Source organism: Roseateles subflavus, from assembly GCF_030285365.1.
GTDB classification, from domain to species: domain Bacteria; phylum Pseudomonadota; class Gammaproteobacteria; order Burkholderiales; family Burkholderiaceae_C; genus Roseateles_B; species Roseateles_B subflavus.
Genome location: NZ_JASVDS010000002.1, coordinates 1 through 57671, shown reverse-complemented (window position 1 = coordinate 57671; position 57671 = coordinate 1). Strand labels below are relative to the sequence as shown.

Annotated in this window: 48 protein-coding genes, 2 rRNA genes and 2 riboswitches (1 of these 52 running past the window's edge); of the genes, 37 read left to right on the top strand and 13 right to left on the bottom strand. The window is 69.0% G+C overall.

Annotated features, from left to right (window positions below; translation table 11 throughout):
• From glyS to QRD43_RS06025, 4 genes are all read right to left on the bottom strand, one after another.
• Positions 1-1222, bottom strand: partial view of a glycine--tRNA ligase subunit beta gene (glyS, locus tag QRD43_RS06040; protein ID WP_285981594.1) — the 5' portion only. Its footprint begins 923 nt before the window's first position; only the first 1222 of its 2145 coding nucleotides appear in the window; its start codon is at positions 1220-1222; its stop codon lies off the left edge, out of view.
• Between the two features lie 5 nt (positions 1223-1227).
• Positions 1228-2184: a glycine--tRNA ligase subunit alpha gene (glyQ, locus tag QRD43_RS06035; protein ID WP_285981593.1), complete on the bottom strand. Its 957-nt coding sequence runs from the start codon at positions 2182-2184 to the stop codon at positions 1228-1230.
• 126 nt (positions 2185-2310) lie between these two features.
• Positions 2311-3795 (bottom strand): apolipoprotein N-acyltransferase, encoded by a 1485-nt coding sequence (gene lnt / locus QRD43_RS06030; RefSeq protein ID WP_285981592.1) that lies wholly within the window; start codon positions 3793-3795, stop codon positions 2311-2313.
• A 53-nt stretch (positions 3796-3848) separates the two neighbouring features.
• Complete coding sequence (locus QRD43_RS06025) at positions 3849-4769, bottom strand: CorC family transporter (RefSeq protein WP_434063832.1); 921 nt, start codon at positions 4767-4769, stop codon at positions 3849-3851.
• A gap of 141 nt (positions 4770-4910) precedes the next feature.
• Between QRD43_RS06025 and QRD43_RS06020 the strand changes: the two genes are divergently transcribed.
• The 8 genes from QRD43_RS06020 to QRD43_RS05985 all read left to right on the top strand — a co-directional run bounded on the left by QRD43_RS06020 (position 4911) and on the right by QRD43_RS05985 (position 14473).
• On the top strand, positions 4911-5981 hold the full coding sequence (locus tag QRD43_RS06020) for a CobW family GTP-binding protein (RefSeq protein ID WP_285981591.1): 1071 nt from the start codon (positions 4911-4913) through the stop codon (positions 5979-5981).
• A 489-nt stretch (positions 5982-6470) separates the two neighbouring features.
• Entirely contained in the window at positions 6471-6929 is a 459-nt protein-coding gene (gene dksA / locus QRD43_RS06015) for an RNA polymerase-binding protein DksA (RefSeq protein WP_285981590.1), read from the top strand.
• Between the two features lie 52 nt (positions 6930-6981).
• Positions 6982-8736, top strand: coding sequence for a hypothetical protein (locus QRD43_RS06010; RefSeq protein ID WP_285981589.1), 1755 nt, complete (start codon positions 6982-6984; stop codon positions 8734-8736).
• Positions 8737-9065: 329 nt separating this feature from the next.
• Positions 9066-9644 carry an ATP-dependent protease subunit HslV gene (hslV, locus tag QRD43_RS06005; RefSeq protein WP_285981588.1) on the top strand — a complete coding sequence of 193 codons (579 nt, stop codon included), beginning with the start codon at positions 9066-9068 and terminating at the stop codon, positions 9642-9644.
• Between the two features lie 29 nt (positions 9645-9673).
• On the top strand, positions 9674-11029 hold the full coding sequence (gene hslU, locus QRD43_RS06000; RefSeq protein WP_285981587.1) for an ATP-dependent protease ATPase subunit HslU: 1356 nt from the start codon (positions 9674-9676) through the stop codon (positions 11027-11029).
• A gap of 78 nt (positions 11030-11107) precedes the next feature.
• Positions 11108-11911: a potassium channel family protein gene (locus QRD43_RS05995; protein ID WP_285981586.1), complete on the top strand. Its 804-nt coding sequence runs from the start codon at positions 11108-11110 to the stop codon at positions 11909-11911.
• A 124-nt stretch (positions 11912-12035) separates the two neighbouring features.
• Positions 12036-12911, top strand: coding sequence for an ABC transporter ATP-binding protein (locus QRD43_RS05990; RefSeq protein ID WP_285981585.1), 876 nt, complete (start codon positions 12036-12038; stop codon positions 12909-12911).
• Positions 12908-14473: a hypothetical protein gene (locus QRD43_RS05985; protein WP_285981584.1), complete on the top strand. Its 1566-nt coding sequence runs from the start codon at positions 12908-12910 to the stop codon at positions 14471-14473. The genes QRD43_RS05990 and QRD43_RS05985 overlap by 4 nt, the downstream gene beginning before the upstream one ends.
• A 35-nt stretch (positions 14474-14508) precedes the next feature.
• Here QRD43_RS05985 and QRD43_RS05980 read toward each other — a convergent pair whose 3' ends face one another.
• Positions 14509-15285: a type III pantothenate kinase gene (locus QRD43_RS05980; protein ID WP_285981583.1), complete on the bottom strand. Its 777-nt coding sequence runs from the start codon at positions 15283-15285 to the stop codon at positions 14509-14511.
• Between the two features lie 178 nt (positions 15286-15463).
• Between QRD43_RS05980 and QRD43_RS05975 the strand changes: the two genes are divergently transcribed.
• From QRD43_RS05975 to QRD43_RS05935, 9 genes are all read left to right on the top strand, one after another.
• Positions 15464-17008, top strand: a complete 1545-nt coding sequence (locus QRD43_RS05975) for a methyl-accepting chemotaxis protein (RefSeq protein WP_285981582.1) — start codon at positions 15464-15466, stop codon at positions 17006-17008.
• 158 nt (positions 17009-17166) lie between these two features.
• Positions 17167-18639 carry an EAL domain-containing protein gene (locus QRD43_RS05970; protein ID WP_285981581.1) on the top strand — a complete coding sequence of 491 codons (1473 nt, stop codon included), beginning with the start codon at positions 17167-17169 and terminating at the stop codon, positions 18637-18639.
• Between the two features lie 165 nt (positions 18640-18804).
• Complete coding sequence (gene icmF, locus QRD43_RS05965; RefSeq protein WP_285981580.1) at positions 18805-22095, top strand: fused isobutyryl-CoA mutase/GTPase IcmF; 3291 nt, start codon at positions 18805-18807, stop codon at positions 22093-22095.
• 134 nt (positions 22096-22229) lie between these two features.
• Positions 22230-23189 (top strand): hypothetical protein, encoded by a 960-nt coding sequence (locus QRD43_RS05960; RefSeq protein ID WP_285981579.1) that lies wholly within the window; start codon positions 22230-22232, stop codon positions 23187-23189.
• Positions 23190-23335: 146 nt separating this feature from the next.
• Entirely contained in the window at positions 23336-24304 is a 969-nt protein-coding gene (locus QRD43_RS05955) for a hypothetical protein (protein WP_285981578.1), read from the top strand.
• 173 nt (positions 24305-24477) lie between these two features.
• Positions 24478-24867 carry a rhodanese-like domain-containing protein gene (locus QRD43_RS05950; RefSeq protein WP_285981577.1) on the top strand — a complete coding sequence of 130 codons (390 nt, stop codon included), beginning with the start codon at positions 24478-24480 and terminating at the stop codon, positions 24865-24867.
• A gap of 20 nt (positions 24868-24887) precedes the next feature.
• Entirely contained in the window at positions 24888-25271 is a 384-nt protein-coding gene (locus QRD43_RS05945; protein ID WP_285981576.1) for a rhodanese-like domain-containing protein, read from the top strand.
• A gap of 6 nt (positions 25272-25277) precedes the next feature.
• Positions 25278-25874: a YdeI/OmpD-associated family protein gene (locus QRD43_RS05940; RefSeq protein WP_285981575.1), complete on the top strand. Its 597-nt coding sequence runs from the start codon at positions 25278-25280 to the stop codon at positions 25872-25874.
• A gap of 217 nt (positions 25875-26091) precedes the next feature.
• Positions 26092-27642, top strand: a complete 1551-nt coding sequence (locus QRD43_RS05935) for a methyl-accepting chemotaxis protein (RefSeq protein ID WP_285981574.1) — start codon at positions 26092-26094, stop codon at positions 27640-27642.
• 27 nt (positions 27643-27669) lie between these two features.
• Here QRD43_RS05935 and QRD43_RS05930 read toward each other — a convergent pair whose 3' ends face one another.
• Complete coding sequence (locus QRD43_RS05930; RefSeq protein ID WP_285981573.1) at positions 27670-28764, bottom strand: calcium:cation antiporter; 1095 nt, start codon at positions 28762-28764, stop codon at positions 27670-27672.
• Positions 28765-28931: 167 nt separating this feature from the next.
• On the opposite strand from QRD43_RS05930, the gene QRD43_RS05925 reads away from it, so the two are divergent.
• Both QRD43_RS05925 and QRD43_RS05920 read left to right on the top strand, forming a co-directional pair.
• Positions 28932-30875: a M61 family metallopeptidase gene (locus tag QRD43_RS05925; RefSeq protein WP_285981572.1), complete on the top strand. Its 1944-nt coding sequence runs from the start codon at positions 28932-28934 to the stop codon at positions 30873-30875.
• 70 nt (positions 30876-30945) lie between these two features.
• Positions 30946-31449, top strand: a complete 504-nt coding sequence (locus QRD43_RS05920; RefSeq protein WP_434063831.1) for a CreA family protein — start codon at positions 30946-30948, stop codon at positions 31447-31449.
• Between the two features lie 18 nt (positions 31450-31467).
• Here QRD43_RS05920 and QRD43_RS05915 read toward each other — a convergent pair whose 3' ends face one another.
• A complete protein-coding gene (locus QRD43_RS05915; protein WP_285981571.1) occupies positions 31468-32571 on the bottom strand; it encodes a lactonase family protein in 1104 nt (367 codons plus the stop codon).
• Positions 32572-32794: 223 nt separating this feature from the next.
• Here QRD43_RS05915 and QRD43_RS05910 point away from each other — a divergent pair, with 223 nt between their 5' ends.
• The 7 genes from QRD43_RS05910 to QRD43_RS05880 all read left to right on the top strand — a co-directional run bounded on the left by QRD43_RS05910 (position 32795) and on the right by QRD43_RS05880 (position 38453).
• Positions 32795-33502 carry a PEP-CTERM sorting domain-containing protein gene (locus tag QRD43_RS05910; RefSeq protein WP_285981570.1) on the top strand — a complete coding sequence of 236 codons (708 nt, stop codon included), beginning with the start codon at positions 32795-32797 and terminating at the stop codon, positions 33500-33502.
• Between the two features lie 53 nt (positions 33503-33555).
• Positions 33556-34155, top strand: coding sequence for a phage tail protein (locus tag QRD43_RS05905; RefSeq protein ID WP_285981569.1), 600 nt, complete (start codon positions 33556-33558; stop codon positions 34153-34155).
• 104 nt (positions 34156-34259) lie between these two features.
• Positions 34260-35816, top strand: coding sequence for an AMP nucleosidase (locus QRD43_RS05900; RefSeq protein ID WP_285981568.1), 1557 nt, complete (start codon positions 34260-34262; stop codon positions 35814-35816).
• A 97-nt stretch (positions 35817-35913) separates the two neighbouring features.
• On the top strand, positions 35914-37128 hold the full coding sequence (locus tag QRD43_RS05895) for a GGDEF domain-containing protein (protein WP_285981567.1): 1215 nt from the start codon (positions 35914-35916) through the stop codon (positions 37126-37128).
• 101 nt (positions 37129-37229) lie between these two features.
• Positions 37230-37874: a GNAT family N-acetyltransferase gene (locus QRD43_RS05890; RefSeq protein WP_285981566.1), complete on the top strand. Its 645-nt coding sequence runs from the start codon at positions 37230-37232 to the stop codon at positions 37872-37874.
• Positions 37795-38250: a methyl-accepting chemotaxis protein gene (locus tag QRD43_RS05885; RefSeq protein ID WP_285981565.1), complete on the top strand. Its 456-nt coding sequence runs from the start codon at positions 37795-37797 to the stop codon at positions 38248-38250. The genes QRD43_RS05890 and QRD43_RS05885 overlap by 80 nt, the downstream gene beginning before the upstream one ends.
• Positions 38247-38453, top strand: coding sequence for a hypothetical protein (locus QRD43_RS05880; protein WP_285981564.1), 207 nt, complete (start codon positions 38247-38249; stop codon positions 38451-38453). Before QRD43_RS05885 ends, QRD43_RS05880 begins: the two co-directional genes overlap by 4 nt.
• 14 nt (positions 38454-38467) lie before the next feature.
• Here QRD43_RS05880 and QRD43_RS05875 read toward each other — a convergent pair whose 3' ends face one another.
• Together QRD43_RS05875 and QRD43_RS05870 are read right to left on the bottom strand one after the other, a co-directional pair.
• A complete protein-coding gene (locus QRD43_RS05875; protein WP_285981563.1) occupies positions 38468-39631 on the bottom strand; it encodes a PQQ-dependent sugar dehydrogenase in 1164 nt (387 codons plus the stop codon).
• Between the two features lie 75 nt (positions 39632-39706).
• Positions 39707-40621 carry a DUF2785 domain-containing protein gene (locus QRD43_RS05870; RefSeq protein ID WP_285981562.1) on the bottom strand — a complete coding sequence of 305 codons (915 nt, stop codon included), beginning with the start codon at positions 40619-40621 and terminating at the stop codon, positions 39707-39709.
• A 140-nt stretch (positions 40622-40761) separates the two neighbouring features.
• Positions 40762-40865: riboswitch (glycine riboswitch) on the top strand.
• 1 nt (position 40866) lies between these two features.
• Positions 40867-40983: riboswitch (glycine riboswitch) on the top strand.
• An 88-nt stretch (positions 40984-41071) separates the two neighbouring features.
• On the opposite strand from QRD43_RS05870, the gene QRD43_RS05865 reads away from it, so the two are divergent.
• The 7 genes from QRD43_RS05865 (at position 41072) to QRD43_RS05835 (ending at position 47968) form a co-directional block, all read left to right on the top strand.
• Positions 41072-42370, top strand: coding sequence for a D-amino acid dehydrogenase (locus QRD43_RS05865; protein WP_285981561.1), 1299 nt, complete (start codon positions 41072-41074; stop codon positions 42368-42370).
• A 102-nt stretch (positions 42371-42472) separates the two neighbouring features.
• Positions 42473-44572: an elongation factor G gene (fusA, locus tag QRD43_RS05860; protein ID WP_285981560.1), complete on the top strand. Its 2100-nt coding sequence runs from the start codon at positions 42473-42475 to the stop codon at positions 44570-44572.
• 56 nt (positions 44573-44628) lie between these two features.
• On the top strand, positions 44629-45213 hold the full coding sequence (locus QRD43_RS05855; RefSeq protein ID WP_285981559.1) for a hypothetical protein: 585 nt from the start codon (positions 44629-44631) through the stop codon (positions 45211-45213).
• 641 nt (positions 45214-45854) lie between these two features.
• The gene (locus tag QRD43_RS05850) at positions 45855-46046 is read left to right on the top strand and encodes a hypothetical protein (protein ID WP_285981558.1); all 192 of its coding nucleotides are present in this window, start codon (positions 45855-45857) and stop codon (positions 46044-46046) included.
• 48 nt (positions 46047-46094) lie between these two features.
• Positions 46095-46346, top strand: a complete 252-nt coding sequence (locus QRD43_RS05845; RefSeq protein ID WP_285981557.1) for a hypothetical protein — start codon at positions 46095-46097, stop codon at positions 46344-46346.
• Between the two features lie 102 nt (positions 46347-46448).
• Entirely contained in the window at positions 46449-47339 is an 891-nt protein-coding gene (locus tag QRD43_RS05840) for an HDOD domain-containing protein (RefSeq protein ID WP_285981556.1), read from the top strand.
• A complete protein-coding gene (locus QRD43_RS05835; protein ID WP_285981555.1) occupies positions 47339-47968 on the top strand; it encodes a methyltransferase domain-containing protein in 630 nt (209 codons plus the stop codon). Before QRD43_RS05840 ends, QRD43_RS05835 begins: the two co-directional genes overlap by 1 nt.
• 14 nt (positions 47969-47982) lie before the next feature.
• Here the strand turns inward: QRD43_RS05835 and QRD43_RS05830 are convergent, their stop codons facing one another.
• Positions 47983-48465 (bottom strand): Lrp/AsnC family transcriptional regulator, encoded by a 483-nt coding sequence (locus QRD43_RS05830; protein WP_285981554.1) that lies wholly within the window; start codon positions 48463-48465, stop codon positions 47983-47985.
• Positions 48466-48587: 122 nt separating this feature from the next.
• Here QRD43_RS05830 and hppD point away from each other — a divergent pair, with 122 nt between their 5' ends.
• Positions 48588-49712, top strand: a complete 1125-nt coding sequence (gene hppD, locus QRD43_RS05825) for a 4-hydroxyphenylpyruvate dioxygenase (RefSeq protein ID WP_285981553.1) — start codon at positions 48588-48590, stop codon at positions 49710-49712.
• Between the two features lie 144 nt (positions 49713-49856).
• Here hppD and QRD43_RS05820 read toward each other — a convergent pair whose 3' ends face one another.
• On the bottom strand, positions 49857-50762 hold the full coding sequence (locus QRD43_RS05820; protein ID WP_285981552.1) for an esterase/lipase family protein: 906 nt from the start codon (positions 50760-50762) through the stop codon (positions 49857-49859).
• Positions 50763-50859: 97 nt separating this feature from the next.
• Here QRD43_RS05820 and QRD43_RS05815 point away from each other — a divergent pair, with 97 nt between their 5' ends.
• From QRD43_RS05815 to QRD43_RS05805, 3 genes are read left to right on the top strand one after another with little or no spacing between them, the layout of a single operon-like run.
• Entirely contained in the window at positions 50860-51591 is a 732-nt protein-coding gene (locus QRD43_RS05815) for a DUF8198 family protein (RefSeq protein WP_285981551.1), read from the top strand.
• Between the two features lie 59 nt (positions 51592-51650).
• Positions 51651-53372, top strand: coding sequence for a long-chain-fatty-acid--CoA ligase (locus QRD43_RS05810; protein WP_285981550.1), 1722 nt, complete (start codon positions 51651-51653; stop codon positions 53370-53372).
• Positions 53373-53414: 42 nt separating this feature from the next.
• Complete coding sequence (locus QRD43_RS05805) at positions 53415-54347, top strand: MBL fold metallo-hydrolase (RefSeq protein ID WP_285981549.1); 933 nt, start codon at positions 53415-53417, stop codon at positions 54345-54347.
• A gap of 149 nt (positions 54348-54496) precedes the next feature.
• Here the strand turns inward: QRD43_RS05805 and rrf are convergent.
• Together rrf and QRD43_RS05795 are read right to left on the bottom strand one after the other, a co-directional pair.
• Positions 54497-54609 (bottom strand): 5S ribosomal RNA (gene rrf, locus QRD43_RS05800).
• A 162-nt stretch (positions 54610-54771) separates the two neighbouring features.
• A 23S ribosomal RNA gene (locus QRD43_RS05795) occupies positions 54772-57649 on the bottom strand.
• Positions 57650-57671 lie beyond the last annotated feature (22 nt).

Genomic DNA, 57671 nt, shown 5'->3' with positions numbered 1-57671 from the left:
GCACCTCGAACTCGTCACGGGCCTCGACCGTGTAGGGCACGGTGGCCATGCGCAGCAGGTTGACGATGCCGTGGGCGATGGCGCGCACGCGCTCGGCGCGGTCGCCCTGGCTGCCCAGCTTGCCGTGGTAGACCACCTTGGCAAGACCTGGCACCCGGTCGGCCAGCGTCTTCTTGCGGTCCTGGTCGTAGAAGAACTTGGCATCCGAGAGGCGCGGGCGCACCACGCGCTCGTTGCCGCCGGTCACCGCGCTGGCATCCGCCGGGCGGATGTTGGAGACGACGAGGAACTTGTGCGTCAGCTTGCCCGCGGCGTCCAGCAGCGGGAAGTACTTCTGGTTGGCCTTCATCGTGAGGATGAGGCATTCCTGGGGCACGGCCAGGAACTCGGGCTCGAACTGGCAGGTCAGCACATTGGGGCGCTCGACCAGGGCGGTGACCTCGTCCAGCAGGGCCTCGTCCTCGATGGGCTTGAGGCCTTCCTTGGCGGCGGCCGCGTTGAGCTGGGCCAGGATCTCGGCGCGGCGCTCGGCAAAGCTCGCGATCACGGCGCCCTGCTCGCGCAGCTGCTGGCCATAGCTGTCAGCGCTCTCGATGGCGAGGCGCGGCTGCGCGGCCTCGAAGCGGTGGCCCAGCGTCTCGCGGCCGGACGTCAGGCCCAGCGTGGCCACGGGCACCACGGCCGTGCCATGCAGCGCGACGAGGCCATGGGCCGGTCGCACGAAGTTGACGCTGCTCCAGCCGTCGGCCAGCTGGTAGCTCATCACCTTGGGAATGGGCAGCTTGGCGAGGGCCTCGTCCAGCGCCTTCTGCAGGCCTTCGGCCAGCGTGGCGCCGGCGACCATGGAATCCAGAAACAGCGCCTCGGCCTTGCCATCCGGCAGGCGCTTGAGCTGGGGCACGACGCTGGCGTCGGCGCCCAGGCTGGCCAGCTTCTTCAGCAGGGCCGGCGTGGGCTGGCCGTCGGCGGCCAGAGCCACGGCGACGGGCATGAGCTTCTGCTGCACGGCGCGGTCGGCCGCCTTGACGGCCACGGCCGTCACGTGCACGGCCAGGCGGCGCGGCGAGGCGAAGGGCGTGACGGCGGCATCAGCGCCAGCCAGCCCCTGGGCCTTCAGGCTGTCTGCCAGCACGGTGGCGAAGGACTCGCCCAGCTTCCTGAGCGCCTTGGGCGGCAGCTCTTCGACAAACAGTTCGACGAGGAGGTTCTGCGGAGTGCTCATAGGGTTCAGGCCGCCTTCTTTGCGTTCTTTTCAGCTTGCTTGGCGAGGTTCGCCAGCACTTCCTCGCTCCAGGCCTTGGGCGCCATGGGGAAGCCCAGGCGTGCCCGGCTGTCCACATAGGCCTGGGCCACGGCGCGGGCCAGGTTGCGGATGCGGCCGATGTAGGCGGCACGCTCCGTGACCGAGATGGCGCCACGGGCGTCCAGCAGGTTGAAGGTGTGGCCGGCCTTGAGCAGCTGCTCGTAGGCGGGCAGCGCCAGCTGCTGCGTCATCAGGTGCTGCGACTGCTTCTCGTGCGCGGCGAAGGCCTGCAGCAGGAAGTCCACGTCGCTGTGCTCGAAGTTGTAGGTCGACTGCTCGACCTCGTTCTGGTGGAAGACGTCGCCGTACTTGATGTCCGGCGCGCCGTTCTTGCCCTCGACGTAGACGAGGTCGTAGACCGATTCCTTGCCCTGCAGATACATGGCCAGGCGCTCGAGGCCGTAGGTGATCTCGCCGGTGATGGGCTTGCAGTCGATGCCGCCGACCTGCTGGAAGTAGGTGAACTGCGTCACCTCCATGCCGTTGAGCCAGACCTCCCAGCCCAGGCCCCAGCAGCCGAGGGTGGGGTTCTCCCAGTCGTCCTCGACGAAGCGGACGTCGTTCTTCTTCAGGTCGAAGCCCAGGGCCTCCAGCGAGCCGAGGTACAGCTCGAGGATGTTGGCCGGCGCGGGCTTCAGGACCACCTGGAATTGGTAGTAGTGCTGCAGGCGGTTGGGGTTCTCGCCGTAGCGACCGTCCTTGGGGCGGCGGCTGGGCTGCACGTAGGCCGCATGCCAGGGCTCGGGGCCCAGGGCCCGCAGGAAGGTCGCGGTGTGGCTGGTGCCGGCGCCGACCTCCATGTCATAGGGCTGCAGCAGCGCGCAGCCCTGGGCGGACCAGTATTCCTGAAGTTTCAGAATGATTTGCTGGAAGCTCAGCATGGTGGTGTGCAGCGGTAAGGCCCGGGGCGCTGCGCGGGGCAGCACGGGCGTTGAGGGAAGCGGCCCATTCTACGGGTGCCCATGCGGGGCGCCCGCGGGTGGATCAAGCCGCGCGCCGCCGGGCGATCAGCGGCCCGCCGGGCGGCGCAGCACAAGCACGGCGGCCAGGCCCAGCCCCCACAGCGGCCACAGGCCCAGGGCCGCCAGCCAGCGGGCGTAGGGCGTGGCCCCGGTGCGCCCCTCCACCCGCACCTCCAGCACGCCGGGCACCTCGGCCGGCAGGCGGGCCGTCACCCGGCCCTGGTGGTCGAGGGCGGCGGTGGCGCCGGTGTTCGTGGCGCGCACCAGCGGGCGCTGGAACTCCAGCGTGCGCATGCGGGAGAACTGCAGGTGCTGGTCCTGCACCATGCGGGGTCCGAACCACGCGAGGTTGCTGGCGTTGGCCAGCACCGTCGCAGCCTCGGGACCGACCAGGCTGCGGGCGAAGTCCTCGCCGAACAGATCCTCGTAGCAGATCAGCGGACGGATGCGCTGCCCGTCCAGCACGAGCGAACGCTGGTGCTGCCCGGTGGCCTGGTCGTCCAGCGGGATGCGCAGGGCCTGCACGAACCAGTGGAAGCCGGGCGGGATGAACTCGCCGAAGGGCAGCAGGTGGCGCTTGCCGTAGCTGTAGGCCTCGCCACCGGGCTGGCGCGGCGCGCCGAAGGCCACGAGGGAGTTGACGAAGCCGGCCTGGTCATCCCCCAGGAAGCTGCCCAGCAGCACGGGCCGCACCTGGCCGACGGCGGCGATGCGCTGCACCACCTCGGGCTCGAGATAGGCCAGCGGCAGCGGCACGACGGACTCGGGCGTCAGCACCAGCTGTCCACGGGCGCTTTCGGCCTGCTGCAGCAGCGCATCGAGGTTGCGGGCCCAGAGCTCGCGGTCGAACTTCTGGTCCTGCGCCACATTGGGTTGCAGCAGGGAGAGGCGGATCTCGCCGCTGCTGCGGGTGAAATCGGACGGCAGCACCGCCGGCACCGCCGCCAGCACCGCGAGCACGGCCAGGGGCCGCCAGGCCTTCGCGAGCAGCAGCGCCGCCCACGCCGCCGCCAGCGCCGCCGCCAGCGCGGCGATGCCGTAGACGCCGATCCACGGCGCCCATGCGGCCAGAGGGCCGACGGTGTGGGCGTAGCCGCTGGCGATCCAGGGGAAGCCCGTCAGCCACTGGGCGCGGGCCAGTTCGGCGAGCAGCCACAGCGCGGCGAAGAGGAGCACCCGGGCCGCCGGCGCAGCACGGCGCCAGCGGGCGAAGCCGCCCATGGCCGCGGCGTAGTAGAGCGACAGAAACGCGGCCAGCAGCGCCACCGCCATCCCGGCGAAGGGCGCGGGCAGATGGCCGTAGTCATGCAGGCTGATGTAGAGCCACCAGAGCCCGGCGGCCAGCCAGCCCAGGCCGAACATGAAGCCGCAGGCGGCCGCACGGCGCGGCGCGGCGTCCCAGACGAGCACGGCCAGACCGGCCATCGACAACGGCTGGAGCCACCAGGCCTCCACCGGCGCGAAGGAGGCCGTCTGCAGCACGCCCGCCAGCAGCGCCAGCAGGAAGGTGACACCCGCCCCCCGGGTCATCAGCCAGCGCGACAGCCCGCTGGCTGGCGGCCTGGCTCGGGGCGCGCGCCCCGTCATTCAGCGGCCGCGGTCGGCTCGGCCGGCGCCGCCTCGGGCCCGCGGGTGACCTTGAACCAGCGCACCGAGCCGCCGCGCGTCAGCATCACGCTGAACACGAGCCCGCCCAGCGCCACGACCTCGCCCCGGCGCGGCACGCGGCCGTGCTCGTGGGCCAGCAGGCCGCCGATGGTGTCGAAGTCCTCACAGGCCAGCTGCAGCCCGTAGGCCTCGTTGACGGCCTCGATCGGGGTGTCCCCCGCCACGCGCTGGGTGCCGTCGGCCAGGGTGTAGATGCCGGCATCGCTGGCCTCGACGACGTCGAATTCGTCCTCGATCTCGCCGACGATCTCCTCCAGCACGTCCTCGATGGTGATGAGGCCGGCCGTGTTGCCGAACTCGTCGATCACGATGGCCAGGTGACTGCGGTTGGCGCGGAAGTCGCGCAGCAGCTCGTTCAGGCCCTTGCTCTCCGGCACGAAGACGGTCGGACGCAGCAGGGTGCGCAGGTTCAACCCCGGCGCGCGCTGCAGCTTCAGGAGGTCCTTGGCGAGCAGGATGCCGATGATGTTGTCGCGCTGGCCCTCGTAGACCGGGAAGCGGCTGTGGCCCGTCGCGATGACGGAGGCCAGCAGGGTCTCGTAGTCGGCATCGATGGGCAGCAGGTCCATGCGGGGCGCAGCCACCATGACATCGCCGGCGCTCAGCTCGGCCATGCGCAGCACGCCTTCGAGCATCTGGCGGGACTCGGGCGCGATCAGCGCGCGCTCCTCGGCCTCGGCGAAGTTCTCGATCAGTTCGCTGGTGGAATCCGGTCCGGGATGGAGGAACTCCAGCACGCGTTCCAGCAGATTTCTCTTGACCGCGGGCGTTTCCGCACCGGGCCTCGTACCCCCACTTCGGGCGTGGGGGTATCGACTAGGCTGTGGTTCAGACACAGGCACTCGTGTCGTAGTTGGGGGACGCAAAGAATAACCGATTGACTTTGACAGGGACTTGAATGACAGTCGGCCGCCCCCATTTATTGGGGCCTCTGTCTACATTTCAAACAGCCGGCCCTGCGGCCGACTGCGCCCGCCATGTCTCAAGGTTCGTCCCCAGGTTTGATCCCCGCCACCATCCTCACCGGCTTCCTCGGTTCGGGGAAGACCACGCTGCTCAAGCGGGTGCTGTCCGAGGCCCATGGCCAGAAGATTGCCGTGATCGAGAACGAGTTCGGCGAGGAGAACATCGACAACGACATCCTGCTCACCGAGACGAAGGAGCAGATCATCCAGATGAGCAACGGCTGCGTCTGCTGCACGATCCGCGAGGACCTGCGCACCACGCTGTCCGACCTGGCGGCCAAGCGCCGCAAGGGCGAGGTCGAGTTCGACCGCGTGGTGATCGAGACCACCGGCCTGGCCGACCCGGGCCCTGTCGCCCAGACCTTCTTCATGGACGACGAGATCGCCGAGAGCTATCTGCTGGATTCCGTCCTGACGCTGGTGGACGCCAAGCACGCGGAAGAGCAGCTCAACACCCGCCAGGAAGCGCGCCGCCAGATCGGCTTCGCGGACCAGATCTTCCTGTCCAAGACCGACCTCTGCGACCCGGCCGCCGTGGACGCCCTGGCCCACCGCATCAAGCACATGAACCCGCGTGCGCCGCAGCAGCGCGTGCATTTCGGCGAAGTGGAGCTGGCCCGCGTCTTCGACCTGCGCGGCTTCAACCTGAACGCCAAGCTCGAGATCGACCCGGACTTCCTCAAGGCGGACGACCACGGCCACCATCACCATGCGCATGACGAGCACTGCGACCACGACCATGCGCACGGCGAGCACTGCGACCACCCGCACCACCATGCCCACGACGATGACGTGAAGTCCTTCGTCTACCGTGCCGAGAAGCCCTTCAATCCGGCCAAGCTGGAGGAGTTCCTGGGCGCCATCGTGCAGGTCTACGGCCCGAAGATGCTGCGCTACAAGGGCGTGCTCTACATGAAGGGCACCGACAAGAAGGTGATCTTCCAGGGCGTGCACCAGCTGATGGGTTCGGACCTGGGCCCCCGCTGGATGCCCGGCGAGAAGAAGCAGAGCAAGATGGTCTTCATCGGCATCGACCTGCCCAAGGAGATCCTGCTGCAGGGACTGGAAGGCTGTCTCGCCTAGTGACACACTCTGTCAGATGGGCGCCGCCTGCTGTGGCTACAATCCGCGGCGCCCAAAACTGAGCCGGGCCTCGACCCCGGCTCGGGCCCTGGCGCCGACCCTGATGCCGCCCCCTGGATCTTCCCGTGGGGAACTGCCCCGCAAAGGCAGGACAGCCGGGTCGGCAAAAGTGTGGCGAAGCTGGTCAACAGAACTGGTCCCGTTGGCGAATGTGCCCTTTGAAGCAGGTATAAACACCCTGCGAGGAGACTGAACGTGAGCAAGACCCCGGCCCCGAAATCCACCGCTGCCCCGGCTCCGGCCGCAGCGCGGTCGGCACCCAAGGCCAGCAAATCCGCCGCCAAGGCCAGTGCCGCTGCATCCGGCGACACCGACACCGTGGTGGCGGAGGCTCCGGCCCCCGCCAACCGCTTCGCTGATCGCTTTGCCCCCCCCAAGCCGCCTGCGCGGTCCTCGAGTAGCCCTTTGATTGAAACGCCCCGCCCTGCCGTGAAAGCCGACCCCAAGCTCGCGAACGCCTGGAAATCCAAGCCTGGCAACGAACTGACCGACGCCGAAGTCCTGGCCATGCCGGACAGCGAGTACATGAACGACAAGCAGATCGAGTTCTTCCGCGCCAAGCTGAACGAACTCAAGGAGAGTCTGCTGTCCAACGCCGGTGAGACCACCGAGCACCTGCGCGAAGACACCTCCATCGTCCCCGATCCGGCCGACCGCGCCACGATCGAGGAGGAGCACGCCCTCGAGCTGCGCACCCGCGACCGCGAGCGCAAGCTGCTGAAGAAGATCATGCAGTCGCTGCAGCGCCTGGATTCCGGCGACTACGGCTATTGCGACGAGACCGGCGAGCCCATCGGCCTCGGCCGCCTGATCGCCCGCCCGACCGCCACGCTGTCGCTGGAAGCGCAGCAGCGTCGCGAGCTCAAGCAGAAGATGTTCGGGGACTGAGTCCCCCTGATCGCCCCGTCCAGGCCCCCAGCCCCAGCCCAGCAGGAAACGCATGACCGACCCCAAGGACAGCGAGAGCTTCTTCCGCAAGGTCGCGCGCTTCGTCGCCAACCCGACCACCGACTGGGCCGAAATCAACTCGCGCCAGGATGACCCGCAGGCCGACGCCGCCAAGGCCGAGCTGCGGGCCATGGTCGAGCGCAAGCGCCGCAACGACTTCGTGCGCAAGCGCGAGCTCGACATGCTGCGCCGCATCCGTCGCGAGGGCCTGTCGCCCGAGCAGCTGGCGGCCCTGGGCGCCTCGTCCTCCCGCATGGACGAGGTGGAGCGCCTGAACAGCGACATGGGCCAGCGGGTGGACCTGCAGGTCAAGGCCAAGATCGACGAGATCGAGCAGCAGATGGTGGGCGAGAGCTTTGCCCGTGCGCCGTCGCCGCCCTCGTCGGGCTTCTTCGAGACCAGCACCCGCGCCGCGGCCTTCGCGCCGACCATGCCGGCGGCGCCCAACACCGAACTCCCCGCGGCCGAGGCGCAGCCTCGCACCGCCCCGCCCTCGCCTCGCGAGCGCCCCAGCAATGCCCCCGTGCCCGCCGCGGCCGTCGTGGACACCAAGCTGCCGCCGCCCGTCGAGGGCCCGCCAAGCGAGCTGCCGGCCCTGATGCCGATGACCCCCGGCCTGAGCTTCCGCATGACGGAGAGCGCCGCCATCGAGGTCAATGAGCTGGTGCACGATGCCGAGCTCGACGAGGCCGTCATCGCCTTCGCCAATGCCGACAACGACACCTGTGAGCGCAGCCTGACGGAGCTCACGCAGCCGGGCGGCAGCCGCAACCTGCACGCCGAGACCTGGCTGGTGCGCTTTGACTTCTACCGGGCCACGGGCCAGCAAAGCAAGTTCGAGGCCCTCGCCCTGGAGTACGCCCAGCAGTTCGGGCTCTCCGCGCCGCAGTGGTTCTCCATGCCCAAGATGGTGGCGGAGCAGCAGCGCAAGGTCCGCCCGCCCAAGGGCAGCCCGGGCGCCGTGTGCTGGTCGTCTCCGGCCTACCTGGACGCCGATGCCGTGCAGCAGATGCGCGCGCGCTGCGAGTCCTCGCCCATGCCCTGGGTGCTGGACTGGAAGGACCTGCAGCAGCTCGACACCGAGGGTTGCGCCCGCCTGCAGACCGTGTTCAAGGACTGGTCCCGCCAGGTGCTGGACATCCGCTGGCTCGCCGGCGACCAGTTCCTGCAGGTGCTCAAGGACATGGCGCCGGTCGGCGTCCGCGACGTCGACCCCGCACTGTGGATGCTGCGCATGGAAGCGCTGCGTCTGGTCAACCGGCCGGACCAGTTCGACGAGGCCGCGATCGACTATTGCGTCACGTACGAGGTCTCGCCGCCGTCGTGGGAGAAGGCCAAGTGCCTGGTCCGCATCAGCGGCAACAGCCTCTCGACCCAGGGCCCGACCACGACCACCCAGCAGCAGGCCCTCGACGCCCAGAGCACCTTCCTCGAGACCAGCCTCGGCGAGCAGACCAAGCTGGGCCAGGCGGTGCAGCTGGAGCTCAGCGGCCAGCTGCATGGCGACATCAGCGAGACGCTCAACCTCATGAGCGGCGAGCTGGGCGCGGCGACGCTGGTCGAGGTCTCCTGCCCTGCCCTGATCCGCCTCGACTTCATGGCGGCCGGCGACCTTCTCAACTGGGTGCTGAGCCGCCGCAGCGAGAACCGCAACGTCGTCTTCAAGGACACCCACCGCCTGGTGGCCCTGTTCTTCGGTGCCATGGGCATCAACGAGCACGCGCGGGTCAAAGTCAGGACTGTTTGACCACCCCCTACGGCCTTCGGCCGCCCCCTCAAGGGGGCAACACCGACCGCCCGGCAAAGCCGGATCGGCGGCGTTCGCGCGGGGCGAGCACCGGCTGCGCTGAGTGCTCTTTGTCGGGTGGGATGCCAGGAGTGGCGCGTCGGAGAGCCGTCACTCTTTTGCGCCGCAGGGCTGCGAAGTGGTCCTGTGATGGTTCGCGGCACAGCGACGCCCTTGCCCGCAGCCCGACGATGCCCTTTGCGGCGCCATGCTGACCCCTCCCCTGACCTCAAGCACTGCCCGCATGGGCCGCTGCCGGCTTGAAAATGCCCTTCCTGCCCTTAGCTGGAATGGCTATGACTGCATCCGCTTCCCAAGATCCGGTGTTTCACGGGACCACCATCGTCAGCGTGCGCCGCAACGGCCAGGTCGCCATCGGGGGTGACGGCCAGGTGACGCTGGGCCACATCGTCGTGAAGGCCAGCGCACGCAAGGTGCGCAAGCTGTACAAGGAGCGCGTGCTCGCCGGTTTCGCAGGCGCCACGGCAGATGCCTTCACGCTGTTCGAACGCTTCGAGTCCAAGCTGGAGAAGCACCAGGGCCACCTGGTACGGGCCGCCGTGGAGCTCACACGCGACTGGCGCACGGACCGCGTGCTGCGCCGCCTCGAAGCCATGCTCGCGGTGGCGGACGCCGAGACCTCGCTCATCATCACCGGCAACGGCGACGTCCTGGAGCCCGAAATGGGCATCGTCGCCATCGGGTCCGGCGGCGCCTATGCCCAGGCCGCCGCGCGCGCCCTGCTCCAGCACAGCGAGCTGGAGGCCGCGGACATCGTCAAGCGCTCCCTCGAGATCGCCGGCGACCTCTGCATCTACACCAACCAGAACCACACCATCGAGACGCTGGACGGCGTCGCCCGTGCCTGACGGCCCCCCGCACCGAACGAGGACGCCCCATGTCCATGACCCCGCAAGAAATCGTTTCCGAACTCGACCGCCACATCGTGGGCCAGCAGGAGGCCAAGCGCGCCGTGGCCATCGCCATGCGCAACCGCTGGCGCCGCCAGCAGGTCGACGAGAAGCTGCGTGGCGAGATCACGCCCAAGAACATCCTCATGATCGGCCCCACCGGCGTCGGCAAGACCGAGATCGCCCGGCGCCTGGCCAAGCTCACCGACGCGCCCTTCATCAAGGTCGAGGCCACCAAGTTCACCGAGGTGGGCTATGTGGGCAAGGACGTCGACAGCATCGTGCGTGACCTCGTGGAGATCGCCGTCAAGCAGGAGCGCGAACTGCAGATGCGCCGCCTGCGCACGCGCGCCGAGGATGCCGCCGAGGAACGCATCCTCGACGTGCTGGTCCCGCCGGCACGCAGCAGCACCAGCGGCAGCGAGTTCGGCTTCACCGCCGCGGCCGCCCCCCCTCCCGCACCGGACAACACGGCCCGCCAGGTCATGCGCAAGCGCCTGCGCGAGGGCCTGCTGGACGACAAGGACATCGAGCTGGAACTGGCCGAACCCAAGCCGTCCATGGAGATCCTCGGTCCGCAGGGCATGGAGGAGATGACCGAGCAGCTCAAGGGCCTGTTCTCCCAGATGGGCACGGTGAGGAAGCGCAGCCGCAAGCTCAAGATCGCCGAGGCCATGAAGCTGCTGGTCGACGAGGAAGCCGCCCGGCTCGTCAACGAGGAGGAGATCCGCACGGCGGCCCTCCTGAATGCGCAGGAGAACGGCATCGTCTTCATCGACGAGATCGACAAGGTGGCGAGCCGCGCCGAGGGCAGCGGCGCCGAGGTCTCGCGCCAGGGCGTGCAGCGGGACCTGCTGCCGCTCGTCGAGGGCAGCACCGTCTCCACGAAGTACGGCATGGTCAAGACCGACCACATGCTCTTCATCGCCTCGGGCGCCTTCCACCTGGCCAAGCCGAGCGACCTCATTCCCGAACTGCAGGGCCGCTTCCCCATCCGCGTGGAGCTGGGCTCGCTGAGCGTGGATGACTTCGAGGCCATCCTCTCCAGCACCCACGCCAGCCTCGTCAAGCAGTACCAGGCCCTGCTGGCCACCGAGGGCGTCACGCTCGAACTACTGCCAGACGGCATCCGGCGCCTCGCGCAGATCGCCTGCGACGTCAACGAGCGCACCGAGAACATCGGTGCCCGCCGCCTCGCCACGGTGATGGAGCGGCTGCTGGACCCCATCAGCTTCGACGCGCCCAACATGGGCGGGCAGACGGTGCGCATCGATGCCGCGGCGGTGGACGAGCGCCTTGCCGCGCTGGCCGCCAACGAGGACCTCTCGCGCTTCATCCTCTGAGCGCAGTCCCCTGAAGGCGGCTCCGCCGGCTTGACGGCCGTCAAGCCGGACGGACCGAGCCGCCGTTAGGCTCGGGGGATGCCGCATCGCATCAGCACCCGCAGCTGGGGTCTCGCGCGTCCCAGCCAGCTCAACGCCGCCGCCACCCACGCCGAGCAGCGCTGGCGCTGGCCGGTCCTCGTGGTGCTGCTGTGCACCATCCCGGCCTTCTACATCGAGCTCATCGAGAGCCTGCCCACGCCCGTCGCCATCGCGATCTACCTGGCGGCGGCGGCGATGGTGAGCCTCTCGCTGTGGCGCGTCGGGCGGCTGTGCGCGCATCCGCAGCAGTACCTGCGCAGCAATGCGCTGGACCTGGTCCTGGTCGTGGGCCTGCTGGCCTCCGCCCTGCTGCCGCCCAGCGCCGAGTCCGCCCTCGCCCTGGCCGGCCGGCTTTTCGTCTCGCTCCTGACGCTGCTGCGCATGGTGTGGGCCCTCAAGAGCTGGGTGACCCGCGGCGGGCTGGGCTACCTGCTCCTGCTGGCACTGATGGTCCTGCTCTTCTGCGGCGTGGGCTTCTGGGTCCTCGAGCCCCGCGTGAAGACGCCCGCCGACGGCATGTGGCTGGCCTTCACCACCGCGGCGACGGTGGGCTATGGCGACATCGTGCCCACCACGGCCGCCGCCAAGATCTTCGCCGTCTTCGTGGTGCTGCTGGGCTACGCCGTGCTGTCGCTCGTGACGGCCGCCATCGCCGCCATGTGGGTGGAAAGCACCGAGCGCGAGGTCGAGAAGGACATCCTGCGCGATCTCCACGCCCAGCTGCGCTCCGTGCACGAGGAGCTCGGCGCCCTGCGCGAGGAGGTCCGGCACCTCCGGCCGCCCCCGCCACCGGCAGACTGATCCGCCATCCCCCGCGGCTGCAGACTGTCCGCCGCTTGCGCCGGTCCGTCTGAAGCCGCGTGCCCTCGCAGCGACACGCGGCTACGCTGCGCGCCAGATTCACATGATCGCGAGGAGGGGCGGCATGCTCAGCATTCAAGACCTGGTCAAGACATTCGGCGACCACCGGGCCATCGACGGCCTCAACCTGGAGCTGGGCGCCGGCCTCGTGGGGCTGGTGGGCCACAACGGCGCCGGCAAGACCACGCTGATGCAGATGCTCGCCACGATCACGCGGCCCAGCCAGGGACGCCTCCTGCTCGACGGGCAGGACATCGTCGCGCGCCCGGAACTGATGCGCCGCCGCCTGGGCTACCTGCCGCAGGACTTCGGCGTCTACCCGCAGCTGACGGCGCGCGAGTTCCTGCAGTACTTCGCCGCGCTCAAGGGCGTGCGCGACGGCCGCCGCATCCAGCAGCTGCTCGAGCTGGTCAACCTGCACGAGCACGCCGACCGCCTGGCGACGGGCTTCTCGGGCGGCATGCGGCAGCGCCTGGGCATTGCGCAGGCCCTGCTCAACGATCCGGACGTGCTGATCGTCGACGAGCCGACCGCCGGCCTGGACCCCGAGGAGCGCCTGCGCTTTCGCCAGCTGCTGTCCGAGCTGGGCTTCTCGCGGCTCGTGATCGTCTCGACGCACATCGTCTCCGACATCGAGAACATGGCCACGCACCTGGCCATCCTGCGGCAGGGGCGCCTGCTGGCCTTCAGCAGCCCCGAGGCCCTGGTGGCCGCCGCCGAGGGTCAGGTCTGGACGGCACTGCTCGAACCGGGCCACTACGAGGCGCTGCGCCGCGACGTGCACGTGCTGCAGACCCAGCGCCAGGGGCGCCTGATCCAGGTGCGCATGGCCCACGCGGAACGCCCGTGCGCCGAGGCCCAGGCCACGCTGCCCAGCCTCGAGGAGGCCCTCATGGCCCAGCGCTATGCCGACACCCGTCACCTGGGGCTGGCGGCATGAGCGCTCCGGCCTCCCTCCTGCTCGAGTTCGCACGCCACGAATGGCGGCTGCGGGCGCGGCGCACCTCCAGCCTCGTCATCCTGGGGCTGGTGATCGCCGCCACCTGGCTGATGATCCCGGACAACACCGGCACCATGACGCTCTTTGCCGTGCGCGAGCAGCGCATGGCCTATGACAGCGCCACGCTGGCCGTCGGGGGCGGGCTGCTGGTCAACCTGCTCTTCGGGCTGCTGGGCTTCTTCCTGGCACGCGGGCGCAGCCAGCAGGACCTGCAATGCGGCGTGGCGCCGCTGCTGGCCAGTGCCCCCGTGGCCGGCCCCTGGCTGCTGCTGGGCCGGTGGCTGGGCTCGATGGCCTTCCTGATGACGCTGGCGGCGCTGGCGCTGCTCACGCTCGTGGTGCTGCAGCTGCTGCGCGGCGAAGGCCCGGTCTCGCCCGGCCCCTATCTCGCCATGTGGATCCTGGGCATGGGCCCGACCCTGCTGATGGGGGCCAGCATGGCCCTGTTGTGCGACGCCTGGGCACCGCTGATGCACCGTCGCGGCGACCTGCTCTTCTTTGCCGTGTGGATCGGCCAGTTCGCCACCCTGCCCTTCACGCTGGGCGAGGGAACGCAGGCCCTGCAGCCCCTGCAGGCGCTGGACATCTCCGGCATGTCCGCCATCGCCACCCGCCTGGCCCAGCTGCTGGGCACCAGCAGCGTGAGCATCGGCGGCACCGACTTCGACGCCAGCCTCGGCGTGGGGCATCTGCCGGATGGGGTCTGGTCCGCACCGCTGGTGGGCCTGCGTCTGCTGTCGGCCCTGATCGCCCTGCTGCCGCTGCTGCCCGCGCTGGCGCTGTTCCATCGCTACGACCCGGACCGCGTGAAGCGCGCCAGCGCCCGGGCCGGTTCGCGCTGGACGGGATGGATCCAGGCCGGTCTGCGCCCGGTCGCGCGGGTGGCCGGACGGCTGCTGCCCCTGTGCGCCCGCGTGCCAGGCTGGCCGGGCCAGGTGCTGGCCGACGCTTGCGTGGCCCTGGTCGGTCAGCCGGCGGCGCTCCTGGCACTGCCCGTGCTGCTGCTGCTCGGTGCCACGCTGCCCTTGGCAGACCTGGGGCCGCTCATGGTCGCTGTCACGGGGATCTGGGGGCTGCTGATCTGCGGGCTCGGCGCGCAGGACCACCAGGCGGGCACCCTCGCGCTGGCCGGTGTCGTGCCGGGCGGCCCCCGCCGCCGTGGGCTGCGCCCCCTGGCGAGCGCCGCGCTGCTGGGCCTCCTCTTCAGCGGCCCGGTACTGCTGCGCTGGAGCCTCCATGCGCCGGTGCAGGCCCTGGCCCTGATGAGCGGTGTGCTGATGATGAGCAGCCTGGCCGCGGCCCTCGGCCACTGGACGCGCGGTGCCCGCACCTTCCTGGCCCTCTTCCTGTTCTGGATGTACGTGGCCACCCAGGCGGCGGTGTTCCCCTGGCTGGACCTGATGGGCTTCAACGGCCGCGCCCAGCCCGTGACGGTGATGACCTGCGCGCTGATCGGGCTGGCCGGCCTGGGCCTGCTCCGGCAGCAGCCCGCGCGGTCCTGAGCGGCGGCCGGGCCGGGCCGGCCCGCCGGCCCGGCTCAGAGCGCCAGGCGATGCGCCTGCAGGGCCAGGATGCCGTCGAAGAGGAGGCTCTCGACGAGTTCGTGGCGGATCTCCAGCGCGGGAGACACCTTCCAGCCCGCGCCGCCGGTCATCAGGGTCAGCGGCTCATGGCCGGCCCGCTGCGCGAGGTGGCGGTGCATGCGCTCGATGGCGCCCGTGATGGCGAAGGTGCCGCCGCTGGTCAGCGCATCCGAGGTGTTGGTGGGGAAGGTCCGCACTTCACCGGTGGGCACGCGCAGCCCGGCCGTGCCGCTCTCGAGGGCCCGCAGCATGATGCCGTGGCCCGGCAGGATCAGCCCGCCGAGGAAATGACCCTCGGCATCCAGTGCGTCCACGGTGACCGCCGTCCCGATCATGACCACCAGCGCCGCACGCGGGCCGCCGCGCTGCAGCGCATGCGAACGGGCGCCTACCAGCGCCACGTAGCGATCCGTGCCGAGGCGGCCGGGATGGTCGTAGCCATTCACGATGCCGCCGCCCTGGGCCGTGGAATGCACCCAGCGCGGCTCGATGTCCCAGCGGTCCATCTGCTCGATCTGCTCCTCGACCCGGTGCCGCACGGCATCGCCCGCCACATTGCACCCCAGCATGCTGCGGGGGGCCGGCAGCTGCCGCCATTCGTCCTCCGCCAGACGTTCGATGTTCTCGAGAAACACAGCACCTTGCGCCAGCACGACCGCGCCCGGCTGGGGCGATGCGTAGAGCGCCCACTTGAGGCGGGTGTTGCCGATATCGATGGCCAGAAAGCTCATGGGAGGGAGGGCTGCGCTGGAGACAGCGGGAGCCTACCAGCAGTCCAGGGGCACTTCGTAGCGGGAATGCCTCAGATGTCAGCAGGGATTCACGCCGCAATGACGCGCACCCGACACATCATCCGCAATGGAAGCGCACGCCACACCCGACGGGGCGCACGATTCATGGGGAATTCTGATGAAGCACCTGTCAATCTCGACCCGCCTGTGGTTTCCCGTCATCACGCTGGCGGTGCTCACCCTCGTGATGACCGTCGGTGCGGCGCTGCGCACCTCGCACCTGCTGGAGGAGGCGATGAAGACGCAGCAGGACCAGCAGCTGAAGCTGAGCCACGCCCTGCGCTGGCGCGGCATGACCGAGACCAACGCCACCCGGGTGATCCTGGGGTTGGCCGCGACCGACGACGCCGTGAGCACGATGGCCAAGCCCATGATCGAGGCCACGTCCCGCCAGATCAGCGAGATCCAGAAGCAGCTGGAGACGCTGGCCGTCTCGCCGGAGGAGCAGCGGGCGATGCAGGCCATTGCCGAGCGGCGCCAGACCTACATCACCCTGCGCAACGAGGTCGGCAAGCTCAAGGCCGCGGGCGATGCCCAGGCGCTGCGTGACGGGCTCGGGCGGATCCAGCAGGCCGTCGACCACTACCTGCAGGCGCAGCAGGCCTTCGTGCAGATCCAGGCGGACCGGGCCCAGACCATGCAGGAGCGCGCGGGTGCCGAACGCATGCGCACGGTGTGGAGCGTCGCGGCCCTCATGGGCGTGATCGTCGTCGCCCTGGCGCTGGGGACGTGGTCCCTGGTTCGGTCCATCGCGGTGCCGCTCAAGGCGCTGGTCGGCGAGGCCGAGCGCATCGGCAACGGGGACCTGAGCGGCCGTCTGGACAGCAGCCGCCAGGACGAGATCGGCGAGGTGCAGCGGGCGCTGGCGCGGATGCGGGTGGCGCTGAACCGCATCGTCAGCGAGGTGCGGGCCAGCACGGAGAGCATCCAGACGGCCAGCGCCGAGATCGCCTCGGGCAACCTGGACCTGAGCCAGCGCACCGAGCAGACGGCCTCCAGCCTGCAGCAGGCCGCGGGCGCCACGGGGCAGCTCACCGGCACCGTCAGCCACAGTGCGGACAGCGCCGCGACGGCCAACCAGCTGGCCGGATCCGCGGCCGAGGTGGCCCAGCGCGGCGGCGCCGTCGTGGGGCAGGTGGTGAGCACCATGGAGGAGATCAACACCAGCTCGCGCCGCATCGGCGACATCATCGGCGTGATCGACGGCATTGCCTTCCAGACCAACATCCTCGCGCTGAATGCCGCGGTGGAAGCGGCGCGGGCCGGCGAGCAGGGCCGCGGCTTTGCGGTGGTGGCGTCCGAGGTGCGCAACCTGGCCCAGCGCAGCGCCGAGGCGGCCAAGGAGATCAAGCAGCTGATCGGCGCCAGCGTCGAGCGGGTCGAGCAGGGCTCGCGCCTCGTGCAGGAGGCCGGCAGCACCATGGACGAGATCGTGGCCAGCGTCAACCGGGTCAGCGACATCATCGGCGAGATCTCGGCCAGCACCGGCGAGCAGCGGGACGGCATCGGCGCGGTCAACCAGGCCGTCACCCAGCTGGACCATGCGACCCAGCAGAACGCCGCCCTCGTGGAACAGAGCGCCGCCGCGGCCGAATCCCTGCGGGAGCAGGCCACCCGCCTGGCCGAGCTTGTCAGCGGATTCCGCCTCGCCGGCATGCGCTGAGGCGTTCGCCCCCCGGGGTCCGTGGCAGATTGCCCACCTGTGACGCCTGTATGCACCGGCGGGGCGCTGACGCCGCGCAAGCCTGACGCTGCCGTGCACAATCGGTCAGGCATGGGCGCGCCCCGGTGCGCCCGCCCCACGCGCAGCAGGGAGCGGCGATGAGAAGCCCCCAGGGCCAGGTCCCAGCATTGACACGGATCCACGCATCTTCAGGCCGCTGGCTGGGCGCCCTGCGCTGGCTGCTGCGCCTCGAGGCCAACGAGGGACTGGTGCCCCAGGCCTTCGCCCGGCGCCGCGAGCATGTGCTGCGCGTCATGGCCTGGCTGACCATCGTCGGCTCGCTGCCCTGGGCCGCGCATTTCCTCTTCATCGACCGCCCCTGGGTCGCCTGGATGCCGGGGCTGGCCATCGTCGGCTCGGCGGCCACGCTGGTCCTGCTGCAGCATCGGCTGCCCCGCGCGGCGTCCGTCTTCTACTGCCTCAGCGCCTGGGTCGTGGTGCTGGCGCTGAGCCTGCTGGTGGACCTGCCGGGTGACGGCATTCCTCGCAGCACGCAGCTCTATCTGATCCCGCTCTTTGTCTGCAGCTACTTCCTGCTGCAGTACCGGCCCGGCTGGCTGCTGGGCCTCATGTCCGTGCTGATCCTCGGCGCCTTCGTAGCGCTGCAGACCTTCGACCTGCGCTTCGTGCCGGTGCCGCCGGTGCCCATCCACACGCGCCAGGTGGGCGTCGGCCTGGTGGCCGTGCTGACGGCGCTGCTGACCTACGCCTGCATCGTCACGATGATGCGCGACGCCCGTCAGGCGTCGGCGCTGGAGCTGGACTTTGCCCGGGGCATCGCGGCCGGCGAGATCGAACCCTTCTTCCAGGCCCAGTGCAACGCGCAGGGCGAGCTCATCGGCGCCGAGGTGCTGATGCGCTGGCGGCACCCGAAGCGCGGCCTCGTGTCGCCCGCCGAGTTCGTGCCCATTGCCGAGGCCACCGGCCTGATCGAGCCCGCCGGACAGCGCCTGCTGGAGCAGGTCAGCCGGCTGATGAGCACCTGGCAGGACGGCGGGCCCCTGCACGGCATTCCGATCTCGATCAACGTCAGTTCCTACCAGCTGCAGTCCGAGAGCGCCACCGAACGGCTGATCGCCACCGTGCCGCCCGCACTGGCCGCCGCCGGGCTGGTGAAGTTCGAGCTGACGGAATCCGCCTATTCCGACCACTTCGAGCAATTGCGAGAACGGATGCTGCGCATGCGCGCCCATGGCATCCGGCTGGCGCTGGACGACTTCGGCACCGGCTTTTCCTCGCTGAGCCGCCTGCGCGGCCTGCCCCTGGACCAGCTGAAGGTGGACCAGTCCTTCGTGCATGACCTGCCGGACGACGCCGACGCCTGCCGCATCGCGGTCACCATCGTTCACCTGGGGCTGGACATGGGCCTGGAGGTGGTCGCGGAGGGCATCGAGAACGTCCGCCAGCTCGACTGCCTGCGCGAAATGGGCTGCACGGCCTTCCAGGGGCACTGGTTCTCACGGCCCGTCTCGGCCGCCCGCTTCATGGCCCTGGCCGAGAAATGGCAGCAGCGCGAACCGGGCGAGCAGCGCTTCATGGCCACGGCGCCCGCCTCGCTGCAGGGTTCCTGAATGCGCTCCGGGTCGCGGGCCTTGCCCGGCACACCGGCTCAGGCTCGCCAGAACGCGAAGGATTGACGTTTACGTAAACGTCAAGCAACACCTAGAATCAGGTCCTTGTTGCTGATAGAACCGGGCCCATGCCGTCACCCCGGCCGGCCCCGCAGGAGACCCGCGATGACCGATTTGTCCGCCGAGTTCAAAGCCCTCGCCGATTACCGGCCCACCCACAAGGTGCGCTTCGTGACGGCCGCCAGCCTCTTCGACGGCCATGACGCCGCCATCAACATCATGCGCCGCATCCTGCAGGGCATGGGCGCCGAGGTGATCCACCTGGGGCACAACCGCTCGGTGGACGAGGTCGTCACCGCCGCGCTGCAGGAAGATGCCCAGGGCATCGCCATCTCCTCCTACCAGGGCGGGCACGTCGAGTACTTCAAGTACATGGTGCAGCTGCTGAAGGAGCGCGGTGGCGAGCACATCCAGGTCTACGGCGGCGGCGGCGGCGTGATCGTGCCGGCCGAGATCCGCGACCTGGCCGACCACGGCGTGCGCATCTTCAGCCCCGAAGACGGCCAGCGCATGGGCCTGCAGGGCATGATCGGCGAGATGGTGATGCGCTGCGACAAGGACATCAGCGGCTTCGCCCCCACGAGCATCGACGCCATCCACGGCCAGAGCGAAGGCGCCTGGCGCGCCCTGGCCCAGCTGATGACGGCCCTGGAGAACGAGAAGGCCGACGCCGGTCTCGTCCAGGCCTTGCGCGAGCAGGCGGCCGGCCTCAAGACCCCCGTGCTGGGCATCACCGGCACCGGCGGCGCCGGCAAGTCCAGCCTGACGGACGAGCTCATCCGCCGCCTGCGCCTGGACCAGGACGACCGCCTGCGCGTGGCGCTCATCTCCATCGACCCGTCCCGCCGCAAGAGCGGCGGCGCCCTGCTGGGTGACCGCATCCGCATGAACGCCATCTCGCCCTGGAGCCAGGGCGCGCGCGTCTTCATGCGCTCGCTGGCCACGCGCGACTTCGGCAGCGAGATCAGCAAGGCCCTGCCCGACGTCATCGCCGCGGCCAAAGTGGCCGGCTTCGACCTCGTGATCGTCGAGACCTCCGGTATCGGCCAGGGTGACGCCGCCATCGTCCCGCACGTGGACATCCCCATGTACGTGATGACGCCCGAGTTCGGCGCCGCCAGCCAGCTCGAGAAGATCGACATGCTGGACTTCGCCGAGTTCGTCGCCATCAACAAGTTCGACCGCAAGGGTGCGGCCGATGCCTGGCGCGACGTCGCCAAGCAGGTGCAGCGCAACAAGGAAGCCTGGGGCAAGAAGGCCGAGGACATGCCCGTCTTCGGCACCATGGCCAGCCGCTTCAACGACGACGGCGTGACCGCGCTCTACCAGGCGCTCAAGCCGCGCCTGGCCGAACTGGGCCTGCAGCTGGCCGAGGGTCGCCTGCCCCTCACCGGCACCCGCTTCAGCACGCACCAGACGCCCATCGTGCCGCCGGCCCGCGTGCGCTACCTCGCCGAGATCAGCGACAGCGTGCGGGGCTACAAGCGCCGTGCCCGCCAGCAGTCGCTGCTCGCCCGCGAGATCCAGCAGCTGCACGGCGCGAGCCGCATGCTGCTCGAGGCCAACCCGGAGAAGCAGAATGCCCGCGGCGCGCTGGCCGAGCTGGCCACCGCGCGCGAAGCCCGCCAGGACGCCGACGCCCGCCAGCTGCTGGCCCAGTGGCCGGACATGCAGAAGGCCTACGCCGGCGACGAATACGTGGTGAAGATCCGCGACAAGGAGATCCGCACCAGCCTCGTCTCGACGAGCCTCTCCGGCACCAAGATCCGCAAGGTCGTGCTGCCGCACTACGAGTGCCAGGGTGAGCTGCTGAAGTGGCTGATGCTGGAGAACGTGCCCGGCTCCTTCCCCTACACCGCCGGCGTCTTCGCCTTCAAGCGCGAGGGCGAGGACCCCACCCGCATGTTCGCCGGCGAGGGCGATGCCTTCCGCACCAACCGCCGCTTCAAGCTGGTCTCCGAGGGCATGCCGGCCAAGCGCCTGTCCACCGCCTTCGATTCGGTCACGCTCTACGGCGCCGACCCGGCCCCGCGGCCGGACATCTACGGCAAGGTGGGCAACTCCGGCGTCAGCATCGCGACGCTGGACGACATGAAGGTGCTGTACGACGGCTTCGACCTCTGCAGCCCCACCACCAGCGTGTCCATGACCATCAACGGCCCGGCGCCGTCCATCCTGGCCATGTTCATGAACACGGCCGTGGACCAGCAGATCGCCAAGTTCAAGGCCGACAACGGCCGCGACCCGACCGCCGACGAGACGGCCAAGATCAAGGCCTGGGTGCTGGCCAATGTGCGTGGCACGGTGCAGGCCGACATCCTCAAGGAGGACCAGGGCCAGAACACCTGCATCTTCTCGACCGAGTTCTCGCTGAAGGTGATGGGCGACATCGCCGAGTACTTCGTGCACCACAACGTGCGCAACTTCTACTCGGTGTCGATCTCCGGCTATCACATCGCCGAGGCGGGCGCGAATCCCATCTCGCAGCTGGCGCTGACGCTCTCCAACGGCTTCACCTTCGTCGAAGCCTACCTGGCGCGCGGCATGCACATCGACGACTTCGCGCCCAACCTCTCCTTCTTCTTCAGCAACGGCATGGACCCCGAGTACACCGTGCTGGGCCGCGTGGCGCGCCGCATCTGGGCCGTCGCCATGCGTGACAAGTACGGCGCCAACGAGCGCAGCCAGAAGCTCAAGTACCACATCCAGACGTCCGGCCGCTCGCTGCACGCGCAGGAGATCGCCTTCAACGACATCCGCACCACGCTGCAGGCGCTGATCGCGATCTACGACAACTGCAACTCGCTGCACACCAACGCCTACGACGAGGCCATCACCACGCCCACGGAAGAGAGCGTGCGCCGCGCCATGGCCATCCAGCTCATCATCAACCGCGAGTGGGGCCTGGCGAAGAACGAGAACCCCTCGCAGGGCGCCTTCATCATCGAGGAGCTGACCGAGCTGGTCGAGGAAGCCGTGCTGGCCGAGTTCGAGAAGATCGCCGAGCGCGGCGGCGTGCTGGGCGCGATGGAGACGGGCTACCAGCGCAGCAAGATCCAGGAGGAGTCGCTGCACTACGAGATGCTCAAGCACACCGGCGAGTACCCCATCATCGGCGTCAACACCTTCCGCAACCCGCATGGCGAGCCGGTGCCCGAGCACATCGAGCTGGCCCGCTCGACGGACGAGGAGAAGCAGAGCCAGCTCTCGCGCCTGGCCGCCTTCCACGAGCGCCATGCCGCGCAGTCGCCCGCCATGCTGCAGCGCCTGCAGCAGGCTGTGATCGACAACAAGAACGTCTTCGAGGTGCTGATGGACGCCGTGCGCGTGTGCTCGCTCGGCCAGATCACCTCGGCACTGTTCGAGGTGGGCGGGCAGTACCGTCGCAGCATGTGAGTGCGACATTTGCACCCGCTCACCAGGCCTCCCGCGGGAGGCCTTTTTCATGCTTTCAAAGGGTCACACGCCCCACGCTCATCGTCGTTAGAATCGCCGCAAACAATGGGCAGCCACAGGCCCTGGGAGGTGTCATGCGTCAGATTCAACACATCCACATCCGGTGCTGGCAGGCCGTTCCGGCCTGCGCTGCCCTGTCGTTGCTGCTGGCCGGCTGCGGGGGGGGCGGGGGTGGCGAGAGCCAGGCCTCCATGACCCTCCAGAGCAGTACACCCAACCAGGGCGCGACTGGCGTCGCGACGGACAAGGGCACGGCGACCGTCTCGGTGCGGATCCATGGCTTCTCCGAGCCGCGAGGCGCCCTGGCCTTGCGCTGCGGTGCCGTCCAGTACGCCGGCACGGACACACCGGCATGGAGTGCCGCCCAGGAGCTGCTGGAGCTGCGCCTGAGCTATGACGGTCTGCCCGGCAGCGCCAGCTGCAGGCTCGAAGCTCAGGCCGAGGCCACGAACGCCACCGGGCCCAATGTCGTCAGCTGGTCCGTCCCCTTCACGACCGGCCCGGCGACGCCCCTGCACTATGGTCCGCTGCTGGTGGGAATCCTTGGCGACCGGGTCTTCGTGCTGGACTTCAAGGCCGGCACGGCTCTGCAGCGCCAGCCTGCGCCCACGACCGGCCCCACCCTGCGCCCGCCGCCGACGCCATTCCTGCTCGGCACCGCCCTCACGCCCACCGGCCGCATCCCCCTGGCCGCGATGGGTCACGGGGCAGGCGGCCCCTTCGCCGTGCTCTACCGCTTCAACCCCTTGAGCCTGCAACAGTCGGTGCCCAGCGACGCCGACCCGATGCCGGTCAACCATGAGTTCTCCGGCAGCTTCAGCTACGGCAGCGCCTGGCAGGTCGACAAGGGCGGTGTCGGCCCGGCGCCGACACCCTCCGCCAGGTTCTGGAGCGCGGATGGCGCGGGGGGCTGGTTCTATGTCGAGGACGGCTCGCCGGACACGCTGCGCCGTCGCACCGCCGCAGGCTCGAGCACCGTCGTGCACCAGCAGACGGGCGAGAACTTCGGCTCCTTGCGGGTCTTCTCGAACTGAGGCTCAAGGCGCCAATGCCTTTGGGGCTTCGTGGCCCGGCACTCGGCATCCAAATGTCAAAGCAGTGCGCTGTGCGCCCTGCGGGCACCCGTTCATCCCCCTTTCGTCCACAAAAGCATCAGGCAGCACTTGTCCAGGGAGCCATCATGAGACAAAGACATCAGACGTCCGCCCCCCTTCGCGGTGCCCTCCGTGCCGGCGCCGCCGCGCTCGTCAGCCTCATGACGGCCTGCGGTGGCGGCGGCGGTGGTGGGGACGCCGCATCGATGACCGTCCAAGGCAGCAGCCTCGGCCAGGGCGCGTCCGGGCTCAATCCTGACAGCGGCACCTTGACCGTGACGCTGCGAATCCATGGGTTCCAAGACCCTCGAGGCACCGTGGGCGCGTCCTGTGGCAACGTGGAGGCCGCGGGTCCGGCGGTGCCCGACTGGAACGCCGCGCAGGAGCGCCTCGTGTACACCGTCACCTACGACGGTCTGCCCAGCAATGCCAGCTGCAAGCTCTACGGCAAGGTCCAGGCCACTAACGCGACCGGCCCCAACACCGTGGAATGGTCGATCCCCTTCACGACCGGCGCCTCGACCCCGATGCACTACGGACCGCTGCTGGTCGGCCTCCTCGGTCGCCGCCCCTTCGTGCTGGACTTCCAGGCCGGCACCCCGATGCGGCGCGCAGCCCCGCAGTACCACGATCCCTCCGTCCAACGCCCGCCCCCCGAGCCGCTCTGGTTTGGCACGGCCCTGTCGACGTCCGGACGCATTCCGGTCGCGGCCATGGGCTCGAGTGTCGGGGGACCGCTGGGCTTTGGCTTCCTGTTCAACCCGCTGACCCTGCAATACGCCACCCCGAGCAGCTTCGATGCCCTTCCGGCAGGACATGAGGTCAGCTTCAACCCCATCGGCTTCGGCAATGGCTGGGATGTGAACAACGGCGGCGTCGGCCCTGCCCCGACGCCCACCTCCATCGCCTGGACGGCCGACGGCCAGGGCGGCTGGTTCTACGTCGAGGACGCGACAGCGGACACCCTGCGGCGGCGCAGCGCCGCGGGCGTGAGCACCGTCGTGCACCAGCAGCCGGGCGAGCGCTTCGGCTCGATGCGGGTGTTCAGCCGTTGACGCAGCGGCGGGTTCGCCCCCAGCGGACCCGCACGACTGCCAGCGGCCTTACCGCCGCTTCGAGCCACTGCCAAGCGCCGAATGCGGGGACGTCCGCCGGGCTGGCGCCCTCGGCCACTTCGGCGTACAAACGGTGCCGGGGGCATCTGCCCCTGCGTTCCCGGAGGTGCCGCATGCTGTGGTCGTCATCGCCCTCTCCTGAAGTCGCCGCGTGCCTGACGCCCGTCATGCCGCCCGAGGCGCACGAGCCGCCGGCGATGCCTGCCGCGCCCTCGCCGCTCGAGGCCGACGCCCTGCTGCTGATCGACGTGCGCTCCTATGGCGAGTTCATGGCCGGCCACGTGGCGGGCGCGCATTGCGTGCCGCTGTCGCGCCTCGCCGATGACATCGTGCATCTCGCGCCCGACCCCAGCCAGCCCATCGGCCTGTACTGCGCCAGCGGTCATCGGGCAGAGCAGGCGCTCGGGCTGCTGCAGCGTCTGGGCTACCGGGCCGTCTGCAATGCCGGCACGCCCGTGCTGCTCGCAAGACGGCTGGGCCGCGCGCTGGAATCGGGCCTCTGACACGCTGACCGGAGGTGACCATGATGCTTTGGGTCTCTCAGCTGCACTGGCCGGAACCCCTGCCGGATCTCCAGGTGGAGCCTCCGCCGCCGGACGACACCGATCGAGCGATGGCGCCGGACTGGCCCCGTGACGCCGTGCGCATCGACGTGCGCTCCTATGGCGAATTCATGGCCGGCCACCTGCCGGGCGCCCACAGCCTGCCGCTTCCACGGCTGATGGAGCTGATGCCCGCGCTCCAGCTGCGACCGGATACGCCGCTGCTGGTGTACTGCGCCACCGGGGCGCGTTCGGAGCTTGCCGCGGCCGCCCTGCGCCGCCAGGGCTGGCAGCAGGTCTACTATGGCGGCGGCGCGCTGGAATTGGCCGGCCGCCTGCACGAGCCGCTGCTGCGCGGCATGTGAACGCCCATGCTGGATCCCCGTGTCGACGCCTACATCGAGAAGGCCGCCCCGTTCGCCCACCCCCTGCTGCGCTTGTGGCGCGAGCTGGTGCATGCGCAATGTCCCGGTGTCGAGGAGACGATCAAGTGGGGCTTCCCGCATTTCATGTGGCAGGGCCGCATCCTGACCAGCATGGCCGCCTTCAAGGCCCATGCCAGCATCGGCTTCTGGCAAGGGGAGGCCGTGACCGGCGCCGCGGAGCGACGCGAAGGCATGGGTGAGCTCGGCAAGCTGACGGCCGTGTCCGACCTGCCGTCCACGACCGAGCTGAAGGCCATGCTCCGGCGTGCGCAGACCCTCATCGAGCAAGGCGCGAAGCCTGCGCGCGCGCCCCGGCCGGCACCCCGCCCCGTTCCCGACCTGCCTCCCGCCCTGGCGCAGGCGCTGGCGGCACGCCCTGCCGCGCAGGCCTTCTTCGAGGGCCTGCCACCCAGCCATCGGCGTGAGTACCTCGAGTGGATCGTCGAGGCCAAACGCGAGGAGACCCGGGACAAGCGCATCGCCCAGGCGGTCGAGTGGCTCGGCGAAGGCAAGCGGCGCAACTGGAAGTACGAGAACTGCTAATCCGCCATGTCCTGGCACCGTGTCGGTGCATTTTCCTTGATCCAGTTTGCCAAATCGCCATGCGGCGGGCACCGCGTGTCGCGCTGGCTCCACGCTCGCCGGGCGCCGCGCGTTTCGTGCACCGGACGGCACAGGACCTCGCTATCCTCGCGATGACGCAGGAGATGGCCGCTCAGGCCACGGAGCCCCGGGAGGGACTGCCAGGGAGTCTGTAACGATGGAATTCCTCAGAACCATGAGGATCGGCGCGCGCCTGGGCCTGGCCTTCGGCGCGATGTTGCTCCTGATGCTGACCTTGAGTGTCCTGGGCTGGCTCAACAGTCGCCGGATGCATGACCAGGCCCAGGAGCTGTACCTTCGCCGGGCCCTGCCCATGCAGCAGATCGGCGCCATCGACACGCTGATGCTGCGCAACCGCCTGCTCGTGATGGAGATGATGCGCGACCCGCAGCCGGGCCAGGTCGAGGCCCTCGACCAGCAGCTGAAGGCCAACGTCGCCCAGGTCACAGAGACCTGGAAGCGCTACGTGGAGGGTCCGATGGATGGCGAGGAGAAGGCCCTCGCCGACCGCTTCGCGCAGACGCGGAGCGCCTACGTCAAGCAAGGGCTGCTCGCCGCGCGTGATCTCCTCAAGCAGGGCGACAGCACCGGCGCCGAGCAGGTCTACCAGCAGAAGATCCAGCCGCTCGGCCGGGAGGCGAAGGCGTCTATCGACCAGCTCATTGCCACCCAGGTCCAGGGCGCGAAGCAGGCCTACGACGCGCTTGAAACGCTGCAGGTGCGCGTCCAGTGGTGGTCCGCCTCACTGTCCTCGGCGGCGGTACTGCTGACCGTGCTGGGCGCCCTTGCCTGCACCCGCTCCATCGTCCGGCCGCTGGCCCAGGCCGTGCAGCTGGCCCGCCAGGTGGCCGCCGGCGACCTGCGCGAGCAGGTGCCCAGCCAGGGACGCGATGAGGCTCATGAGCTGCTCGAGGCGCTGAACGCCATGGCCTCGAGTCTCTCGACCATGGTCCAGCGCGTGCGGGACAGCAGCGAAACCATCGCCACCGGCTCCTCGCAGATCGCCACGGGTTCCGCCGACCTCAGCCAGCGCACCGAGGAGCAGGCCAGCAATCTGCAGCAGACCGCTGCGTCCATGGAGCAGCTCTCCGGCACGGTGACCAGCAATGCCGAGACCGCCTCGGAAGCAGACCGGCTCGCCCGCGAGGCCTCCTCGGCGGCCGCCCTGGGCGGAGACGTGGTCACCCAGGTGGTGCGCAATATGCAGGGCATCGCCGATTCGTCGCGCCGCATCGCGGACATCATCTCGGTCATCGACGGCATTGCCTTCCAGACCAACATCCTCGCGCTGAACGCCGCGGTCGAGGCCGCCCGCGCCGGCGAGCAGGGACGCGGCTTCGCCGTGGTGGCCGGCGAGGTGCGCGCGCTGGCACAGCGCTCCGCGCAGGCCGCGCGCGAGATCAAGAGCCTGATCGGGCAGAGCGTCGAGCAGGTGGACCAGGGCAACCGCCTGGTCGAGCAGGCGGGTCAGTCCATGACTGGCATCGTGGCCCAGGTACAGCAGGTCAGCGCCCTGATCGGGGAGATCGCCTCGGCCAGCCAGGAGCAGTCCAAGGGCATCGCGCAGGTCGGGGCGGCCGTCACGCAGCTGGACCATGTCACGCAGCAGAACGCGGCGCTGGTCGAGGAGAGCACCGCGGCGGCCGAGAGCCTGCAGCACCAGGCCCAGCGCCTGGCGGAGCTGGTGAGCGAGTTCAAGACGGCCTGAGGCCGTGCACGCGGCGGCTGGCCGCGTTCAGGGCACGACGGCGAGGAACAGGAAGACCGCGAACAGCACCAGGTGCACCGCACCCTGCAGCACGGTGGCGCGCCCGCTGCCCAGTGTCAGGGCGCCCACCAGGATGCTCAGGACCAGCAGCACGATGCCGGTCGGCGGCAGGCCCAGCAGCAGCGGGTTGGGCAGGAACAGCGACAGCACGGCCACCGCCGGAATCGTCAGGCCGATGCTGGCAAGCCCGGAGCCGAGCGCCAGGTTGAGGCTGGTCTGAAGCCGGTTGCGCAGGGCGGCATGCACCGCCGCCAGCGTCTCGGGCAGCAGCACCAGCAGGGCCACCATCACCCCCACGAGGGACGCCGGCGCGCCCATCGACTGCACCAGCGCTTCCATCGGCGGTGCGAGGCGCTTGGCCAGGCCGACGACGCCCACCAGACAGACCATCAGCAGCGCCAGCGCCGCCCAGGCGACCGCGGCTGAGGGCGGCGTGGCGTGGGCAGGCTCGTCGCCTTCCTCCGTGGCGACGGGCAGGAAGTAGTCGCGGTGCCGCCAGGCCTGCACGAACACGAAGGCGCCGTACAGCACCAGGGACACCACGCCGGCGAACATCAGCTGCGGCCGCGCGAAGGTGGGGCCGGGCGAACTGGTGGTGAAGGTCGGCAGGACGAGCGTCAGCGTGGAGAGCGCCGCCAGCACGGCCAGCGTGGGGCTCGTGCCCTCGACGCGGAAGGCCAGGACGCGGTGCTTGAGCCCGCCCGCGAGGATGCACAGCCCCACCACGCCGTTGCAGACGATCATGATGGCCGAGAACACCGTGTCCCGCGCCAGCGTGCTCGCGCCGTCGCCGCCGGCCAGCATCAGGGACACGATCAGCGCCACCTCGATCACCGTCACGGCCACGGCCAGCACCAGTGAGCCGTACGGCTCTCCCACGCGATGCGCCACGACCTCCGCATGGTGCACCGCGGCCAGCACCGCGGCGCCCAGGCACAGGGCGATGGGCAGCAGCACCCAGCCCTCGGTCCCGGGCCAGGCCAGCGCCCCGAGGGCGGCGAGCGGGGCCAGCAGAGACCACAGGGGCAGGGCAAGGGGCAGTCGTGACAGGACGTGGCGCATGACGCGACCCTAGCACAGGGCATGCCGGTGGGCACCCGGGGGCGCGCCCAGGACGCCCGGCCGGCACGCCCGAGCCCTCCCCATGACCAAAGACACTGCGGGACTTCCTGCTGCCGAAAGTCCGCAGACCTCGCTAAGGTGCGCACTCCACCGGGGAGGACATGCACATGGGTTCTGGGACGAACGGGCGGGCCTGGCTGCGCCCGCTGCTGCTGGCGGGCCTGATCGGCGCGAGGTTCGCCGCCCCGGTGAACGCCCAGGTGCCGGTGCCCGAGGATCGACCCTATCCAGGCGTCATGCAGGTCAGCGTGGACGCCACGGACCTCGACCACCGTGTCTTCCAGGTCTGGCAGCGGCTGCCCGTCCGGCCGGGGCGCCTGACCCTGCTGCATCCGCGCTACCTGCCCGGTGCGCATGGCCCGTACGGGCAGGTGGACCGCCTCGCGGGCCTGCAGATCGACGGCGGGGGCCAGGTCTTGCCCTGGGTCCGCGACACTGTCGACCCCAGCGCCTTCCACGTCGAGGTTCCCGCGGGCGTCTCGCAGATCGAGATCCGCCACCAGTTCCTCAGCGCTGTCAGCCGCGACACCGGTCGCGTGGTGATGACCCGCGAGATGCTGAACCTGCAGTGGATCAGCCTGGTGCTCTACCCCGCCGGCTACCCGGTCGACCGCATCCAGGTCGAGCCCGAGGTGCGCCTGCCGGCCGGCTGGCAGCAGGCCAGTGCGCTGCGGGCGCGGGCGGCAAGTGCGGTGGGGGCGGCCGGCGGGCCGGTGCGCTTCGAGCCCGTCAGCCTGGAGACGCTCATGGACTCGCCCCTCTTCGCCGGACAGCACCTGCGCCGCGTCGAGCTGGACCCGCCCGGCCGCGAGCGGCCCGTCGCGCTGCACATCCTGGCGGACTCGCCCGAGGAGCTGCAGGCCAGCGAGGCGCAGATCGAGGCCCACCGCCAGCTCGTGCGGCAGGCCGACCAGCTCTTTGCCTCGCGCCACTTCGCGCACTACGACTTCCTCCTTGCCATCTCCGACCGGATGGGCGGCATCGGCCTGGAGCATCACCAGAGCAGCGAGAACGGCGTGCGTCCGGGCTACTTCAGGGACTGGTCCAAGCGCCCCGGGGCGCGCAGCCTGCTGCCGCACGAGTACACGCACTCGTGGAACGGCAAGTTCCGCCGCCCGGCCGACCTCTGGACGCCCAACTACAACGTGCCGATGCAGGACAGCCTGCTGTGGCTCTACGAAGGCCAGACCGACTACTGGGGCCGCGTGCTGGCCGTGCGGGCCGGGCTGGTCAGCCCGGATCAGATGCGCGACTCGCTGGCCGAGACCGTGGCCCAGCTCAGCCATCGCGCCGGCCGCGTCTGGCGCAATCTGCAGGACACCACGAACGAGGGCGCCATGGCCCGCTCGCGCAGCGAAGCCGAATGGAGCAACTGGCAGCGCGGGGCTGACTACTATGCCGAGTCGAGCCTCATCTGGCTCGATGCCGACACGCTCATCCGGGAGAAGAGCGGCGGGCAGCGCAGCCTGGACGATTTCGCGCGGCGCTTCTTCGGCATTCAGGATGGCCGCGTGCAGCCGCTGACCTACCGTTTCGAGGACATCGTGTCCACGCTGAACGACGTCCAGCCCCACGATTGGACCCGCTTCCTGCGCGAGCGCCTGGACGGCCACGGGCCTGGCGCCCCGCTGGACGGCCTCGCCCGCGCCGGCTGGCAGCTGGCCTGGGCCGAGACGCCCAGCGACGTCCAGCGCCACCAGGCCGAGGACAGCGAGGTGAAGACCGATGACTTCAGCTACTCGCTGGGCCTGCAGCTCAAGCGCGACGGCCGGGTGGGGCGCGTGCTGTGGGACAGCCCGGCCTTCCGTGCCGGCATGAGCCACGCCCTGAGCGTGGTGGCCGTCAACGGCACAGCCTACAAGGCAGAGCGCCTGGCCGCGGCGATCACGGCCAACAAGACCGGCCAGGCGCCGCTGGACCTGCTGGTGCGCGAGGGGGACCAGTACCGCCACGTCCGCCTCGACTACCGCGGCGGCCTGCGCTACCCGCGCCTGCAGCGCGTGGACGGCAGCCCCGAGCGCCTCGACGCGGGCATTCTGCAGGCGCGGTGACCTTCGCCAGGGGCCACGGCGCGGCGCCAATAATGGGGGCCTCGCAAGCCCTGCTGGAGAAGGAATCCCCATGTCCGCGCCGTCCGCCCTGTCCCGCCCGCTGCTCGCTGCAGCCCTCGTGTCCATGAGTCTGTTCGCCGGGGGAGCCAGCCACGCCCGGCCGGACACCATCGGCGAGGTGGACACCGTCTTCAAGCTGATCGGCCCGGATCACAAGATCGTGGTGGACGCCCATGACGACCCGCGCGTGGAAGGCGTGACCTGCTATGTCTCGCGGGCCAAGACCGGCGGCATCAAGGGCGCCCTCGGGCTGGCCGAGGACAAGAGCGAGGCCTCCATCGCCTGCCGCCAGACCGGCCCCATCCGCTTCGCCAAGCCGTTGCCGCAGCAGGAAGAGGTCTTCAATGAGCGCATCTCGCTCGTCTTCAAGCGCCTGCGCATCGTGCGCATGGTCGATGCGCAGCGCAACACGCTGGTCTACCTGACCTACTCGGACCGCCTCATCGAGGGCTCGCCCCAGAACAGCGTCACGGCCGTGCCCGTGGACCGCGCCACGCCGATTCCGCTCAAGTAGGCAGGCGCCCCGGGCCCATCACCAGCGGCCCAGATGCACGCACACGGGCCGCGGCACGGCCACGTGCAGCCCCGTGGCGGCGAGGCCCATGCCAGGCTCGACGCGCAGCACGGCGAGGTGGTCGCTGCGCTCGTTGCACACGTACAGGAAGCGCCCTGCGGGGTCCAGCGCCGCGCTGCGCGGGTAGGAGCCCCGAGTCCAGAAGTGGTCCTGCAGGCGCGGCAGGCCGTCGTCGTCGAGCGCGAGCAGGCTCACGGCGTCGAAGAGACGGTTCAGGGCGTACAGGTGCCGGCCGTCCGGCGCCACAAGCAGGTCGGACGCATAGCTCGTCCCCGCGAATCCTGGCGGCAGCACGCTGATCTCGTCCAGCAGTCGCAGCCGGCCCTCCTCGGCGTCGAACGCCAGGGTCGCGAGCGTCGAGGACTCCTCGCACAGCACATGCACCCGATCCGCCCGGCGCGGCGAGAAGAGAAAGTGCCGCGGCCCGGCGCCCGGCGTCAGAGCCAGTCCCTCCCGTGCCTGCAACTGCAGCGGCCCGGTGCGACGCCAGACCTGGATCCGGTCCAGGCCCAGATCCGTGGCGAGCACATGCCGGCCGTCGGGGCTCGGGCAGACCATGTGCAGATGCGCCGCCTCATGCCCGCTGCGGGCGCGACTGCCCGGCGGCGCGTTCTGCGCCTGCGGAGGGCCGGGCCGCCAGCGTCCCGCCGGATCGCTGGGCCAGTGCGTGCCCTCGCCGGTGAGCAGCCCCTGGGCGTCCAGGGCCTGCATCGTCAGGGCCGCGGCCTCGTAGTGCGCGATCAGCAGCGCTTCGGCTCCCGTGCCCGTGGCCCGTGCGAGGTGCACGGCGCCGCCCGCGCCACTGCCCTGGCGCTGCAGGCACGGTGAACCGGCCCGGCCCGGCCGGTACACCGCCACCATGCCCTCCCGCAGCTCATGGGCCGCATAGAGCAGCCCGCGCGGCGCGTCGGCCAGCAGCCAGCTGGCGCAGGGCAATGCCTCGGCCGGCGCCAGGGGCCGCAGGGCGCCGGCAGACTCGTCCTGGCCCAAGCGCCAGAGCTGGGAAAAGGCAGGATCGGCGCTGCCCACATGGGCAATCACCGACGGGAATTCGTCGGGCATGGCGGAACGCGGTGGATCGTCAGCGGGACGCATCAGGCCCGGTGCAGGCCGGCGTCTTCGCGTTCGATTGGTATTCGATTGGGCTGCGCCATTGTGAACCGAACCCGCAACCCAGTGCCCCTAGTACTTGGGGGAGCGTGCGCCCAATCGTGGCCGCCAGGCGTACAAGCCCGGCTGATGCGGGCCGCGATGGGCGGATGCCGCACCAGCAAGGAGTGATCCCATGAAACACAAGCCAATGCGCGCCGCAGCCCTGCTGTCCGCGCTGGTGCTGGGTGTCGCCGGGGCTGCGCAGGCGGCCCTGGTCGGCAGCACCAGCCTGACGAGCTTCAACACCGCGAGCGCGGGTCTCGGCAGCCAGACGGTCGTGGACTTCGAGTCCGCGCCGCCGGGCGGCTTCCTCATCGGCGGCAGCACGGCCGTCGGCCAGCCGCCCAGCCTGCGCAACCAGCCGACGCTGTGGAATCCGTCCGGCACGCATTTCCTGGGTGTCAACGACGCCGGCAACTTCGACCAGTTCAGCTCCGGCGACACGCTGACGTTCACGTTCAGCAGCGCGCTGCGGGCCTTCGGGCTGTATGTCGTGGCCGGCCGTGACGTGATCGAGGGTGACCTGAGCCTGTCGATCGGCAGCACGCTGCTCAGCAACGGCCCGCAGAGCGGCGCCCTGACCGACGGCCAGGGCAGCTATGCCTACTTCATGGGCTTCGTGGCGGGCACGGCGGCCGACGCCTTCACCACGATCACGCTGAAGACCAACGGCGACTTCTTCTTCGTGTTCGACGTCGACGACCTGCGCTTCACACCCGCCGGCCCGCGTCCCAGCGATCCCTCGAACGGCGTGCCGGAGCCCCAGGCGCTGGCACTCGTGCTGCTGGCCGCCGCCGCAGCTGCCACGGCCCGCCGCCGCCGCAAGGCCGGTGACCGCTGACGCCTTCGCATCCCTCAAGACCTGACCCCCAATTCCATCCAGGAGCAAGATCCATGAACACCATCCGCATCCGCACCGCCCTGCTGGGCGCCGTCGCCGCCCTGGGCCTGGCCCAGCAGGCCCAGGCCCAGGCCGAGCCCTTCATCGGCCAGGTCATGTGCGCCGGCTTCAACTTCGCGCCGCGCGGCTGGGCCGCGATGAACGGCCAGCTGCTGCCCATCGCCACCAACACCGCCCTCTTCTCGCTGCTGGGCACGACCTATGGCGGCGACGGCCGCGTGACCTTCGGCCTGCCCGACATGCGCGGCCGCGTGATGATCCACACCGGCATGGGCCCGGGCCTCACCTTCCGCAATCTGGGCGAGCAGGGCGGCACCGAGAACCAGACCCTGAGCGCCTCGCAGATGCCTCCGCACAGCCACAGCGTGGCCCCCGCCGCCAGCAGCGATGACGCCAACAGCATCTCGCCGACCGGCAAGGCCCCGGCCACCAAGGCCCGCACCTCGCTGTATGCCGATGCCACCCCGGGCAACACCATGGCGCCGACGATGAGCAGCGTGGCCGGCGGCGGCCAGCCCTTCAACAACATGCAGCCCTTCGTCACGATGAATTGCTTCATCGCCACCGAAGGCATCTTCCCCTCGCGCCCGTAAGCCGCACACCGGCGGGACCGGCACGCCAGGCCAGCCTTCGGGCTGGCCTTTTTCATGGGAGAACGGATACGCATTCCACGCCACAATGCCCGCAAGGAGTGCCCATGAAGAAAGCCAGCGCCGCCCCCGCCCGTTCCAACGCCCTCGCCCCGGCCGCCGGCCCCTTCACCGCGCCCGTCCGCTTCGAGGACGCCGAGGCCGCGTGGGCGCAGGTCCGCCTCATCTACGAGCAAGGCGTGCAGCACCTGCGCAGCGCCCTGCAGCGCTTCCTGCAGGGCGAGGACGTCGGCCGCGTGCGGGCCTGCTACCCCTTTGTGCGGCTGCGCAGCGAACGCCTGACCCGGGGCGACTCGCGCCTGGCCTACGGCTTCGTCGCCGGCCCCGGCGTCTACGAGACCACGCTGACCCGCCCTGACCTCTTCGCCCGCTACTACCGCGAGCAGTTCGCGCTGCTGCTTCGCAACCATGGCACCGCGCTGGAGATCGGCACCAGCAGCGCGCCCATTCCGCTGCACTTCGCGCTGAGCGAGCACGATCACCTGGAGGGCGAGCTCCCGCCCGCGCGACGCCTGCTGCTGCGCGAGTGCTTCGACCTGCCCGACCTCGCCGCGATGGACGACGGCATCGCCAACGGCACGCACGAGCCGGCGCCGGGCGAGCCCGAGCCGCTGTCGCTGTTCACGGCGCCCCGCGTGGACTACTCGCTGCACCGCCTGCGCCACTACACCGGCTGCTCGCCCGAGCACTTCCAGAACTTCGTCCTTTTCACCAACTACCAGTTCTACATCGACGAATTCGTGCGCCTCGGCCGCTCGCTGATGCAGGCCGCGCCGGACCCCGCCGCGCCGCACGCGCTGGACGACTGCATCGGCTTCGTCGAGCCCGGCAACGTCTGGACGGCCCGCGTGGGCTGCGAGGCCGAGTTCGCCGCGCTCACGCCGGGCCAGCAGCCGCCCCGCCTGCCGCAGATGCCGGCCTACCACCTCCTGCGGCGCGACGCGGGCGGCATCACCATGGTCAACATCGGCGTGGGGCCGGCGAATGCCAAGACGATGAGCGACCACATCGCCGTGCTGCGCCCGCACTGCTGGCTGATGCTGGGCCACTGCGCGGGGCTGCGCAACAGCCAGCAGCTCGGCGACTACGTCCTCGCCCACGGCTACGTGCGCGAGGACCACGTGCTGGACGAGGAGCTGCCGCTGTGGGTGCCCATCCCGCCGCTGGCCGAGGTGCAGGTCGCGCTGGAAAAGGCGGTGGCCGAGGTCACGCAGCTCTCGGGCTTCGAGCTCAAGCGCATCCTGCGCACCGGCACGGTCGCCTCCACCGACAACCGCAACTGGGAGCTGCTGCCCAGCCATCACCAGGGCGGCCCCGAACGGCGCTTCAGCCAGAGCCGCGCCATCGCGCTGGACATGGAAAGCGCCACCCTCGCCGCCAACGGCTTCCGCTTCCGCGTGCCCTACGGCACCTTGCTGTGCGTGTCGGACAAGCCGCTGCACGGCGAGATCAAGCTGCCCGGCATGGCCAATCAGTTCTACCGGGAACGCGTGGACCAGCACCTGCGCATCGGCCTGCGAGCCATCGAACTGCTGCGCGCCGGCCCCATGGGCCAGCTGCACAGCCGCAAGCTGCGCAGCTTCGCCGAGGTGGCGTTCCAGTAGGCAGTGTCGCGTGGCGGTGCACGAGCGGCCGCGCCACGTGACATTTGGGTGCAGGCAGCCCCACAATGGGGGACATCCCTAAGCAAGACGCGACCCCATGGCCCTGGACACCTCCACGCTGCTCAGTCTGCTCCTGCTGGAACTGCTGAGTCTCATGGTGATGCTGCCCCTGCTGATGGGCACGCCGGTGAGCCGCGCCGCGCGCTTCGCACAGGGCTACATCGCGCTGCAGAGCCTGGGCTGGATGGCCCTGTGGCTGCGCCAGGCCTACACCGCCCCCATCGGGAACTCCGTGGGCGGCTTCATCGGCATGCTGTGCGTCAGTGGCAGCCTCAGCGCCCTGTGGCTGGCCCTGCGGGACTGGCTGGGCCGGCGTCCCGGGCGCTGGGCCATGATGGCCGCGCCGGTGGTGCTCGCCATGGCCTCGCTGCTCGACGGCACCGGTGCCGACAACTTCGCCGTCGGCTGGTCGGGCCTGGGTCTGGCGGTCCAGATGCTGGCGCTGGCGCTCGCCTGCTCGTGGCCCCGCGAAGCGCAGGCGCCCGCGCTGGAGGCCCGCCACTCGCCCCCCGTCGAGCACAAGGACCGCGCCTGGCGTGCGCTGCTGGGCGTGGGCTTCTGCGTGATGGCCGGCGTGGTGCTGGTGCGCGCTGCGCTGCACTGCTTGGGGCACGAGCCGAGCTGGCAGGCCGGGCTCACGCAGGCCATCATCCTGGGCTCGCACGTCATGCTGCTGGTGAGCGTGCTGGCCATCCTCGTGGCCTGGCGCGGCGAGACCGAACACCACCTGCAGCGCCAGGCCCAGACGGACGCGCTGACGGGCCTGGCCAACCGGCGCGCCTTCGGTGCGCGCTCCGAGGAGCAGATCGCCCTGGCCCGCCGGCATGGGGAGCCGCTGTGCCTCGTCATGCTGGACCTCGACTTCTTCAAGAAGGTCAACGACGAGCACGGCCACGAGGGCGGCGACCGCGCGCTCGCCCTGTTCGCGCGCTGCGTGCAGCAGGTGCTGCGCGTGGGTGATCTGGCCGGGCGGGTGGGTGGCGAGGAATTCTGCGTGCTGCTGGCCCGCAGCGACCACACCGGCCCGCGCGCCATGGATGCACGCCTGCGTGCGCAACTGCAGGCCTGCACCATGTCGGAGCTGGGTTTTGCACTGGACTTCAGCGCCGGCTGGGCCCTGCTGCGCCCCGGGGATCGCAGCGTCGAGGACATGATGCGCCGCGCCGACGCCGCCCTGTACGAGGCCAAGCGCAGCGGCCGGGGCCGCCTGTGCGACGAGCCGGGCTGGACCCCTGCCGAACAGCCGGCCTGAGACCGACACCACGCGGCCATCCGTCGCTGGCACGCTGCTTGCTTGATTCAAGGCGACCCTGTCCACCCGACGGGCTGACCTGAACTCAGGAGCGCAGCACCATGCAAGCCTTTGACGCCCCCTTCGCCTACACCCCTGCCGCCCCCGCCCGTGTGCCGCTCGTCGCGCCGCAGACGCCCGGTGCCGCCGCCCGCCTGCGCGTGGTGGGGCAGGTGCGGCAGCGTGGGGCGGTGAAGGTCCGGGCCCTGGGCTCAAGGGACCTGCAGTGGCTGCCGGCGCTGGCCGACCTCCTGATCGACAGCGTCCACCACGGCGCCTCGCTCGGCTTCCTGGCCCCGCTGTCCCGCTACCAGGCCATGGACTACTGGCACAGCGTCTATGCCCGCCTGGGCAGCCACCATCACCTCTGGATCGCCTGCGAGGGCGACGGCAACGGCCCGCTGCAGGGCGCGGTGCAGCTGGCCCTGCCGCAGCAGTCCAATGCGCACCACCGCGGGGAAGTCCAGCGCCTGATGGTGCACAGCCAGGAGCGCGGCCGCGGCATCGCCAGCCAGCTGATGGCGACGCTGGAGTGCACCGCCCTGCGCCAGGCGCGCCGGCTGCTGGTGCTGGAGGCCCCGGCGGACTCGCAGGCCGAGGCGGTCTACACGCACCTCGGATGGCAGCGTGCCGGCGCCATCCCCGAGCACAGCGTCTGCGCCGAAGGCCGACTGCACTCGGCGGCCGTGCTCTACAAGACGCTGTGACGCCCGCCCTGCCCCTCGCCTGAATCGGCGCGCCGCCCCGGGCGGACGGTCTGGCGCCGTCCGCGGCGCACGTGGCCGAACGCGGCGGCACGCTGGCGCGCGAGGCGGCGACGCTGGGCGAGATCCCGCGGGCCGCTCGGCACGGGTCGGCGCCATCGCCGGCGTGTTCGACGGCATGGCCCTCCATTCCCACCTCCTGACGCTGAACGCCGCCGTGATGGCCGCACGGGGCATTGAGCCGGGCCGCGGCTTTGCCGTGATGGCCAGCGAGGGACGCGAGGTCAAGGCATGGAGCCGTGCGTCCGCGGAGCGCGTGGCGGCCGGTGGACGGCCGGTGGCGGCGACGGGCGGGGCCCGCGAGGGGCGCAGCGCGTGACGCAGATCGCCTCCGGAATCTCCGGCGCCACGCGCGCGCAGGCGACCACCTTCGGCGAGAGCGGCCAGGCCATCCCGCGGCTGGGCCCGACGACATCGCCGAGCGCCTCGCTCGTCGAGGCGTCCGCTGCCGCTGTCGGGCTGACGCGATCGGTACAGGCGCTCTACGACAGCACGGCGTTGTTCCAGCTCACGTCACCCTGACGCAGGCGCACCCTTCAGCGGTAGAGGCGCAGCAATTTGCCGCTGTCGGTGAGCAGCAGCAGGGCGCCGTCGGGGGCCTGCCGCACATCGCGGAAGCGCTCACCGAGGTTGCCGTACAGGGCCGTCCGCTCCAGCACCGTCGTGCCGGACAGCCGCAGCCGCCACAGCGCCTGCCCCGCCAAGCTGCCCGAGAAGAGCTGGCCCTGCCACTCGGGGAACATGGCGCCGGTGTAGAACAGCAGGCCGGCCGGCGCCACGGAGATCGGCACCCAGTAGGTCAGCGGCTCGAGATACGCCGGCGCATGCGTGCCGCCGCCGATGCGGCAGGCATCGCCCACCGGGTCGCCGTAGTTGCAGCCGTAGCTGCGCACGGGCCAACCGTAGTTGCCGCCCGGCACGATGCGGTTGATCTCGTCGCCCCCCTGCGGTCCGTGCTCGCTGACCCACAGCTCGCCGGTCTGGGGATGCAAGGCCGCGCCCTGGGGATTGCGGTGGCCCAGCGAGTAGATCCCCGGCGCAGCGCCGGGGCCCAGGGCCGGGTTGTCGGGGGGCATGCTGCCGTCGCGGGCGATGCGCACGACCTTGCCCAGCGTCTTGCCCAGGTCCTGCGCCGGACTGCCCTGCTGGCGCTCACCCAGCGTCACGAACAGGGTCTTGTCGCGCGAGAAGACGAGGCGCGATCCGTAGTGGCCGGCGCCGCTGACTTTCGGTGTCTGGCGAAAGATGACCTGCCCCTCGACCAGCGCCGCGCCCTGCAACCTCGCCTTGAAGACGGCCGTGCCGCTGCGGCCAGACTCGCTGCCCGTGCCAGGCTCGCTGAAGCTGAGATAGAGGAAACCGTTCTGGCTGAAGTCCGGATCCAGGGCGATGTCGAGCAGCCCGCCCTGCCCGGCGGCATCGACGGCCGGCAGACCGAAGATCGGCTCCATCTGCCGCCCGTCGGCGCTCAGCCGCAGCAGGCCGCCGCTGCGCTGAGTCACGAGCAGGCGGCCGTCCGGCAGCACCGCGAGCGACCAGGGGCTGCCCAGGTCCGCGCGCAGGGTCGTGAGCTGGGGCGTTGGCGTTGGCGTTGGTGTTGGTGTCGGTGCGGGACTCGCATTCGAATCGCCGCCCCCGCCACCACAGGCGGCGAGGACGGCAGCCATCAGGACGACGGACGTGGGCTGCCAGGCACTCATGGGCGCTCTCCTGCTCCAGGACGGCCCAGTCTACGGCGCCCCTCGCCGCAGGGCTGTAAGCAGCTGTGGCCCGCGTCAATCGAGGCGGGCCAGCGCCTGCCGCACGGCGCCCAGGCTGCGTTCGCGCAGTCCTGCATCGGGCTGCTCCTGCAGCATCACGTACAGCGGCCAGAGGAACTGCCGGGCGTTGTGGAGCAGGCGCAGCCGGTGCTCGTCCAGACCCGTGCCCGCCGTGGGCGCGAGGAGGCCGTCCAGCCAGCCCTGGACCTGCGCGGCACGCCAGCCGCTGCGCAGCAGGGCGAAGCGCGCGGCCCGCGCCAGGCGCTCGCCTTCGCCGTGCAGGTAGGCCACCTGCCCGTGCGCCAGGACCTGGCTGCCCAGGGCCTCCAGGACGCGCGCCGCCCCGTCAGCGGGGAGGGTCGGGGCGATCGACAGCTGCATCAGCAGATCCGCCCCGTGGGCCACGCCGTGCCGCCAGCCCTGCACGTCGTCATGGGCGCGATAGTCACGCCACCGGACCAGCCAGGCGATGCCCGCCTCACGCAGCGCCTGCCGCTCCTCGTCGCTCAGGAAGGGCTGAACGCGGTCGACACGGGCCACCTCCGACAACGCCAGGGCGGCAAAGGGGGCGTGGAAGCCCTCGGCATCGTCCGGTCCCTGCAGCACGGCCAGCCAGCGGTCGCGCAGGCGCCGCAGCGTGACCGGCGGCAGGCGCCCCGCCCGCATCCACGCGGACAGCACCTCGAAGCCCATCGCATCTCGCCACTGCGGATCCGGAGACGCCAGGCAGTCCGCCAGCTCAGGGGCGAGTTGCTCGAAGCGCGACGACGGCACGGTGGCATCGGCGGCCCAGGCCCGCAGCGTCGCGGCGTCCGGTGGCGACCCCGCCCGTTCCGACGGGCAGGCAGCCATGGTCGAGGCCCCCAGCGTCAGGAGGAGCGCTGCCATCCAGGCAGCGGGACGGCAGCGGGGCGGCGAGGGGCGGCGCATGGGCATCTCCTGGGGGATGGGCTTCGTGTGCCCTGCATCTTCGGTGGCTCCGGGGAGCGTCGCCAGCGGGCTTGCCCGCCATGCACAAGGGCATGGGCAGCGCCCCGCTTGCGGCGGCGGCCGGGAGGCACGTACACTGCGTTCCGGATTCAGGAGAGTGCCGGCCGCAGGGAAACCCGCTGCGCATCGGCCGCCGAAGGCGCAAGCTCCCATACTCGCTCAGGCCCCGTACTGGATCCATGACCAAGCCGAATGCTGGAGAGTGAGTCCAGGGCCCACCGCCCGGACTCCGCCGAAGGAGCAAGGCCGCACCCGTCGTGATGCGGCTGAATCTCTCAGGTACCGAGGACAGCGGGAGCGGCGCGCACAGGCGCACGCTCTCTTTGGCACTTCCCCTGCCCGAGTCATGCACGCCTGCGCGTTCAACCCTCTGACCATCGAGAGTTCCGCATGCATGTCATCGTCCTGGGCGCCGGCGTCACCGGCATCACCACCGCCTGGTTTCTGCGCCGCGCCGGCCATGAAGTCACCGTCATCGACCGCCAGCCCGCCGCGGGCCTGGAGACCAGCTTCGCCAACGGCGGGCAGATCTCCGTCTCCCATGCCGAGCCCTGGGCGAACCCGGGCGCCCCGCTGAAGGTCCTCAAATGGCTGATGAAGGAGGACGCGCCCCTGCTGTTCCGCCTGCGCGCCGACTGGGCGCAGTGGCGCTGGGGTCTGCAGTTCCTGCGGGAATGCACGCCGGGCCGCACGGCGCACAACATCCGCAACATCGTCCAGCTGGGCCTCTACAGCCGCGATCAGCTGCGCGAGCTGCGCCAGCAGCTGGGCCTGCAGTACGACCAGCGCACGCAGGGCATCCTGCACTTCTACACGAGTGAGGCCGAGTACGCCGCCGCCCAGGAGCCGGCCCGCATCATGCGTGAGCAGGGATGCGAGCTGGACATGAAGACGCCCGACGAGTGCGTGGCCATCGAGCCTGCGCTCGCGCAGTGCCGCCAGCAGATCGTCGGCGGCTCGATGACGCCCAGCGACGAGTCCGGCGACGCGCACCGGTTCACGCAGGCCCTCGCAGCGAAGTGCCTCGAGGCGGGCGTGCGCTTCGCCTACGACACACGCATCCTCGGCCTCGAAGGCAGCCGCGAAGCCGGCATCAGCCGCGTGATCTGCGCCGATGCGGCCGGCGTCGTGCAGCGCCTGTCCGCCGACCGCTTCGTGCTGTGCATGGGCAGCTTCAGCCGCGGCCTGGCGCGCGAGCTGGGCATCCACCTGAACATCTATCCGGCCAAGGGCTACTCGGTGACATTGCCGGTGATCTCGCCCGAGCACAGCTACCAGGTCTCGCTCACGGACGACGAGTACAAGCTGGTCTTCTCGCGTCTGGGCGATCGCCTGCGCATCGCCGGCACCGCCGAGCTCAACGGCTACAGCACCGAGCTGAACCTCACGCGCTGCGAGGCCATCGTGCGCCGCACGCGCGAGCTCTTCCCCGCCATGACGGACGGCCGCGGCGCGCAGTACTGGACCGGCCTGCGCCCGGCCACGCCGTCCAATCTGCCCTACATCGGCGCGAGCCACGTGCCCAACGTCTACCTGAACACGGGGCACGGCACGCTGGGCTGGACGCATGCCTGCGGCTCGGGCGCCGCGATCGCTGACATCGTGGACGGCCGCCGCCCGGCGCTGGACTACGCCTTCACGGCCGCCACGCAGGAGCAGATGCAGGACGGCCACTGGCGCTACGCCTGAGGCCGCACGGACCTTGTGCCCGCCCCCTTGTGCGGGGCCATGCCTTGCCCTAGGCTCCTGCCACGGCATTTGTGCATCGGTCCCGACCTCAAGGAGCACGCCATGGCCTCCAGCCCTTCACCCGCAGGAGGCGCTGCCTCCGGCTTGTCCGGCAGCGCGCAGGATTCCCGTCTGCAGCGCCTGCGCACCCTGGCCCTGGTCGGCCCCGCAGGCAGCGGCAAGACCACGCTGTGCGAGGCCCTGCTGCTGCAGGCGGGAGTCATCAAGCAGGCGGGGTCCGTCGAGAAGGGCAACACCGTCAGCGACCACGAGCCGCTGGAGCGCCGCATGCAGCACTCGCTGCAGACCAGCGCCGTGCACCTGGACTGGCAGGGCCTGCGCCTGCATGTGCTCGACACGCCCGGCGCCCCCGACTTCATCGGGCAGGCCCTTCCCGCGCTGGAGGCCGTCGAAAGCGCCGTGCTCGTGATCAACGCGCAGGCGGGGCTGGAGCTGATGGCCACGCGCTTGATGGAGGTGGCCGCGCAACGGCAGCGCACGCGCCTCATCGTCATCAACAAGATCGACGCCCCCGAGGTCGACCTGCCCGGGCTGCTGGCGCTGCTGCAGGAGCGGCTGGGCCGCGAGTGCCTGCCGCTGAACCTGCCGGCCGGCGGTGGCACGCGGGTGTCGGACTGCTTCTTCCAGCGGGAGGGCGACAGCGACTTCGGCGCCGTGGCAGAGGCGCACCGCGCGCTCGTGGAGCAGGTGGTGGAGGTGGACGGCGAGTTTGTGGACCGCTACCTGAACGAGGGCGATGTCCCGGCCACCGACCTGCACGCGCCGCTGGAGCAGGCCCTGCGCGAGGGGCACCTCATCCCCGTGTGCTTCACGGCGGCGAAGTCCGGCGTCGGCGTGCCCGAGCTGCTGGAGGCCATCGCCCGGCTGCTGCCCCACCCGGGCGAGGCCAATCCCCCGCAGTTCCTCGAAGGCGAGGGACCGGACGCCCGGCCGCTGCAGCCGCTGCCCGACGCCGATCGCCACGTGCTGGCCCACATCTTCAAGATCCAGGCCGACCCCTACCTCGGCAAGCTGGCGCTGCTGCGTGTGCACCAGGGCACGCTGCGGCGCAACGCGCAGCTCTACGTGGGCCATGCGCGCAAGCCCGTGCGTGTAAGCCACCTCTTCATGCTGCGCGGCAAGGAGCACGTGGAGGTCGAGCACGCGCTGCCGGGCGATATCTGTGCCCTCGCCAAGCTGGACGAGCTGCACTACGACGCCGTCCTGCACGACGCGCAGGAGGACGAGCATCTGCACCTCGCGCCGCTGCCCTTCCCGGAGCCGGTGCACGGCCTGGCCATCAGCCCCGCCCGCCATGGCGACGAGCAGCGCCTGTGGGACCAGCTGAAGCGCCTGGTCGACGAAGACCCGTGCCTGCGCCTGGACCATGCGGCGCAGACGAACGAGACGCTGGTCTACGGCCTTGGCGAGCTGCACCTGCGCGTGCTGCTGGAGCGCCTGCGCGAGACCTACAAGGGCGAGGTCGTGACGCAGCCGCCGCGGGTGGCCTATCGCGAGACCATCTCGACGCTGTCCGAGGGCCACCACCGCCACAAGAAGCAGAGCGGCGGCGCGGGGCAGTTCGGCGAGGTGTGGCTGCGCATCGAACCCCTGGAGCGCGGCGCGGGCTTCGAGTTCCGCGACGAGGTCAAAGGCGGCACGATTCCCGGCGTGTTCATGCCGGCCGTCGAGAAGGGCGTGCGCCAGGCCCTGGCGCAGGGCGTGATCGCCGGCTTCCCGCTGGTGGACCTGCGCGTGGTGGTGTTCGACGGCAAGCACCATGCCGTCGACTCCAAGGAGATCGCCTTCGTGACGGCCGGGCGCAAGGCCCTCATCGCCGCCGTGAAGGAGGCGCGGCCGCAGGTGCTGGAGCCCATCGTGCAGGTCGAGATCCTCGCGCCCGCCGCGACGATGGGGGACATCACGGGCGACCTCGCCTCGCGCCGCGGCCAGGTGCTGGGGACGGGCAATCCGGTGCCGGGCAGCATCAGCATCCAGGGCCTGGCGCCGCTGGCCGAGCTGAGCAGCTACCAGACGCGCCTCAACGCGCTGACCAGCGGCCAGGGGCGCTACACCGTCAGCCTGTCTCATTACGAGCTCGTGCCGCCCAGTCTGCAGACGCAGCTGGTGGCCGCCCACCAGCCGCGGGACGAGGAGGAATAGCCAGGATGCCGGGCGCCGTTCACCGGCGCTGGTGAACAAGGCTTTATCATGGCGACATGTGTTCCGCTGCCCGGGACGTCGCACAGGTCCGGCTGGACAACGCGATGATCCTGTTTGAAGAGTTCGTCGCTGCCACCATCAAGCACCCCGATGCCGCCGCTTTGCGCGGCCTGGAGCGGCGTTTCGCGGAGCGCTTGCAGATCCAGCCCAGCTACTGGAGCCAGATCAAGAGCCGCTCCCGCCAGATCGGCGAGCGCCTCGCGCGTCAGTTCGAGCAGCTGTGCCACAAGCCCACCGGCTGGATGGACCTGGAACACGGCGCAGCCGCCACGCCCGCTGGCGAGGCGGCCCCGCTGGAGCCCAAGGATGATGACGAGCGCTTCATTCTTGGCCTCGTCCTGACCTACTACCGGCGTCACCCTCAACGCGCCCGCACGCGCCTGCTGGACCTGCTGGGCGAAGTGCTGACGCCGGAGAGCCCCGCCGCAGCGCCGCCCCCGAAGGCCGCGCCCGGCCGGGGCAGCGCCCCGTCGCCCGTGCGCCCCGGCGCGGCCAGCCCGGCCGCCCCCGCCCCCAGCGACCTGGACGACTGGCGCCGCCTGCAGCGGGGCATTGCCCCGCTCAAGCCCAAGAAGCGTTAATCAGGGACACGGCGGCCGCCTTGGCCGCCGAGGGCCCGACCTCCGCGCGCCACGCTGCGCGACGCCCGCCCCTCTGCCTTGCAAGGCCCATGCCCAGGGGCATCTCCGTCGCTGCACGGCCATCGCCCTCACCATGCGACACGCGCACAAGCGGCGTTCTTGCTTTGCATCAGAGATAAAAAGCACTTGCGCAAGATAATCAATCGTTTATCATTTGAGCAAGTCGCGAACGGGTTCACCGCGATGAAACCTCTGCCCTCCGGCATCGCCAGCTCCTGCAGTGGCCGGCCGCCCGGGGCGAGTCACACAACCCTTTCTGCCCCTGCCAGCCAGGCTCTCACGAGCGCCGCGTCACCGCCGAACCCGGGCCGACGCCTGCTTCGCTGAGTCCCAGGCGTGCGCCTTGCACGCCGGCGGCAGATTCCGTGCCCCTGCCGTGCGTCGGCAAGGCCTGTGCCGCAAGAACCCATTGCGTGCGCCGGTCGCCTGTCCGCCGCGTTCCGTTCCGTTCCGTCGCCGGCCCTCGTGCCCGCCCGATGCCGCAGCCCACGCTGCCGGCCCGGCCGCGCCATGGTCCGTCCGCCGTGCCCTGTTCTCATCTGCGCCCCTCGCACTGCCCGCGAAGCGCCAAGGAAAGTGATATGTCCCAGTTCACCGCCCCTCGCCCGCAGCTATCGCTGCAGGCACGAAAGCCGCGCAATCCCCTGGTGGCACCGGCCCTGATGCGTCAGGCCGGCCGCCACCAGGCTGACCGCGCCGCCGAGCGCCAGCGTGCCAAGCAAGACCTGGCCCTGGAAGTCCGCCGTCTGCGTCCTGACGAACGCAGCCCGTGAATCGCAGGCCTCGCCGCCTTCCGGCGCGAGGCCCGAGGGAGCACCACCATGCAAAAGATCATCAAGACGTCGCGCCTCAGCGTCGTCAGCAGCACCACCGACCATCTCTCCGCCCTCCTGCGCCGTGTGACGCAATGGCTGAGCGCGCCGCCTGCACGCCGTGAAGCGGCCGCACAGGAGCCCACGCCCTCCATGGCGCACGAGGGCCGCCCCCGCCGCCGCGCGGGCGACCCGATCGGCAGCGTCCATTTCGATGGCGAACGTCTGGGCGGCTGGCCCGGCGAGGGGAGGATCCGATGAGGCAATTCCTCCTCACTTTGTTGCTCGCCGTGGGCGGCCTGGCGCTCAAGTTGGCACCGGCATTGCCGATACTCGACGAAAGCGCCTACGCTATGGCTTGCGATGGACCACTCGCCGAACCTCCCGTTCACCCCGCTGACCAAGCCCTTCCTGGACTTGAGCCGGTGGACTGCGTATTTCCGGGAGGCGGAGATCCCTGTCCTGGCCTCGACAGCCGAACAGCTCGAGCTCTGGCGTGCTAACGAGGACGCCGTCGATGCCCACAGCATCGGCGAAGGGCTGGCCACCGACCCGCTCATGACGCTCAAGGTGCTGCGCTTCGCCTCGGCCCATCGGTCCAGCCGCCTGCTGGCCGATGCCGAGACGGTCACCGCGGCCCTCGTGCTGATGGGCATCACGCCCTTCTTCGCCTACTTCGGCCCGCAGCCGACGGTCGAGGAGCGCCTCTCGGCGCTGCCCGGCGCCTATGGCGGGCTGATGCGCGTCATGCGCCGGGCCGACCGTGCCGCCCGATTTGCGCTGGGCTTCGCGGCCCACCGCCTGGACCCGGATGCCGCCATCATCCACAGCGCCGCCCTGCTGCACGACTTTGCCGAGATGCTGCTGTGGTGCCACGCGCCGGACCTGGCGCAGAAGGTGCAATGGCGCCTGGCGTCCCAGCCCGGCACACGCAGCGTCACCGCCCAGAAGGAAGTGCTCAACATCGAGCTCGGCGATCTGGAGCAGAGCCTCATGCATGCCTGGCGCCTGCCGGAGCTGTTGGCCCACTGCACGGACGACAAGCGCGGCAACGACCCTCAGGTGCAGTGCGTGCGCCTGGCGGTTCGACTGGCCCGCCACACTGCGGACAGCTGGGAGAACCCGGCCGTGCCGGACGACCTGCGGGAGATCGGCGAGCTCCTCACCCTGGGGCCCACGCACACCCTGCATCTGCTGCGGGAGCTGGACATCTCTGACGCGCGCCCGGCTGCCGGGCCGTCTAAGATGGCCTGATGGCAGGTCCCACCCTCGATTTCTGGCAGCAACGGTTCGAACGCGGGCAGACGCCCTGGGACCGGGGCGCACCACATCCTCAGCTGCAGGCGTGGCTGGCGGCCGGCGTCCTGCGCGCCGGGCAGCGCGTCCTGGTGCCGGGCTGCGGCAGCGGGCATGAGCTGGTCGTGCTCGCCGGACGGGGCCTCCAGGTGCGCGGCCTGGACTACGCGCCCGCCGCTGTCGAGCAGGCCCGCGCCCGCGTGAGGGCCGCTGGGCTCGGCGACGCCCCGCCCGTCGCGGTGGAGCAGGCCGACGTGCTGGACTGGCAGCCCGCCGAGGCGGAGGTGCCGGACGTGGTCTATGAGCAGACCTGCCTGTGCGCCCTGCACCCCGACCACTGGCAGCGCTATGCCGCCCAGCTCGCCCTCTGGCTGCGCCCGGGTGGGCTGCTGCTGGCGCTGTTCATGCAGGCCCGGCGTGAGAGCGCGGGCGGGGGTATGGTCGAAGGTCCCCCGTATCACGGCGACATCAATGCCATGCGTGCGCTGTTCCCCTCCACGCTGTGGGACTGGCCCGCCCCGCCCTACGCCGCGACGGCGCATGAACAAGGCTGGCAGGAGCTGGCCGTGGCCTTGCGGCGGCGCTGAGGCGCTGCCCGACGTCAGAGCGGCAGCGCCGTCGTGTTCTTGAGGCGGTCCAGCACAAAGCTGGTCTTGCAGTCCTGCACGCTGGGGTGCTTGAGCAGCGTCTCGGTGATGAAGCGCGAGTAGTGCGCCATGTCCTCGACCAGCACCCGCAGCAGGTAGTCCATGTCCCCCGTCAGGGCGGAGCACTCGACCACCTCGGGCCAGGTCTGCACCGCCGCGCGGAACAGGTCCATCGGGTTGCGCTTGTGCGACTCCGTGTGCTTCTCCAGGCGGACGTTGATGTAGGCCGTGAGCCCCAGGCCGACGGCCTCCGGATTGACCAACGCCACATAGGCCGAGACGACGCCGATCTCCTCCAGCCGCCGCACGCGCCGCAGCACGGCCGACGCCGACAGGTTCACCTGTGACGCGAGGGCGTCGTAGGTGACGCGCCCGTCAACCTGCAGCGCCCTCAAAATGCGCCGGTCGATGGCATCGAGCTGACTTTCCTTGTCCATATTCGCATTCTTGCAGCTTTCTTGCGCGTGAACGAAGAGCCCTTCGCAAGATCGCATGAATCCTGCGGGCCCATCCTCGTACAGTTTTGCGCTATCGCAAAACTTTCCGCCAGGAGGCGTGTATGGCTTTTACTCCTTGGGACAACCCCATGGGCACCGACGGCTTCGAGTTCATCGAGTTTGCCGCCCCTGATCCCGCCGCACTGGGCCGCCTGTTCGAGACCATGGGTTTCAAGGCGGTCGCCAAGCACCGCCAGAAGGACGTGACCCTGTACCGCCAGGGCGACGTCAACTTCATCATCAATGCCGAGACGGACTCCTTCGCCCAGCGCTTTGCGCGCATGCACGGCCCGTCCATCTGCGCCATCGCCTTCCGCGTCAAGGATGCGGCCTTCGCCTACCAGCGCGCGCTGGAACAGGGCGCCTGGGGCTTCGACAACAAGACCGGCCCGATGGAGCTGAACATCCCGGCCATCAAGGGCATCGGCGACTCCCTGATTTACCTCGTGGACCGCTGGCAGGGCAAGGATGGCGCCCAGCCTGGCGCCATCGGCAACATCAGCATCTATGACGTCGACTTCGTACCCCTGCTGGACGCCGACGGCCAGCCGGTGGCGTCTGCCCAGGAAGGCCATGGCCTGACCTACATCGACCACCTGACCCACAACGTCTTCCGGGGCCGCATGAAGGAATGGGCGGACTTCTACGAGCGCCTGTTCAACTTCCGTGAGGTCCGCTATTTCGACATCGAAGGCAAGCTGACCGGCCTGAAGTCCAAGGCCATGACCAGCCCCTGCGGCAAGATCCGCATTCCCATCAACGAGAGCAGCGACGACAAGAGCCAGATCGCCGAGTACCTGGACCTGTACCACGGCGAGGGCATCCAGCACGTCGCGCTGGGCACGAACCAGATCTACAAGTCCGTCGAGGGCATGAAGTCCACGGGCGTCGAGTTCCAGGACACCATCGAGACCTATTACGACCTGGTCAACAAGCGCCTGCCGGCGCACGGCGAGGACATGGCCGAGCTCAAGCGCCTGCGCATCCTGATCGACGGGGCCACGCACCAGGGCGCTCCGAACGAACTGCTGCTGCAGATCTTCACCAAGGAAGTCATCGGGCCGATCTTCTTCGAGATCATCCAGCGCAAGGGCAACGAGGGGTTTGGCGAGGGCAACTTCCAGGCGCTGTTCGAGAGCATCGAACTCGACCAGATCCGCCGCGGCGTGCTGAAGGCTGAGGCCTGACCGAGCACAAGCCCTGCGGCTTGTGCGACGCGGGCCGAAGGACCCAGCGCATGCCAGCGCTGGGGCTGGGTGAGGCCTCGCCGTGATCCAGACATGAGAACGCCCGGGCTCTCCCGGGCGTTCTCACATCGGCCGCGAACGGACTCAGCGCTCGCAGACGCTGCCCATCACGGCAGCCATGACGGCTGGCTCGAACACCAGCTGCAGATGCCCGGCCGCAGGCACGAAGAGCGTGCGGGCCTCCGGCAGCACGGCCAGGACGGACGGACACACCACCTGGTCACAGCAGCTGTAGACGCAGGTGAACTGGCGCCACCAGCTCACCGACTCCGACTCGGCCAGCGCCTGGAGCCACTCGGACCGCGCCCGCATCTGCCTCGCATTGACCGCGCCGGACAGCTGCGCCATCAGCGTGCCAGCATGCGGCGTGCCGAGGGTGAAGACATGGTGCAGGCGGGCGGGCGGCGACTGCGTGGCCCGGCGCCAGGCCCGCAAGGCCAGCCCGCCCATGCTGTGCGCCACCACGACAGGGGGCTGCCCCGTGGCTGCTTCCAGCGCGCGTACGGCGGCCTCGATCTGCTCGGCATAGGCATCGATGGAGGCGAACGGCGGCGAGAGGCTCAGCGCCACGTGCGGCACGCCCTCCTCGTCCAGCCGACGCGCCCACCCTTGCCACAGGCCGCGATTGCAACGGAAGCCATGCAGCAGCAGCACGCCGCGCCGCCCCCGCGCGCCCGGCGGACAGCGGTCAGGCACGGCGGACTCACGCCAAGGCTGCTGCCAAGAGAAGACCCGCTCGTAGGCCCACCACTCGCGCGCGGCGGCATGCAAGCACTGCCCTAGCGTGGGCATGGGCTGGCCGTCTGGCCGGGGCAGACGCCGCACCAGCAGGAACGCCGGCAGGACCAGGAGCACCCAGCCAAAGAGGCCCACCCCTCCCATCAGCAAGGCTCCCGGCGCGCCCCAGTGGCGATAGCCCCACAGGGCGAGCAAGACTCCCATGAGCAGGCGGACGAGGATCAACAGTTGCTGCTGTCTTGCGTTGCTCATCGTGGAGCGTCTCCCTGCGATCTCATTCGAGTCTCCGCACTAGCCAAGTCGGGGCAGTGTAGGCGGACAATCTGCCGTCGAGCTTGACCCATCCGCCATGGCCCATGTCTTGGAATCCCACATCCTCCGGCATCTGCAGGACGTCGAGCAGGAGCGTGAGCGCCGTCGGGCCGCGCCGTCGCTGGACAAGGCGGTGCAGGCCCTGAAGCGCTATCAGCAGCAGCGCTTCGCGCACACCTATGCCGACCTGCTCGCGACGCCCCGGTATGCGCCGGCTGCGCAGTTCTTCCTGGAGGAGCTGTACGGCCCGGGTGACTTCACGCGGCGCGACGCCCAGTTCGCCCGTGTGGTCCCGGCCCTGGTCCGGCTGTTTCCCGAGCAGGTGGTGCAGACCGTGGCGCACCTGGCGGAGCTGCATGCGCTGTCGGAAAAGCTCGACGGCGAGATGGCCGTGGCGCTCGATGGCGCCCCGCTGAACGCCGCGACCTACCAGGCGGCCTGGCGTGCCGTTGGCCAGCGTGACAAGCGGCAGCAGCAGATCGACCAGACCCTGGCCGTCGGCGCGTCGCTCGATGAACTCACCCGCAAGCCGCTGCTCCGTCAGGCCCTGCGCATGATGCGAGGCCCGGCCGTCGCGGCCGGGCTCGCGGAACTCCAGCACTTTCTGGAGCAAGGCTTCGACACCTTCAAGTCCATGAAGGGCGCCCAACACTTCCTCGGCACCGTCCGCCAGCGCGAGGAGGATCTGGCAGCTGCACTGTTCGACGCCGCCGAAACCGTGGGCGTCGACTGTCACCCACGCGACGCCGTGCTAGGGCAACTCCCCTAGCCGCCAGCCGGCGCGCCACTCACCATGCGGCGAGTTCCCCGCGAGGAGTGCCGTCCGCCATGAGTGCTGTGCTTGAGTCCCCCGGCCTGCCGTCCACGGCCCAGGCCAAGCCCTGGCTGAAGTCCTATCCGCCGGAGGTGCCCGCCCGGATCGCTGTCGACAGCTATCGCTCCCTGGTGGAGTTGCTGGAGGAATCGTTCCGCAACTTTGCCGATCGCGACGCCGCGGTCTGCATGGATCAGCGGCTGAGCTACCGGGCCCTGGACGAGATGTCCCGTGCCCTGGCGTGCTATCTGCAGGGCCTCGGGCTGCCCAAGGGCGCTCGGGTCGCCATCATGATGCCCAATGTGCTGCAGTACATGGTGGCCATCGCCGGCATCCTGCGCGCGGGCATGGTCGTGGTGAACGTCAATCCGCTCTATACGCCACGCGAACTGGCCCACCAGCTCAAGGACAGCGGCGCCCAGGCCATCCTGGTGCTGGAGAACTTCGCCGCCACGCTCGAGGAGGTCATCGCCGAGTCCCCGGTGCAGCATGTGGTGCTGGCCTCGCTCGGCGATCTGCTGGGATGGTGGCGCGGGCCGCTGGTCAACTTTGCGGTGCGCCATCTGCGCAAGATGGTGAAGGAGTTCCGCCTGCCGCTGGGCGAAGGGCGGACGGTCGTCCGCTTCAACCCCGCACTCGCCGCGGGCCGCACGCGCGCGTTGCAGCCCGTGAGCCTCGGCCCCGATGACGTGGCCTTCCTTCAGTACACCGGCGGCACGACCGGGGTGTCCAAGGGCGCCACGCTGCAGCATCGACAAGTGGTGGCGAACATCCTGCAGAGCGAGGCCTGGTTCACGCCCATGCTTCAGCGTGTGGCGGGCAAGCAGCTGACGGTCGTGTGCGCGCTGCCGCTGTATCACATCTTCGCACTGACGGCCTGCTACATGCTGGGCGCGCGCCAGGGGATGATGAACCTGCTCATCCCGAATCCGCGGGACATTCCGGGCTTCATCCGCACCTTGCAGCAGTACCGCGTGCACATGTTCCCGGCGGTCAACACGCTCTTCAACGCCCTGGCCAACGAGCCCGCCTTTGCGCGACTGGACTTTTCGGAGCTGGTGATCTCCAACGGTGGTGGCATGGCGGTGCAGCAGGCGACTGCCGAGCAATGGCTGCGCATCACCGGCTGTCCGGTGGTCGAGGGCTACGGGCTGTCAGAGACCTCACCGGTCGCCACGGTGAATCGCCTGGACGTGCGCCAATTCAATGGGTCCATCGGCCTGCCCATTCCCAATACCGAGATTGCCATCCGCGATGACGAAGGTCGCGACGTGCCGCTGGGGGAGCGCGGCGAGATCTGCATCCGCGGCCCGCAGGTGATGGCCGGCTACTGGAACCGCCCGGAAGAGACCGCCCAGGTCTTCTGGCCCGACGGCTACTTCAAGAGTGGCGACATCGGCGTCATGGACGAGCAAGGCTATGTGCGTATCGTCGATCGCAAGAAGGACATGATTCTCGTGTCGGGCTTCAATGTGTACCCCACAGAGATCGAGCAGGTCGTGACCCTGCACCCCGGCGTCCTGGAGTGCGCGGCCGTCGGCGTGCCGGATGCCAAGTCAGGGGAGGCGGTCAAACTGTTCGTGGTGAAGCGGGATCCTTCTTTGGCTGAAGAGGACCTCGCCCAGCACTGCCACGCCCAACTCACGGCCTACAAACGCCCCAAGTACATCGAATTCCGGGATGAACTGCCCAAGAGCAATGTCGGCAAGATCCTCAGGCGAGAGCTCCGCAGCTGAGCGCGCCCTGGTGCGGACTCGGGCCTTGGAAGGCCGTGGCACATGAGCGACCACCCGCAGGTCCAGTTCATCGAGCGAGGCTGGCTCTCCGCCAACATGATTGTCCTGGGAGGTGACACGAGGGGCCCCCTCGTGATCGACACCGGATACGCGAGCCACGCGCAGCAGACGCTGGCGCTGGTCGAGCAGCAGCTGCTGGAGCATGGGCACACGGCCCCCCGCGCCTTGCTGAACACGCACCTGCACTCCGATCACTGCGGCGGCAACGCGCAGCTGCAGGCGCGATATGGCTGCCCCCTCTGGATACCGCCGGCGGAATTCGAGGCGGCCGAGCAATGGAACGAAGCGGCACTGACCTTCCGCGACACCGGACAGCGTTGTGAGCGATTCACGCCGCATGCCCGCCTGCAGCCCGGCGACACCGTCGAGCAGGGCACGATGCAGTGGCACGTCCATGCAGCACCAGGGCATGATCCTGCGTCTGTGCTGCTGTTTGAGCCCCGATTGGGCCTGATGATCTCGGCCGACGCCCTGTGGGAGCGCGGGTTCGGCATCGTCTTTCCAGAAATTGCGCCACAAGCTGCCTTGGGCGCGGCCTTCGATGAGGTTGAGCAAACCCTGGATTTGATTCAGGCGCTCAGCCCGCGCCGTGTCCTGCCGGGGCATGGGCCTCAGTTTTCGGACCTCGCGGCCGCGCTGCAGGAGTCGCGCAGCCGTCTCGCCTATTTCCGGTCAGAACCCGTGCGTCATGCACTGCATGCGGCCAAGGCGCTGCTCATGTACCACCTGCTGGAGTGGCGGCAGCGGACATGGCCCGAGTTGCAGACCTGGCTGGCAGAGACGCCCGTCCAGACTCGGCTACGAGAACAGGCCGGCGAGCCAGACGCAGCACGCTGGGCGCAGGGCCTGGTGGTGGGTCTGACCAAGACGGGCCAGGTGGCCGCGGACGAGGCGGGCGTGCGGCTGAGGGGCTGACGCTGCGCCGAAGGCCGCATTGGCTGGCGCGACGGGATGCCAGCGGCGGACGTATACAGCTTGTACCCGCCAATCAAGGAGGCGCGATTCGGATACCCCAAAAGCAAAACCCCCGATCCTTGCGGGACCGGGGGTTTGGCGGGATATTAGCCTGACGATGACCTACTTTCACACGGGAATCCGCACTATCATCGGCGCTGACTCGTTTCACTGTCCTGTTCGGGATGGGAAGGAGTGGGACCAAGTCGCTATGGTCATCAGGCTTAAACTTTTTGGCCTGCTGCTTTTGTGAGCAGCATGCCCAATTCGTAGAGTCTGCAGAAGCTTGTTCTGCGTGAATCAGCTGTATTTGATTGCGTCTTCAGACTTCTGAAGAACGACTTAACTTGAATACCGTCCACTTCGACTATGAAGTCAAAGTTATAGGGTCAAGCCTCACGAGCAATTAGTACTGGTTAGCTTAACGCATTACTGCGCTTCCACACCCAGCCTATCAACGTCCTGGTCTCGAACGACTCTTCAGGGGGCTCAAGGCCCCGGCAAGACTCATCTTGAGACGAGTTTCCCGCTTAGATGCTTTCAGCGGTTATCTCTTCCGCACATAGCTACCCGGCGATGCCACTGGCGTGACAACCGGTACACCAGAGGTGCGTCCACTCCGGTCCTCTCGTACTAGGAGCAGGCTCTCTCAATCTTGCAGCGCCCACGGAAGATAGGGACCAAACTGTCTCACGACGTTTTAAACCCAGCTCACGTACCTCTTTAAATGGCGAACAGCCATACCCTTGGGACCGGCTACAGCCCCAGGATGAGATGAGCCGACATCGAGGTGCCAAACACCGCCGTCGATATGAACTCTTGGGCGGTATCAGCCTGTTATCCCCAGAGTACCTTTTATCCGTTGAGCGATGGCCCTTCCATACAGAACCACCGGATCACTTAGTCCTACTTTCGTACCTGCTCGACTTGTCAGTCTCGCAGTCAAGCACGCTTATGCCTATGCACTATCAGCACGATTTCCGACCGTGCCTAGCGTACCTTCGAACTCCTCCGTTACGATTTGGGAGGAGACCGCCCCAGTCAAACTGCCCACCATACACTGTCCCCAACCCGGATAACGGGCCAAGGTTAGAACCTCAAACACACCAGGGTGGTATTTCAACGTCGGCTCCACCTGATCTAGCGACCAGGTTTCAAAGCCTCCCACCTATCCTACACAGATCTGTTCAAAGTCCAATGTAAAGCTACAGTAAAGGTTCATGGGGTCTTTCCGTCTTTCCGCGGGGAGATTGCATCATCACAAACATTTCAACTTCGCTGAGTCTCTGGAGGAGACAGTGTGGCCATCATTACTCCATTCGTGCAGGTCGGAACTTACCCGACAAGGAATTTCGCTACCTTAGGACCGTTATAGTTACGGCCGCCGTTTACTGGGACTTCAGTCAAGAGCTTGCACCCCATCATTTAATCTTCCAGCACCGGGCAGGAGTCACACCCTATACGTCGACTTTCGTCTTTGCAGAGTGCTGTGTTTTTAATAAACAGTTGCAGCCACCGATTCTCTGCGGCCTCATTCAGCTCCGTTTGTACAACTTCACCTAATAAAGGCACACCTTCTTCCGAAGTTACGGTGTCAATTTGCCGAGTTCCTTCTCCAGAGTTCTCTCAAGCGCCTTAGAATACTCATCTCGCGCACCAGTGTCGGTTTGCGGTACGGTCGTCAATAGCTGAAGCTTAGTGGCTTTTCCTGGAAGCAGGGTATCACTCACTTCGTCTGCAAGCAGACTCGTTATCACCCCTCATCTAAGCCCGGCGGATTTGCCTACCAGGCACGACTACAGGCTTGAACCGGGACATCCAACACCCGGCTGAGCTAACCTTCTCCGTCCCCACATCGCACTATTGATCGGTACAGGAATATTGACCTGTTTCCCATCAGCTACGCATCTCTGCCTCGCCTTAGGGGCCGACTCACCCTACGCCGATGAACGTTGCGTAGGAAACCTTGCGCTTACGGCGAGGGGGCTTTTCACCCCCTTTAACGCTACTCATGTCAGCATTCGCACTTCTGATACCTCCAGCAGGCTTCACAACCCACCTTCACAGGCTTACAGAACGCTCTCCTACCACTTGCACTTGCGTGCAAATCCGCAGCTTCGGTAACTGGCTTAGCCCCGTTACATCTTCCGCGCAGGACGACTCGATCAGTGAGCTATTACGCTTTCTTTAAATGATGGCTGCTTCTAAGCCAACATCCTGACTGTTTTAGCCTTCCCACTTCGTTTCCCACTTAGCCAATTTTAGGGACCTTAGCTGGCGGTCTGGGTTGTTTCCCTCTTGAGTCCGGACGTTAGCACCCGGTGCTCTGTCTCCCAAGCTGTACTCATCGGTATTCGGAGTTTGCCAAGGTTTGGTAAGTCGCCATGACCCCCTAGCCTAAACAGTGCTCTACCCCCGATGGTAATACTTGAGGCACTACCTAAATAGTTTTCGGAGAGAACCAGCTATTTCCAAGTTTGTTTAGCCTTTCACCCCTATCCACAGCTCATCCGCTAGTTTTGCAACACTAGTCGGTTCGGACCTCCAGCACCTGTTACGGTACCTTCATCCTGGCCATGGATAGATCACTTGGTTTCGGGTCTACACCCAGCGACTGAACGCCCTATTCGGACTCGATTTCTCTACGGCTTCCCTATTCGGTTAACCTTGCCACTGAATGTAAGTCGCTGACCCATTATACAAAAGGTACGCAGTCACCCTTTCGGGCTCCTACTTTTTGTATGCATGCGGTTTCAGGATCTATTTCACTCCCCTCCCGGGGTTCTTTTCGCCTTTCCCTCACGGTACTTGTTCACTATCGGTCGATTACGAGTATTTAGCCTTGGAGGATGGTCCCCCCATGTTCAGACAGGATTTCACGTGTCCCGCCCTACTCTATTCGTGCCTAGTTCCACAATCGACATTTTTCATACGGGGCTATCACCCGCTGTGGCCGGACTTTCCATTCCGTTCTGATATGCCAACTGCTAAAACACGAGGGCTACTCCGATTTCGCTCGCCACTACTTTCGGAATCTCGGTTGATGTCTTTTCCTCGAGCTACTGAGATGTTTCAGTTCACCCGGTTCGCCACAATGACCTATGTATTCAGTCAGAGTTACCTCTTGCGAGGTGGGTTTCCCCATTCGGAAATCTCCGGATCAAAGCTAATTTGCCAGCTCCCCGAAGCTTATCGCAGGCTATCACGTCCTTCGTCGCCTGTAATCGCCAAGGCATCCACCACATGCACTTAGTCACTTGACCCTATAACTTTGACATCTTGCGA

Coding starts and splice junctions, on each gene's coding strand:
- glyQ (WP_285981593.1), bottom strand. CDS start 2,184: ATGCTGAGCTTCCAGCAAATCATTCTGAAACTTCAGGAATACTGGTCC.
- lnt (WP_285981592.1), bottom strand. CDS start 3,795: ATGACCCGGGGGGCGGGTGTCACCTTCCTGCTGGCGCTGCTGGCGGGC.
- QRD43_RS06020 (WP_285981591.1), top strand. CDS start 4,911: ATGTCTCAAGGTTCGTCCCCAGGTTTGATCCCCGCCACCATCCTCACC.
- QRD43_RS06010 (WP_285981589.1), top strand. CDS start 6,982: ATGACCGACCCCAAGGACAGCGAGAGCTTCTTCCGCAAGGTCGCGCGC.
- hslV (WP_285981588.1), top strand. CDS start 9,066: ATGGCTATGACTGCATCCGCTTCCCAAGATCCGGTGTTTCACGGGACC.
- hslU (WP_285981587.1), top strand. CDS start 9,674: ATGTCCATGACCCCGCAAGAAATCGTTTCCGAACTCGACCGCCACATC.
- QRD43_RS05995 (WP_285981586.1), top strand. CDS start 11,108: ATGCCGCATCGCATCAGCACCCGCAGCTGGGGTCTCGCGCGTCCCAGC.
- QRD43_RS05990 (WP_285981585.1), top strand. CDS start 12,036: ATGCTCAGCATTCAAGACCTGGTCAAGACATTCGGCGACCACCGGGCC.
- QRD43_RS05985 (WP_285981584.1), top strand. CDS start 12,908: ATGAGCGCTCCGGCCTCCCTCCTGCTCGAGTTCGCACGCCACGAATGG.
- QRD43_RS05980 (WP_285981583.1), bottom strand. CDS start 15,285: ATGAGCTTTCTGGCCATCGATATCGGCAACACCCGCCTCAAGTGGGCG.
- QRD43_RS05975 (WP_285981582.1), top strand. CDS start 15,464: ATGAAGCACCTGTCAATCTCGACCCGCCTGTGGTTTCCCGTCATCACG.
- QRD43_RS05970 (WP_285981581.1), top strand. CDS start 17,167: ATGAGAAGCCCCCAGGGCCAGGTCCCAGCATTGACACGGATCCACGCA.
- icmF (WP_285981580.1), top strand. CDS start 18,805: ATGACCGATTTGTCCGCCGAGTTCAAAGCCCTCGCCGATTACCGGCCC.
- QRD43_RS05960 (WP_285981579.1), top strand. CDS start 22,230: ATGCGTCAGATTCAACACATCCACATCCGGTGCTGGCAGGCCGTTCCG.
- QRD43_RS05955 (WP_285981578.1), top strand. CDS start 23,336: ATGAGACAAAGACATCAGACGTCCGCCCCCCTTCGCGGTGCCCTCCGT.
- QRD43_RS05950 (WP_285981577.1), top strand. CDS start 24,478: ATGCTGTGGTCGTCATCGCCCTCTCCTGAAGTCGCCGCGTGCCTGACG.
- QRD43_RS05945 (WP_285981576.1), top strand. CDS start 24,888: ATGATGCTTTGGGTCTCTCAGCTGCACTGGCCGGAACCCCTGCCGGAT.
- QRD43_RS05940 (WP_285981575.1), top strand. CDS start 25,278: ATGCTGGATCCCCGTGTCGACGCCTACATCGAGAAGGCCGCCCCGTTC.
- QRD43_RS05935 (WP_285981574.1), top strand. CDS start 26,092: ATGGAATTCCTCAGAACCATGAGGATCGGCGCGCGCCTGGGCCTGGCC.
- QRD43_RS05930 (WP_285981573.1), bottom strand. CDS start 28,764: ATGCGCCACGTCCTGTCACGACTGCCCCTTGCCCTGCCCCTGTGGTCT.
- QRD43_RS05925 (WP_285981572.1), top strand. CDS start 28,932: ATGGGTTCTGGGACGAACGGGCGGGCCTGGCTGCGCCCGCTGCTGCTG.
- QRD43_RS05920 (WP_434063831.1), top strand. CDS start 30,946: ATGTCCGCGCCGTCCGCCCTGTCCCGCCCGCTGCTCGCTGCAGCCCTC.
- QRD43_RS05915 (WP_285981571.1), bottom strand. CDS start 32,571: ATGCCCGACGAATTCCCGTCGGTGATTGCCCATGTGGGCAGCGCCGAT.
- QRD43_RS05910 (WP_285981570.1), top strand. CDS start 32,795: ATGAAACACAAGCCAATGCGCGCCGCAGCCCTGCTGTCCGCGCTGGTG.
- QRD43_RS05905 (WP_285981569.1), top strand. CDS start 33,556: ATGAACACCATCCGCATCCGCACCGCCCTGCTGGGCGCCGTCGCCGCC.
- QRD43_RS05900 (WP_285981568.1), top strand. CDS start 34,260: ATGAAGAAAGCCAGCGCCGCCCCCGCCCGTTCCAACGCCCTCGCCCCG.
- QRD43_RS05895 (WP_285981567.1), top strand. CDS start 35,914: ATGGCCCTGGACACCTCCACGCTGCTCAGTCTGCTCCTGCTGGAACTG.
- QRD43_RS05890 (WP_285981566.1), top strand. CDS start 37,230: ATGCAAGCCTTTGACGCCCCCTTCGCCTACACCCCTGCCGCCCCCGCC.
- QRD43_RS05875 (WP_285981563.1), bottom strand. CDS start 39,631: ATGAGTGCCTGGCAGCCCACGTCCGTCGTCCTGATGGCTGCCGTCCTC.
- QRD43_RS05870 (WP_285981562.1), bottom strand. CDS start 40,621: ATGCGCCGCCCCTCGCCGCCCCGCTGCCGTCCCGCTGCCTGGATGGCA.
- QRD43_RS05865 (WP_285981561.1), top strand. CDS start 41,072: ATGCATGTCATCGTCCTGGGCGCCGGCGTCACCGGCATCACCACCGCC.
- fusA (WP_285981560.1), top strand. CDS start 42,473: ATGGCCTCCAGCCCTTCACCCGCAGGAGGCGCTGCCTCCGGCTTGTCC.
- QRD43_RS05855 (WP_285981559.1), top strand. CDS start 44,629: ATGTGTTCCGCTGCCCGGGACGTCGCACAGGTCCGGCTGGACAACGCG.
- QRD43_RS05850 (WP_285981558.1), top strand. CDS start 45,855: ATGTCCCAGTTCACCGCCCCTCGCCCGCAGCTATCGCTGCAGGCACGA.
- QRD43_RS05845 (WP_285981557.1), top strand. CDS start 46,095: ATGCAAAAGATCATCAAGACGTCGCGCCTCAGCGTCGTCAGCAGCACC.
- QRD43_RS05840 (WP_285981556.1), top strand. CDS start 46,449: ATGGACCACTCGCCGAACCTCCCGTTCACCCCGCTGACCAAGCCCTTC.
- QRD43_RS05835 (WP_285981555.1), top strand. CDS start 47,339: ATGGCAGGTCCCACCCTCGATTTCTGGCAGCAACGGTTCGAACGCGGG.
- QRD43_RS05830 (WP_285981554.1), bottom strand. CDS start 48,465: ATGGACAAGGAAAGTCAGCTCGATGCCATCGACCGGCGCATTTTGAGG.
- hppD (WP_285981553.1), top strand. CDS start 48,588: ATGGCTTTTACTCCTTGGGACAACCCCATGGGCACCGACGGCTTCGAG.
- QRD43_RS05820 (WP_285981552.1), bottom strand. CDS start 50,762: ATGAGCAACGCAAGACAGCAGCAACTGTTGATCCTCGTCCGCCTGCTC.
- QRD43_RS05815 (WP_285981551.1), top strand. CDS start 50,860: ATGGCCCATGTCTTGGAATCCCACATCCTCCGGCATCTGCAGGACGTC.
- QRD43_RS05810 (WP_285981550.1), top strand. CDS start 51,651: ATGAGTGCTGTGCTTGAGTCCCCCGGCCTGCCGTCCACGGCCCAGGCC.
- QRD43_RS05805 (WP_285981549.1), top strand. CDS start 53,415: ATGAGCGACCACCCGCAGGTCCAGTTCATCGAGCGAGGCTGGCTCTCC.